The organism is Streptomyces pseudoechinosporeus (genome assembly GCF_054783935.1).
The window spans coordinates 1-47,524 of record NZ_BAAGPS010000066.1 but is presented as its reverse complement, the minus strand read 5'-3'; the positions used below and the strand labels follow the sequence as shown (position 1 = coordinate 47,524).

At 68.6% G+C, this 47,524-nt stretch carries 39 protein-coding genes and 5 pseudogenes; 12 read left to right on the top strand and 32 right to left on the bottom strand.

Annotated features, from left to right (window positions below):
- Positions 1 to 7: 7 nt before the first annotated feature.
- The 20 genes and pseudogenes from ACYVO6_RS40130 to ACYVO6_RS40035 all read right to left on the bottom strand — a co-directional run bounded on the left by ACYVO6_RS40130 (position 8) and on the right by ACYVO6_RS40035 (position 22,690).
- Positions 8 to 1,447: a DUF1996 domain-containing protein gene (locus tag ACYVO6_RS40130; protein WP_461070267.1), complete on the bottom strand. Its 1,440-nt coding sequence runs from the start codon at positions 1,445 to 1,447 to the stop codon at positions 8 to 10.
- A gap of 1,428 nt (positions 1,448 to 2,875) precedes the next feature.
- Positions 2,876 to 3,060, bottom strand: a pseudogene (locus ACYVO6_RS40125) (IS5/IS1182 family transposase); the annotation flags it as partial.
- A gap of 10 nt (positions 3,061 to 3,070) precedes the next feature.
- Positions 3,071 to 3,220, bottom strand: coding sequence for a hypothetical protein (locus tag ACYVO6_RS40120; protein ID WP_461070265.1), 150 nt, complete (start codon positions 3,218 to 3,220; stop codon positions 3,071 to 3,073).
- 664 nt (positions 3,221 to 3,884) lie between these two features.
- Positions 3,885 to 4,496 carry a site-specific integrase gene (locus tag ACYVO6_RS40115; protein ID WP_461070263.1) on the bottom strand — a complete coding sequence of 204 codons (612 nt, stop codon included), beginning with the start codon at positions 4,494 to 4,496 and terminating at the stop codon, positions 3,885 to 3,887.
- Between the two features lie 263 nt (positions 4,497 to 4,759).
- Positions 4,760 to 5,179: pseudogene (locus ACYVO6_RS40110) on the bottom strand (N-terminal phage integrase SAM-like domain-containing protein); the annotation flags it as partial.
- 988 nt (positions 5,180 to 6,167) lie between these two features.
- The gene (locus ACYVO6_RS40105) at positions 6,168 to 8,393 is read right to left on the bottom strand and encodes a GmrSD restriction endonuclease domain-containing protein (protein WP_461070262.1); all 2,226 of its coding nucleotides are present in this window, start codon (positions 8,391 to 8,393) and stop codon (positions 6,168 to 6,170) included.
- 1,471 nt (positions 8,394 to 9,864) lie between these two features.
- The gene (locus ACYVO6_RS40100; RefSeq protein WP_461070296.1) at positions 9,865 to 9,999 is read right to left on the bottom strand and encodes a hypothetical protein; all 135 of its coding nucleotides are present in this window, start codon (positions 9,997 to 9,999) and stop codon (positions 9,865 to 9,867) included.
- 329 nt (positions 10,000 to 10,328) lie between these two features.
- Entirely contained in the window at positions 10,329 to 10,964 is a 636-nt protein-coding gene (locus tag ACYVO6_RS40095; RefSeq protein ID WP_461070260.1) for an MBL fold metallo-hydrolase, read from the bottom strand.
- Positions 10,961 to 12,049 carry an S-(hydroxymethyl)mycothiol dehydrogenase gene (locus tag ACYVO6_RS40090; RefSeq protein WP_461070258.1) on the bottom strand — a complete coding sequence of 363 codons (1,089 nt, stop codon included), beginning with the start codon at positions 12,047 to 12,049 and terminating at the stop codon, positions 10,961 to 10,963. Before ACYVO6_RS40090 ends, ACYVO6_RS40095 begins: the two co-directional genes overlap by 4 nt.
- 3 nt (positions 12,050 to 12,052) lie before the next feature.
- Complete coding sequence (locus ACYVO6_RS40085) at positions 12,053 to 12,946, bottom strand: 3-hydroxybutyryl-CoA dehydrogenase (RefSeq protein WP_461070256.1); 894 nt, start codon at positions 12,944 to 12,946, stop codon at positions 12,053 to 12,055.
- Positions 12,943 to 14,133: an acyl-CoA dehydrogenase family protein gene (locus ACYVO6_RS40080; protein WP_461070254.1), complete on the bottom strand. Its 1,191-nt coding sequence runs from the start codon at positions 14,131 to 14,133 to the stop codon at positions 12,943 to 12,945. The genes ACYVO6_RS40085 and ACYVO6_RS40080 overlap by 4 nt, the downstream gene beginning before the upstream one ends.
- Positions 14,134 to 14,255: 122 nt before the next feature.
- Positions 14,256 to 15,374 (bottom strand): alcohol dehydrogenase catalytic domain-containing protein, encoded by a 1,119-nt coding sequence (locus ACYVO6_RS40075; protein ID WP_461070252.1) that lies wholly within the window; start codon positions 15,372 to 15,374, stop codon positions 14,256 to 14,258.
- 258 nt (positions 15,375 to 15,632) lie between these two features.
- The gene (locus ACYVO6_RS40070) at positions 15,633 to 17,123 is read right to left on the bottom strand and encodes a class I adenylate-forming enzyme family protein (protein WP_461070250.1); all 1,491 of its coding nucleotides are present in this window, start codon (positions 17,121 to 17,123) and stop codon (positions 15,633 to 15,635) included.
- On the bottom strand, positions 17,120 to 18,376 hold the full coding sequence (locus ACYVO6_RS40065; protein ID WP_461070248.1) for an NAD(P)/FAD-dependent oxidoreductase: 1,257 nt from the start codon (positions 18,374 to 18,376) through the stop codon (positions 17,120 to 17,122). The genes ACYVO6_RS40070 and ACYVO6_RS40065 overlap by 4 nt, the downstream gene beginning before the upstream one ends.
- Positions 18,373 to 18,696 carry a 2Fe-2S iron-sulfur cluster-binding protein gene (locus ACYVO6_RS40060; protein WP_461070246.1) on the bottom strand — a complete coding sequence of 108 codons (324 nt, stop codon included), beginning with the start codon at positions 18,694 to 18,696 and terminating at the stop codon, positions 18,373 to 18,375. Before ACYVO6_RS40060 ends, ACYVO6_RS40065 begins: the two co-directional genes overlap by 4 nt.
- Before the next feature lie 61 nt (positions 18,697 to 18,757).
- A complete protein-coding gene (locus ACYVO6_RS40055; RefSeq protein WP_461070244.1) occupies positions 18,758 to 19,966 on the bottom strand; it encodes a cytochrome P450 in 1,209 nt (402 codons plus the stop codon).
- A gap of 8 nt (positions 19,967 to 19,974) precedes the next feature.
- On the bottom strand, positions 19,975 to 20,505 hold the full coding sequence (locus ACYVO6_RS40050) for a cupin domain-containing protein (RefSeq protein ID WP_461070242.1): 531 nt from the start codon (positions 20,503 to 20,505) through the stop codon (positions 19,975 to 19,977).
- A gap of 168 nt (positions 20,506 to 20,673) precedes the next feature.
- The gene (locus ACYVO6_RS40045; protein WP_461070240.1) at positions 20,674 to 21,216 is read right to left on the bottom strand and encodes a MarR family winged helix-turn-helix transcriptional regulator; all 543 of its coding nucleotides are present in this window, start codon (positions 21,214 to 21,216) and stop codon (positions 20,674 to 20,676) included.
- A 35-nt stretch (positions 21,217 to 21,251) separates the two neighbouring features.
- On the bottom strand, positions 21,252 to 22,100 hold the full coding sequence (locus ACYVO6_RS40040; RefSeq protein ID WP_461070238.1) for a fumarylacetoacetate hydrolase family protein: 849 nt from the start codon (positions 22,098 to 22,100) through the stop codon (positions 21,252 to 21,254).
- Positions 22,097 to 22,690, bottom strand: a complete 594-nt coding sequence (locus ACYVO6_RS40035; protein WP_461070236.1) for a carboxymuconolactone decarboxylase family protein — start codon at positions 22,688 to 22,690, stop codon at positions 22,097 to 22,099. The genes ACYVO6_RS40040 and ACYVO6_RS40035 overlap by 4 nt, the downstream gene beginning before the upstream one ends.
- An 81-nt stretch (positions 22,691 to 22,771) precedes the next feature.
- On the opposite strand from ACYVO6_RS40035, the gene ACYVO6_RS40030 reads away from it, so the two are divergent.
- The 4 genes and pseudogenes from ACYVO6_RS40030 to ACYVO6_RS40015 form a co-directional block, all read left to right on the top strand.
- Positions 22,772 to 23,656 (top strand): VOC family protein, encoded by an 885-nt coding sequence (locus tag ACYVO6_RS40030; protein ID WP_461070234.1) that lies wholly within the window; start codon positions 22,772 to 22,774, stop codon positions 23,654 to 23,656.
- 67 nt (positions 23,657 to 23,723) lie between these two features.
- Positions 23,724 to 25,301 carry a phenylacetic acid degradation bifunctional protein PaaZ gene (gene paaZ, locus ACYVO6_RS40025; protein WP_461070232.1) on the top strand — a complete coding sequence of 526 codons (1,578 nt, stop codon included), beginning with the start codon at positions 23,724 to 23,726 and terminating at the stop codon, positions 25,299 to 25,301.
- A 336-nt stretch (positions 25,302 to 25,637) separates the two neighbouring features.
- Entirely contained in the window at positions 25,638 to 27,236 is a 1,599-nt protein-coding gene (locus tag ACYVO6_RS40020) for a bifunctional 3-(3-hydroxy-phenyl)propionate/3-hydroxycinnamic acid hydroxylase (protein WP_461070230.1), read from the top strand.
- Between the two features lie 49 nt (positions 27,237 to 27,285).
- Positions 27,286 to 27,471 (top strand): annotated as a pseudogene (locus tag ACYVO6_RS40015) (transposase); the annotation flags it as partial.
- A 72-nt stretch (positions 27,472 to 27,543) separates the two neighbouring features.
- Here ACYVO6_RS40015 and ACYVO6_RS40010 read toward each other — a convergent pair.
- Complete coding sequence (locus tag ACYVO6_RS40010) at positions 27,544 to 27,699, bottom strand: hypothetical protein (RefSeq protein WP_461070228.1); 156 nt, start codon at positions 27,697 to 27,699, stop codon at positions 27,544 to 27,546.
- Positions 27,700 to 27,768: 69 nt separating this feature from the next.
- Between ACYVO6_RS40010 and ACYVO6_RS40005 the strand changes: the two genes are divergently transcribed.
- On the top strand, positions 27,769 to 28,068 hold the full coding sequence (locus tag ACYVO6_RS40005; RefSeq protein ID WP_461070226.1) for a transposase: 300 nt from the start codon (positions 27,769 to 27,771) through the stop codon (positions 28,066 to 28,068).
- Entirely contained in the window at positions 28,065 to 28,952 is an 888-nt protein-coding gene (locus tag ACYVO6_RS40000) for an IS3 family transposase (RefSeq protein WP_461070224.1), read from the top strand. The genes ACYVO6_RS40005 and ACYVO6_RS40000 overlap by 4 nt, the downstream gene beginning before the upstream one ends.
- Positions 28,953 to 29,146: 194 nt before the next feature.
- Here ACYVO6_RS40000 and ACYVO6_RS39995 read toward each other — a convergent pair whose 3' ends face one another.
- Positions 29,147 to 29,767, bottom strand: coding sequence for a sulfite exporter TauE/SafE family protein (locus tag ACYVO6_RS39995; RefSeq protein ID WP_461070222.1), 621 nt, complete (start codon positions 29,765 to 29,767; stop codon positions 29,147 to 29,149).
- A 46-nt stretch (positions 29,768 to 29,813) separates the two neighbouring features.
- Positions 29,814 to 30,824, bottom strand: a complete 1,011-nt coding sequence (locus ACYVO6_RS39990) for a recombinase family protein (protein ID WP_461070220.1) — start codon at positions 30,822 to 30,824, stop codon at positions 29,814 to 29,816.
- 227 nt (positions 30,825 to 31,051) lie between these two features.
- Here ACYVO6_RS39990 and ACYVO6_RS39985 point away from each other — a divergent pair, with 227 nt between their 5' ends.
- The 4 genes from ACYVO6_RS39985 to ACYVO6_RS39970 all read left to right on the top strand — a co-directional run bounded on the left by ACYVO6_RS39985 (position 31,052) and on the right by ACYVO6_RS39970 (position 34,527).
- Positions 31,052 to 31,525: a hypothetical protein gene (locus tag ACYVO6_RS39985; RefSeq protein WP_461070218.1), complete on the top strand. Its 474-nt coding sequence runs from the start codon at positions 31,052 to 31,054 to the stop codon at positions 31,523 to 31,525.
- A 269-nt stretch (positions 31,526 to 31,794) separates the two neighbouring features.
- Positions 31,795 to 31,926 (top strand): hypothetical protein, encoded by a 132-nt coding sequence (locus ACYVO6_RS39980; protein ID WP_461070216.1) that lies wholly within the window; start codon positions 31,795 to 31,797, stop codon positions 31,924 to 31,926.
- Between the two features lie 359 nt (positions 31,927 to 32,285).
- Positions 32,286 to 32,741 carry a peptidoglycan-binding domain-containing protein gene (locus ACYVO6_RS39975; RefSeq protein WP_461070214.1) on the top strand — a complete coding sequence of 152 codons (456 nt, stop codon included), beginning with the start codon at positions 32,286 to 32,288 and terminating at the stop codon, positions 32,739 to 32,741.
- 529 nt (positions 32,742 to 33,270) lie between these two features.
- Positions 33,271 to 34,527 carry a beta-ketoacyl-[acyl-carrier-protein] synthase family protein gene (locus ACYVO6_RS39970; RefSeq protein WP_461070212.1) on the top strand — a complete coding sequence of 419 codons (1,257 nt, stop codon included), beginning with the start codon at positions 33,271 to 33,273 and terminating at the stop codon, positions 34,525 to 34,527.
- 320 nt (positions 34,528 to 34,847) lie between these two features.
- Here the strand turns inward: ACYVO6_RS39970 and ACYVO6_RS39965 are convergent, their stop codons facing one another.
- The 5 genes and pseudogenes from ACYVO6_RS39965 to ACYVO6_RS39945 all read right to left on the bottom strand — a co-directional run bounded on the left by ACYVO6_RS39965 (position 34,848) and on the right by ACYVO6_RS39945 (position 41,704).
- On the bottom strand, positions 34,848 to 35,102 hold the full coding sequence (locus tag ACYVO6_RS39965; protein ID WP_461070210.1) for a hypothetical protein: 255 nt from the start codon (positions 35,100 to 35,102) through the stop codon (positions 34,848 to 34,850).
- Between the two features lie 69 nt (positions 35,103 to 35,171).
- Positions 35,172 to 38,297 carry a Tn3 family transposase gene (locus ACYVO6_RS39960; RefSeq protein ID WP_461070208.1) on the bottom strand — a complete coding sequence of 1,042 codons (3,126 nt, stop codon included), beginning with the start codon at positions 38,295 to 38,297 and terminating at the stop codon, positions 35,172 to 35,174.
- Between the two features lie 146 nt (positions 38,298 to 38,443).
- A pseudogene (locus ACYVO6_RS39955) lies at positions 38,444 to 38,581 on the bottom strand (sulfite exporter TauE/SafE family protein); the annotation flags it as partial.
- A gap of 144 nt (positions 38,582 to 38,725) precedes the next feature.
- The gene (locus ACYVO6_RS39950; protein WP_461070206.1) at positions 38,726 to 40,009 is read right to left on the bottom strand and encodes a metal-dependent hydrolase family protein; all 1,284 of its coding nucleotides are present in this window, start codon (positions 40,007 to 40,009) and stop codon (positions 38,726 to 38,728) included.
- A gap of 36 nt (positions 40,010 to 40,045) precedes the next feature.
- Positions 40,046 to 41,704 (bottom strand): bifunctional fumarylacetoacetate hydrolase/alpha/beta hydrolase family protein, encoded by a 1,659-nt coding sequence (locus ACYVO6_RS39945; protein WP_461070204.1) that lies wholly within the window; start codon positions 41,702 to 41,704, stop codon positions 40,046 to 40,048.
- A gap of 150 nt (positions 41,705 to 41,854) precedes the next feature.
- Here ACYVO6_RS39945 and ACYVO6_RS39940 point away from each other — a divergent pair, with 150 nt between their 5' ends.
- Positions 41,855 to 42,526, top strand: a complete 672-nt coding sequence (locus ACYVO6_RS39940) for a FadR/GntR family transcriptional regulator (RefSeq protein ID WP_461070202.1) — start codon at positions 41,855 to 41,857, stop codon at positions 42,524 to 42,526.
- Between the two features lie 397 nt (positions 42,527 to 42,923).
- On the opposite strand, the gene ACYVO6_RS39935 is transcribed toward ACYVO6_RS39940, so the two are convergent.
- From ACYVO6_RS39935 to ACYVO6_RS39920, 4 genes are all read right to left on the bottom strand, one after another.
- Positions 42,924 to 43,832 (bottom strand): CocE/NonD family hydrolase, encoded by a 909-nt coding sequence (locus ACYVO6_RS39935; RefSeq protein WP_461070294.1) that lies wholly within the window; start codon positions 43,830 to 43,832, stop codon positions 42,924 to 42,926.
- Positions 43,754 to 44,668 carry a CocE/NonD family hydrolase gene (locus tag ACYVO6_RS39930; protein ID WP_461070200.1) on the bottom strand — a complete coding sequence of 305 codons (915 nt, stop codon included), beginning with the start codon at positions 44,666 to 44,668 and terminating at the stop codon, positions 43,754 to 43,756. The genes ACYVO6_RS39935 and ACYVO6_RS39930 overlap by 79 nt, the downstream gene beginning before the upstream one ends.
- Complete coding sequence (locus ACYVO6_RS39925; protein ID WP_461070198.1) at positions 44,655 to 45,020, bottom strand: hypothetical protein; 366 nt, start codon at positions 45,018 to 45,020, stop codon at positions 44,655 to 44,657. The genes ACYVO6_RS39930 and ACYVO6_RS39925 overlap by 14 nt, the downstream gene beginning before the upstream one ends.
- 70 nt (positions 45,021 to 45,090) lie before the next feature.
- Positions 45,091 to 45,924 (bottom strand): integrase core domain-containing protein, encoded by an 834-nt coding sequence (locus ACYVO6_RS39920; RefSeq protein ID WP_461070196.1) that lies wholly within the window; start codon positions 45,922 to 45,924, stop codon positions 45,091 to 45,093.
- 1,017 nt (positions 45,925 to 46,941) lie between these two features.
- Here ACYVO6_RS39920 and ACYVO6_RS39915 point away from each other — a divergent pair.
- Positions 46,942 to 47,524: pseudogene (locus ACYVO6_RS39915) on the top strand (hypothetical protein); the annotation flags it as partial.

The following is a 47,524-nucleotide window of genomic DNA, read 5'->3' as shown; positions in this document are numbered from 1 at the left end:
CTCGGACTCAGCTGCACTTACGTCCGGTGTTGATGCACTGGACCGCCTTGTTCATCAGCTTTGCGTCGAAGACGTTGATGAAGTCACCGTGGTCGGTGACCGGCTTGTGCTGCTGTTCGGGGAAGCTGTCCAGCGAGAAGAACGGACGGGTCTTGCCGTTGTCCTTGACGCTGGGCGCGTCCACGTCGTACACCAGACGCTGCACCAACTGGGGAATGGCCTTGAAGCCGGTCGGGCAGTTGCCGCCCGCGTCAGCGAAGGCCACGTGCGTACGGTGGTTGGCGCTGTCGATGTTCGTGCCGTCCCAGCAGCTCTGGAACTTGAAGGTGCGCACCACGTCGCTGCCTGACGGGCAGAGGGGGTACTTGTCCTTCAACTGCACCTTGTTCTCGAAGCCGGTGCAGCTCCAGGAGGCGTTGGCGTTGGCCGTGCCGTTGACGAACGCCTTGGCGTCACCGGTGATGATGCGCAGGAACTGGGGCATCGCCACCACCTTGCCGCGGGGGCTGCCCACGAAGTTCAAGGTGGCCTTCTTGGCCGTCAGAATCCGGCCCGTGTTGCCCTCGGCGCCGCCGCCCTGCTTGTCGGCGTCGAACTCCTTGGTGCCGTCCTGCAGGCGCAGCACCGGCCAGTAGTAGGACGACTTGTCGCCCTTGTTCTGGCAGCTGGTCCCGGCCTTGGCAAAGTCCTGGTCGCTCGAGAAGGCGTCGTTGTCCTGGTTGCCGATGTAATCGTGCAGGTGGTGTGCGCCGTTGGTGACACCGGGCGCGACGATGACGTTGTCGCTGTTGTACAGCTTGTTGGCGTTCACCCCGCACTTGCTGACGAAGACGCCCTTTGAAGCCTTCGCCGACTTGGCCGGCGTGCGCACATTGGACTTCACCTTGGTGATGTCCACGAAGTCGGCGGCGACGGGGCCGTTGCCGGTCCCTCCGGCATTGGTGTTGTTGCCACCCTGACCGGCGGCGGGCTGGTTGCCGGCGGCGCGCAGCGTGCAGGCCGCCAAAGCGTCAAGGCCCTGCGGCTTGGCTGCCACACGGCCGATGGCGATGGCGATCCGGTCGATCGTCGCCTTCCGCTTGTCCTTCAGCGGACCCACGATCGCGTTCTGGGCGAAGTTGGGGTCCTGCTGAATCGCCTTCTGGGAGGTGGAAAGGCGCTGGTATGCCTCGGATATCTGCTTGTCGAGGAGTGCCAGTTCCTTGTCGACCTGGGCCTTCGCCTTGGCGGGCACTGATGTCAACTGCTGGCCGACGTCGGGGCAGTCAATGGTGGAGGTTCCAGCGGCGAGCGCCTGGTTCTGGGCAGAGCCCTTCGACGCGCTGGTTTCGCCGGCCGAGGCGTAGAGGTTGACCGCCACCAGTCCACCGGCCCCTATGGCCAGTGCGGCCGCCGCGCCTACTGCCCGGCGGGCAGTCTTCGATCTTCTTCGCGTGTTGCGTCTCATCAGGCCTCTCAAGGACATCTCCGGAGCCGGCAGGACTTCCGGCATGGGGGAAGCACGTCCTCAGATACGAATGTGCGCGCCGAATGCTCAGTGAATTCCCAGGTTTATAGGATTCTCCATCCACAAAACAGTGCATGAGGGCCTAATCCGGGCCGGGTCAGCTTCCAGTAATTGTTGTGACGGGCAGCAGGTCGCCCAGGACGGTGGTGGGTTCGACGCATCGGCCGACAGCTGTCTCTGCGCCGGCGGGCGACGTCTCCCGGGCTCCGGAGGGTCGAGCCTTCCCGGCCACATCTGTCCCCGTCGCCCATGGTCCCTACCTAGGAGGCTCACCCTGCCGAGGTCCGCACTTCGATCCGCCCGCGTCACCGCCCCGATCCTCCTCGTGCTCGGCGCCATGAACGCGTGGACCGCCCAGGAGGCAGGGGATTACGACTCCCTGTCCACGGCCCTGTGCCTCTGCGCCTGCGCCGTCGGGCTGTTCGGCGAGGACCTCCTCCAAAGTGGCTACCGCCGTGCGTCGGGTAGTCAGGACGCACTGCTGTGTCCCGGCCCTTTAGAACTGGACGTGCGGTTGGGTAAGCCGCCAGCGACATGCCTGTGACCAGGCCCTGAAGGAGTTGCCAGCGGGTTGTCCAAAACGGCCGCGAACTCGGGCCTTTTGGGGTGTCTACGCACCGCATGGAGGAGTGGGATAACAGCACGGCATCGTCCGGACCGGGCTTTCGCAGGCTGGCGCGTTCTCAGCCTGCTCGCGCCGTTCGCTGCACCGGGCAGCGCCGGAATTGGTACTTGTCGGCGCCGTGTCAGGTGTCGGCGTCCGCAACGGCGCGCGTCAGTCTGGTCGGTTGTTCAACGGGGTCACCCGGAGGTACGGCCGATCGAGGGCTGGCTGCTGGTTGCCATCGTCGTGATCGCTGCCACCTACACCCGGTCAGGCCATTGGGTGCTGTTGGTCGGCCTGCCGTGCCGCATCGGTTAGGTGTCTGCCGTGGGGCCGATCCCGGCCATGATGCTGCCACCGGAGGGACTGTTGGCCGGACTGTTCGAAGTGGCGGGGGCGGTAACCAGACTTCGATCGAACCGTTGAAGCGCATGCCGCCGAGCCTGGCGTCTGTCGTCACGCGACTGCGGACGAGGCACCGATCGGCGAGGGGTCTGAACACGGACTGATCGCCAAGTCGGCTTGCCAGATGGTGTCCGGACACCGACCGGAGAGTCGGCGACAGATGCCGACTGCGATCGGTGCGGGCTGCTTCAGCGCAGTGATTGTCCTGGTCGATCCGTATGGCTCCGACCGGGTTTCTGGCCTCAGCAGGCCGGACGTTGTGGGGGGGTAGCCGTTTTTGACCGCTTCGCGTTACTCGCCGTGCCCATCCTCGGGGGCTCCTTGGACCATTTCCTGTGTGGCGAGGCGGATGGCCGCTTTTAGCGGCAGAGGGCCGCGGCAGTCTGAGGAGCCAGGTAGTTACGGGGACGGTGCTCGTAGCGAGGGTTCAGTCGACGATAGCCGGACGGCCAGGAAAGGTCTGCTCGATCACTCTCCTGTGGCGGTCCAGTCGTTGACAGGACTCGATGGTCTTGAGGGTGATCCGGACCCCAACGCGCCCCCCGCAACCGTCTTCAATGAGTCTCTGTCGGCGTGCAGGTGTCGGCCTGTTCGAGATCGAAGGTGGCCTGGCGCTCGCGTGCTCGATCGTGCTGAGCGCCGACAGGTCCGATCAGCTGGTTCGCTGCGGTGACCGCCTTGGGAAACAGCTTCGCGCTGCGCACGGAAGGAACTCGCTGAGGTCACGCCGGCCACTGCAGAACGGGTCGCCTGGTTCAACCACCAGCACCTGCCCACCGTGATCGGTGATATCCGTCCGCCGAACTCGAAGCCGACTACTACGTCCAGCAGTCCCAACCCGGGGATGGCGTCAACGCGTAGAGCGTCCACCAATTGGAGATCGCTTCACCTCGGAGGGGTGTCGAGGGCACTCGGCGCTGGGCGGCCAGGGCGCTCGACGAAGACGTTCCTTTGAACGATCCGCACCGCCCAGATGGGTCTCGAGGACACGTGGGCCAGAGTCGCCTCAGAGCGCAAGGACCGCATACGCGTTCCGACTTGCTGGCTCTTGGCCGAAGCGAGACGATGGAAAGCAGAGTTCGTTGCGGTTCCCTCGACGCGCGGAAGGCGGTGCGTGAGGCGACGAGGCTGCCCGGCGGAGGCCCGAGTGCACAGACTCCTTTACTCGGCCGAGTACGCTGGACACTGACCTCGAAGAACGACCCGTCGCACGCCGCTCAGCTGGGGGTCAAGGGGTCGCAGGTTCAAATCCTGTCGTCCCGACGGTGTTCACCAGCGGGCCTGCCGAATATGGCAGGCCCGCTGGATGCGTTCGTGTGACACGTGATGGCGGCGTGATGGCAACCCGCGGCCGCCCGGCGGCCGGTCTCAGGCCGCGCGGGTTTCTGATGCCGGGCCGGTCTGGCTGTGGTGCTTGCGGTCGGCGCGTGTCAGGGCCTTGTCGATGGCGGTGATGGCGGTGATGGCGGTGATGGCGGTGATGGCGGTGATGGCGGTGACGGCGTCGCGCGCGGCGTGGGACAGCAGGTGGCCGTACAGGTTGACCGTGGTGGACAGCGTCGAGTGGCGCAGCGTCTTGGAGACCACGGCCAGCGGAACCCGTGAGCTGATCATGATGGTGGCGGCGGTGTGCCGCAGGTCGTGGACGCCGATCCGGGGCAGGCCGATCTCCTCAGCGCGCCGTCGCAGCTCGGTCAGGACGCCCTGTGGGCGCAGCGGGGAGCCGTCCTGCTGGCAGAACACCAGGCCCTCCAGGGGAGCGCCCGCGGGCAGAGTGGCCCGGGCGAGGGCGGCCTGGCGCTCCAGCGCGGCGGCGACGCGCGGGGACAGGCTCACCCAGTTCCGGCTGGCCCGGGTCTTGGGGTGGCCGAGGTAGAGCCGGTGGTTGTTGACGGCCGTGAGATTCCATCGCACCAGCAGGGTCTTCTCCGGCAGGTGGACGTCGGTCCAGTGCAGGCCCAGGGCCTCGCCGCGGCGCATGCCGGTACCCAGCAGCAGCTCGAACAGTCGGCCAGCTGGTCTGCGTAGTGGGTGTGGTTGTGGCGCAGGAACGCGGCCGCCTGGGTGGGGTTCCAGCAGATCCGTTCCTGGCCCGCGGGCCGCGGCGTCATCGCGTACCGGCAGGGGTTGTCCGCGATCAGCCGGGTGCGCACGGCGGAGCCGAGGGCGCTGGAGAGGGTGGCGCCGATCCGGTAGACGGTGGTGCGCCCCCGGCCGCGGGCGAGCTCGGCCTCCTGCCAGGCGGTGATGTGGCGCGGACGCAGGTCAACGATGGCGATGCGCCCGAAGGAGGGGATGAGATCGGCGCGGACGTAGTCGCGGTAACGGACGAACGTGGTGGGCTTGAGCGTCTCCTTCTTGGTGCGGAGCCAGTCGGTCAGGGAGGCGGCGAGGGCGAGGCCCTCGTCGCCGTACAGCCCGGTGCGCTCGCACGTCAGGGTGCGCTCCAGGGCGGCGTGGGCGGCCTTGCGGGTGGGAAAGCCGCTGCGGCAGTGCGGCTTGCGTCTGCCGTCGGCGGACGGCAGGTCGACGGCGAAGGCCCACGAGCCGTGCCGGGAACGGCCCTTGAGCTTCGGACAGGCCGCGCCGAACTGCCGGCCGTCGGGCCGGCGGCAGCCGCAGCGCCGGAAGAGACGACCGCGCTCAGGGGTGCGAGGAGCCATGATGCTCACCTCCGGTAAAGGAGTGGTGCGTTGACTCCACAGTGACGGCGTCATCCTCCGGCGTAGAAGCTGGCGGATCATGGCGTACGAGGGCGGGTGCCATCACCTCGCCATCACATGACACCCTCCGCGATCGCTGAGCAGTGACGACCCCTTGGGGTGCCGCGCCGTGATCGCGGCGGAGCGGAACAGACACGGGTGGCAGAAGCCTGGCTGTCGAGTTGGGCGGGACGCCGCCTTGGGGAGAAAACTTACTCGACCTGGCCCGATGCCTGCTGCGCCGCAGCGCAGTAGGCACACCGCCGCAAGCGTCCTTCGGTACCGGCCGCTCCCAGGGCCTGGCCCTGGGAGCGCGCGTCGACTACCGGCGCTGGCGCGGCCCCAGCAGCTCGGCAGCCCTTGTCCTGCTGGAGGCACGGCTGATGGCCACGGACGTCATCGCGGCGATTCAGACCGCGACGACCGAGCCTGAAGGAGACGCACACGAGCCGGAGACCACTTGCGAGGAGCTACAGCTGGAAGCAGTGCGCCTTGCCTACAAAGCCAGCCGACCCGACCTTGTGGAGAAGATCACCGTCAGGCTGACCAACGATAGCGCCAAGCTCCAACTGGGCGCGTACGCGGCCGAAGCCGACCCCGCCAGCAGTCGCGAGGACCGCATCGCTGCCTGGGAGGCGGCCGCTGCTGGTGCCACCGACGACGATCAGCGCGGCACCGCAGCATTTGCCCTGTCAAGCCTCGGCGTCTGGCCGGTGCCCTACCTTGACCAGGCCCCAGAACAGGGTGTCCCTCGAAGCGCTCTATCAGACACAGTGGGCCGTGGCCGAGGCGGCCCAGGGCGAGAGCGCGGCTGCCATCAGGCGTCTGCGCGCACGGGAGAACACCAGCGTCCTATCTGCGATGGGACTGGTGGAGCTGTATGAGCGCGAAGGGCAGCTGGCAGCCGAAGCCGCCGAGCGGGCAGGGCTGCGCATACGGTGGCCGCCAGCTACGTACTGCGAGCGCCTGGGAGGCGCCCGTTCTGCTGGGCCTGGTTGCGCAGTTCACGCAGGGACAGGCGCCGGCCATCGACCGTGGTGACATGCCAGAAGGCCATGCCGGTGCAGCGGCGGGTACCGCATACCACTTTTCCCGCCTCGTCTGCACTGCTGAAGGGATCGCCACTGGGCAGGGTGAGCACCCCGTCCGCGTCAACTGTCGCGGTGTAGCGGACGCCCCGGTACTCGCCCTCCAGCAGTGTGCCTGGCGCCAGCACATCCGCGCGCATCATGCGCGCGAGATCAGTGCGTAGCGCACGGCGACGAGGTGCGGGGGCGGGCTGGCGCCCATTGGGCTCCACGCTGACCCCACCATCCGGGAGTTGGTGGGCCGGGGCTTGGAAACCGAGGCGCTGCGGATCCCAGATACGGGCGCACAGGCGTTGGTAGAGCTCGCCCCGCACCTCGATGACCCGTTCCATGGTCTCATTGCCCAATTCTCGGAAGTGCCGTTGGATAACGTTGCGGGCGACGAAGGACTTCAGGGTTGGGTTGTTCTCGCGGTAACGGGGAGCGAGGATCGCGGCGAGGGCGTTTTCCCGGGCGTAGTGGTGTTTTTTCACGTCGAGGGGCTGGTCGTTGTAGCTGGCGTTGTCGGACTGGCGCAGGAGGACTAGGACGCCCAGGCGAGCTCGCCAAGCGCGGAAGGTGGCCTCGTCGGGGGCCTCGTGGGGGACGTGGCGTTCGGAGTGGTTAGCGTAGAGGTGCTCGATCTGCCAGGCGCGCTCCCGGCCCAGGTAATCGGCGCTGAGATCCGGCCTCTTCAGCTCGGTCTCCACGTACGCGGTCAGACGGGCAAGCAGGTAGCGCACCTGAGCCTTATTGTTGCCGCGCATGCCGAAGGTGACGACCGATTCAAAGGAGGAGTCCGGGAGTTCGGCTCCGAGCAACTCAGCAACGTCCTTCACCGTCGTGCAGTTGCGCAGCCCGGGAATGAGGCGGTTGATGTCGGCCTGGAAGTCCTTGGCCTGGACCGGTTCGTCGTTGAGAGCGCGTTCCACGTAGAGACGGTCGAGGAAGTTCGCGATCAGTGCCGCCTTTTCCTTGGCCGGAGTATCGGTGTCGTGGGGCTGGATGGCTGAGAGGATCAGGGCCATCTGGTTGGTCAGGCCGTTGGCTTCGTTGTAGAAGATCGCCGACAGGCCGTGTTCGGGGTAGGGGCGCTTGGTCGCCTCCAGGAAGGTCCGGTGGTGGCTGGCCAGTCGGATAAGGTCCTCGACGAACCGGAAGTAGTCGTCCGGCTGGCGCAACCCGATCCCTTCGCGGTTCTTGCGCACCCAGATGTGCAGGGCCGCGTCGATGTCCTCGCTGTCGCGGCTGTCGGCAGAGTCCTCCGGCCCGACACGGGCGTAGCGGGCCAGCAGCGCTGCTTTGAGGAAGGTACGGGGAGCGTCCATGTCGCTCCGGACACTGGTGAGTTCGGCAAGCATGTGCCGCCAGTGCTCGTTGAGTTTCTCCTCATCTCTTCGGACGTTGGACAGGAGGTAGCTCTTGATGAGGTCGACCGGGGTCAGGCGCGCTCCGCGATCGTTCATCGACTCGAAGATACGGAAGCCGCTGTCGCGGCTGGGGGCACGGATGCCGACCATCACCACCTTGGACAGCAGCCAGTCGACGAACAGGGGGCAGCGATCGGCCTCCATCAACTCATCGAGGAGGTCGGCGATCTGCCTGCTGCGGTCGTGAAGGTTGCGAACCGACAGCGAGGCACCGACCGGGACTTCGTAGGGCCGGTCACGGTAGAGGGCCTCGAGCAGCCCCTGGCGTTCCTCGATGTCGAGGCGGAACAGAGGGCGGTCGCCACGGTCGAAGTCGGTGATGACTCTGTCGAGTTTGCTAACGACCTGCCGCTGTCCCCAGCCGACGGCCGCTCGGTACAGGTGCAGGAACAGCAGATGCAGCGTGGTGAACCGCTGCTGCCCGTCCACCAGAAATCGAAGTTGGCCGGACTGCTGGACGTAGACGAACGGGCCGAGAAAGAACTCCTCCGCATCCCGCCGGTGCACACGCCCCTCCTGCACAAGCCGTTCGAAGGCCTCAAACAGATCCGCCACCAGGGTGTGTACATCCTCGGCTGACCAGGCGTACTCCCGCTGGTAGTACTCGATGTGGTACCTGGCCTGCCCGAAGAGGTCCTTCAGATCGAACGTGTCACCCCGAACAGATCCCGCCCCCACTGCCCACCCCCGCCCGCAGACTAAATGTCCGTGCTCCCGCGACTACTTACTCAGCGTAGCCACGAGGCCTTCCGGCGTGAAGACCACGAACGCGTGCCGAAGCTGCTTCGATGCGACGGGGAACTACTCCGCAGTCCATCGGCCAGTACCACTGCGATCCGACCGGCGGCATCGCTGGGCCTCTTCCAGACCGACCTCACCGCCTTGGACTCGGCACGCGACGACGCACTGAGCCGTGGTCAGCATGGTGCTTCACCTCATTATTTCAGGGGGCTCTCGACATTTCAGGGGGCTCTCGACGCGACCGGCTGCACCTCAATAGCCAAGCGGTCCGGGACCCCTGCAGGACAGGGGCCTCGCTCCCGTCGCGGGGCGCGCCGTGGGCTGGCGGGGGTGTGGGCGAGGCGGTGCTGGCGGACGGCATACCCAGTGCGCTGGACAGGGTGGCCAGGCACCGGTAGAGCGTGGTGCGGCGGCGAGCTGGCTGGTGACGAACGCGGTGATGTGCCGGTGTCTGGGCCATGGTCGTCGGCTTGAGCACCAGCGCCTTGGCCGCCAGCCGGGTGCGCAGGTAGTCGGTGACGGTCTGGTTCGGGTCGGCGTTGAATCCACCGGCCTCGCCCTCCAGGAACGTCTACAGCGCGGCCTTTGCAGCGTCGTGGCTGGTGAAGCCGCCTCTCCGGAGAGTTGTGCGGTAGTGGCGTAGAGCGGGGATGCCGACGGCGAACGTCCACGCCCCGTGGTGTCTGTCGGTGGGCAGCGTGGGCAGCATGCCTCAAGCTGGCGGCGGTGGGTGTCTCGGCAGCCGCACCGTCGGTAGACGCGGCCGCGGCCGGCGGTGGTACGCATGAGGATCGCCTCCCGGAGGCGGAGGAAGGGCCGACACCTTCAGTCTCGTGCGACCACATGCGACCACCACGCCCGTCACACTTACCGTGGTCAGCGCGTTTCCCTTGGCCGGGTGCCAAGGGCGGCGGTCTGAGGGCAGTCCGTGAATGATCTCGAGCAGCCGGTTGAGCCCGTTTCTCGTCTCCGAAGGACCACGCCGCATTGAGTAGTCGCTTCTCTCAAGACCACCAGCAGGTTCTTCGTCTGCTGGTGGTACAGGTGGCGCACACCCGTTGACCTGCGCAGATGGCGTAAGTGAGGGCCTTTCTGTAACACCATGGCCCGTGGCTGGTCCGGATCTTGCCTGAGGGAGCTACTGACAGGACCGGAGGCGGCTCTGCTGGCACCGCCTGCGCTGAACTTCCCGGGATTCCCCAGGAGTTCCCGGCCCAGTGCACTAGTTGTGCACTGGGCCGGGGGCGCGGCCTACTCCTCGTGGGTGTACCAGCGGGACTTCGCGATGCAGGGCGCAGCCGACGGGCGCGATATGTCGAGTCGCTGCGCTGCTGCGCAAGATGGAGTCTGCGATTTTCATCGAGGGCGAGCAGGTGCCTCGCGGCGAGCAGATGCGGAAGAAGCCGTACTACTCGATGGTGGTGCCGATGAGGCTTGCGGTGACGACGCGCTTGAGGTTGTTCGGCGTCGATGGAGCGGTTGCTGCGGAGGCCATGTGCGCCGCTTCCTCGTGTGCGGTGGGGACGGGTTCGTGTTGGAACACCGTAGGAGTCCGCAGGTCAGGCGCACATGTGGTGGGACAACATAGTTCGGGGCCGGAGTGTAAGCGTGGCCTCCACGTCTGCCTCTCAAATCCCGGACCAGGCGCTCGATCGGCGGCAGGACAGAAGGTGTCAGGGATGCGTGATTCGGGGTGATTTGACGTGCTGACTTGGTGCTGACTACGCAGCGTTGAACTCCGGCCTTTGGGGCTGGGTGGCAACTCGTTGGCCGTGGCGGTGTGCCTGGCCCCCCTCGCGTCACCCGTAGTCAGACCTGTGCGCCCGCTGCGGCGTCTTATGCGGCAGTGGGCGCGATCCGCGAACCCGACTGTCAGTGACCGCGCTCGATCCACGCGTCGAGATGCGGCGCCTCGGCGCCGATCGTGGTGTCGTCCCCATGTCCGGTACACACCGTGGTTTCGGGCGGCAGCGTCAGCAGACGGTCGCGGATTGAGCGGATGATCGTCGGGAAGTGCGAGTACGAACGTCCCGTGGCCCCCGGCCCGCCCTGAAACAAGGTGTCTCCGGTGAAAACCGTGGCCAGTTCCTCAGCGTAGAGACACACCGCGCCTTGAGTGTGCCCGGGGGTGTGCAGGACCGTCAGTTCCGTCCCGGCGACGGTGAGACGGCGGCCGTCCGAGAGGTAGCCGTCGGGATCCCGGTCGGGATGCGTGTGTTTCCACAACAGACGGTCGTCCAGGTGCAGGAAGATCGGCGCACCGGTGCGGTCGGCCAGTGCCGGCGCGGCGTCGATGTGGTCGTTGTGGGCGTGGGTGCACACGATGGCCGTAAGGCGACGGTCGCCGACCGCCTCGGCGATGGCGTCGGCGTCGTGGGCCGCGTCGATGACCAGTGCCTCGTGGTCGTCACCTACGATCCAGACGTTGTTCTCGACGTCCCATGTCCCGCCGTCCAGTGAGAAGGTTCCGGCGGTGACGACCCGCTCGACGCGTACGGCCCCGCTCACAGCATCACCACCGAGCGCAGGACGTCGCCGTGGTGCATCCGCTCGAAGGCTTTCTCCACTTCGTCGAGTTGGATGGTCTCGGTGACGAATGCCTCCAGGTCCAGGCGGCCCTGCAGGTGCAGGTCGATGAGCATCGGGAAGTCGCGGGAGGGCAGGCAGTCGCCGTACCAGGAGGACTTCAGGGCGCCGCCGCGTCCGAAGACGTCCAGGAGGGGGAGTTCGAGCTTCATCTCCGGGGTGGGTACGCCGACGAGGACGACGGTGCCGGCGAGGTCGCGGGCGTAGAAGGCCTGCCGGTAGGTCTCCGGGCGGCCGACTGCCTCGATGACGACGTCCGCGCCGAAGCCGCCGGTCAGCTCGCGGATCGCCTCGACGGGGTCGGTCTGCTTGGAGTTGACGGTGTGGGTGGCGCCCATGGTGCGGGCTGTGGCCAGCTTGCGGTCGTCGATGTCGACGGCGATGATCTTCGCCGCCCCGGCCAGGTTCGCCCCGGCGATCGCCGCGTCCCCGACACCGCCGCAGCCGATCACCGCGACCGTGTCGCCCCGGCCGACGTTCCCGGTGTTGATCGCGGCACCGATCCCGGCCATCACGCCGCAGCCCAGCAGTCCGGCGACCTGCGGGGCGACCGACGGGTCGACCTTGGTGCACTGCCCGGCCGCGACCAGCGTCTTCTCCGCGAAGGCGCCGATACCGAGTGCCGGGGAGAGTTCCTGGCCGGTCGAGGCCAGGGCCATCTTCTGCGTGGCGTTGTGCGTGTTGAAGCAGTACCAGGGCCAGCCGCGCAGACAGGCCCGGCAATTCCCGCACACTGCCCGCCAGTTCAGGATGACGAAGTCCCCGGGCTCGACGTCGGTGACCCCCTCGCCGACCGACTCCACCACGCCCGCCGCCTCGTGGCCCAGCAGGAACGGGAAGTCGTCGCTGATGCCGCCCTGTTTGTAGTGCAGATCGGTGTGACACACCCCGCATGCCTGCACCTGTACCACGGCCTCGCCCGGGCCCGGATCGGGCACCATGATCGTCTCCACCCGCACCGGTTCGTCCTTGCCCGCTGCGATCACGCCGCGTACTTCTTGCGCCATGGGTCAACTGCCTTTCTGGGATTCCGAGTAGTCGTGGAAGCCGCGCCCCGACTTCCGGCCGAGCAGTCCGGCCTCCACCATGCGCAACAGCAGCGGAGGTGCGGCGTGCAAGGGCTCCTTGAAGTCGGCGTACATGGCATCGGCGATCGCCGCGAGGGTGTCCAGGCCGATCAGGTCGGCCAGGCTCAGCGGGCCCAGGGGGTGGGCGCAGCCGAGGACCATGCCCGTGTCGATGTCCTCCGCGGAGGCGAAGCCGGACTCCAGCATCCGGATCGCGGAGAGCAAGTACGGCACCAGCAGGGCGTTCACCACGAAGCCCGCCCGGTCCTGGGAGCGGATCACCTGCTTGCCGAGCGTGCCGGTTACGAACCCCTCTGCTCGGGCCTGGGTTTGAGGGCTCGTCAGCAGGGACGGCACGATCTCCACGAGGCCGAGGACCGGGACCGGATTGAAGAAGTGCACCCCGATCACCTGGTGCGGGCGCGTGGTGGCCATGCCCAGTTTCATGATGGGCAGCGAGGAGGTGTTCGACGCGAGCAGCGCGTCCTCGCGTACGACGATGCGGTCGAGGGCGGCGAACAGGTCGAGCTTCACTGCCTCGTCCTCGGTCGCCGCCTCCACCACCAGGTCCCGGTCGGACAGGTCCACGAGGTCGGAGGTGACCCGCACCCTGTCCAGCGCGGCGTCGCGCTCCTCACCGGTGAGCTTGCCGCGCCGTACGCCCCGGTCGAGCGAGGCGGCGATCCGGGACCGACCGGCCTTGGCCGCCTCCTCGTTCACCTCGTGCACCACGACGTCCAAGCCGGCCCGGGCGCAGACCTCGGCGATGCCCGCGCCCATCAGTCCGCAGCCGACAACGCCGACCCGGCGCACGTCCGCGCCCGGCCCACCGCTCACCGGAAGGCCGCCTGCCCCGTCAGCGCCTGGCCGATCATCAACGTGTGCATCTCGGCGGTGCCCTCGTAGGTGAGGATCGACTCGAGGTTGTTGGCGTGCCGGATGACCGGGTACTCCAGCGAGATGCCGTTCGCGCCCATGATGGTGCGGGCCGTACGGCAGATCTCCAGCGCGCTGCGGGTGTTGTTGAGCTTGCCGAAGCTGACCTGCTCGGGGCGCAGCCCGCGGTCGTCCTTGGCGCGGCCGAGGTGGAAGGCGAGCAGCGTGCCCTTGGCCAGCTCGATGGCCATGTCGGTCAGCTTGGCCTGCGTCAGCTGGAAGCCGCTGATCGGGCGGCCGAACTGCACTCGGTCGCCCGCGTAGGCGAGTGCCGCTCGGAACGACGAGCGGGCGGCGCCCATGGCGCCCCAGGCGATGCCGTACCGGGCCTCGTTGAGGCAGGACAGCGGGCCCTTCAGCCCCCGTACCTCCGGTAGCACGGCACTCCCGGGCAGCCGTACGGAGTCCAGGACCAGCTCGCTCGTCACCGACGCCCGCAGCGACATCTTGTGCTTGATCGCGGGGGCCGAGAAGCCAGGGGTGTCGGTGGGCACGACGAAACCGCGGACGCCGTCGTCGGTGCGGGCCCAGACCACCGCGACGTCGGCGACCGACCCGTTGGTGATCCACATCTTGCGTCCGTCGAGTATCCAGTCGTCGCCGTCGCGGCGGGCGGCGGTGCGCATGCTGCCGGGGTCGGAGCCGGAGTCGGGCTCAGTGAGGCCGAAGCAGCCGATGGCGGTGCCGGCGGCGAGCCGGGGCAGCCACTCCTCCTTGTGCTCCTCGGACCCGAACGCCCAGATCGCGTACATGGCGAGCGAACCCTGGACCGAGACGAGGGAACGCAGACCGGAGTCGGTCGCCTCCAGTTCGAGACAGGCGAGTCCGTAGTCGACAGCGCTCATCCCGGCGCAGCCGTAGCCCTCGAGATGCATGCCCAGCAGGCCCAGTTCGCCGAGTTCCTTGGTGAGCTCACGGATGTCCTCGACCGCCCCCTGCTCGAACCACTCGGCGATGTGCGGTTCTACACGGCGGTCGCAGAAGGTGCGGACGGCGTCGCGCACGGCGCGCTCGTCCGGGGTCAGCAGGCTGTCGATCTCCAGAAGGTCGAGGGGGTCGGCCGGTCGGCCGGAGTTCTGCGCGTGCATCGGGGCTCCAAAGCGAAGAGAAGCGAGGAGAGATGAGACGAGAGGAGAGCAGAGGTGAAGGGAGATGGGGGTGGGGCCGCCGGTCCTGAGGGGGAGTTGGCCGACGGCCCCGGCCATGGGGATCAGGACGTCGCCGTTGGGCTGATGATGAAGTTGCTGAAGCCGCCGTTGCGCTCCGCGATGCCGCTGATGGCCTCGTTGACCTGATCCAGCGGGATGACCTGGTGCTCCAGCGGGCTCAGGTCGAGCAAGCCCGCCTCCACCATGTCGGCCATGGTCTGGCCCTCGCCGGAGGTGAACCAGGCCGATCCGATGAGCCGCAGCTGCTGGTCCATCATGCGGTGGATGTCGATCGGCAGGTCACCGGCGACGGCGCCGATGTTCACCGCGATGCCGCCGCGCGCCATGGCCCGCATGCCGGCCAGGAACGTCTCGTGCGGGGCGCCCGGGCCGAGGGCGTCGATGTAGATGTCGACGCCGTAGTTGTCGGTCTCCTGGTGGATCCAGTCGTCCAGCGGGCCGTCGTTGAGGGAGTGCAGGCGCAGTCGGCCGCCGCCCAGTTTGTCGACCTGGTCGAGCAGGCCCTGGTCGCGGCCGGTGCCGTACACCTCGGTCAGGCCCATGGCGGGCGCGAGCAGGGCGGCGCCGATGCCGAGGGTGCCGCTGATGCCGTTGACCAGGATCGACTTGCCCGGACCGGCGCCGGCCTTGCGGAGGGCGGAGTACATGGTGCCGAGGTAGCCGAAGCGGGCGGCGGCGTTGAAGGACAGGTTGTCGGGGAGCTTCACCAGGGAGTAGGCCGGGGCGACCATGTACTCGGCGAGGCCGCCCTGGTAGCGGTCGAGGAGGTCGATCGCGGTGGGGGAGAAACCGAAGTACCCGGCGAAGGCGTAACTGGCGCAGTTGATCGAGTCGTTGTTGCGGCAGGACCGACAGGACCCGCAGCTGCGGCCCGGGTTGACGTACACCCGGTCGCCGACCTTCCAGCCCTGGACTCCCTCGCCGACCGCCTCGACCACACCGGCCGGGTCGAGCCCGAAGATCGCCGGGAGCGTGGGCAGGGGGCTGTGCGGGAACCACGTGGTCCACATGCTCAGGATGTTGGCGAGGTTCGGGACGATGTTGACGGCGTGCACGGCCACCCGGACGTCGCCGGGACCCGGCTCGGGAACGGGGAGTTCCTCGATCAGCATGGGCTCGCCGACTTGGTGCATCCGCGCGGCTTGCATGGTCGCACTCATGGCCACTCCTTCGTGGTGTGGAGATGTCGCCGGTGGAGCCGGCCCCCATCTCATGGTTCGGGGATATGGATGTGGGGGGCGGGATGTGCGTGGGGGTCTCTGGGGTGTGGAGCTCTGGGAGATGCGGTTCTGCGGTGTTGATGTCGGCCGTCGAACCGCACCACCGGTGCCGTCTGTACGGCGTCGCCGCCGTCGTCGTCGTACGGCGTGATCGGTCGCCTGGCGGTCCGGTCGACCGCCCCTACGGCGTGCGTGATCTCAGTCGTCCAGCAGCGTCGTCAGCCGCTGCCGCTGGAGTTTCCCGGTCGCCCCTCGGGGCAGTGCCGGGACGACGCAGAGGCGGCGGGGCCACTTGTGGCGGGCCAGCCGTCCGTCGAGGTGTGCGCGGACGTCGTCGAGCGTCGGTTCGCCTGAGTCGGAGACGAGGAACGCGGTCACGACCTCGCCCCACACCTCGTCCGGCGCCCCGGACACCGCGACCTCGACCACGCCCGGAAGGTCGACCAGCGCGTTCTCGACCTCGGCGGGGTCGACGTTCTCGCCGCCGGTGATGATCGTGTCCTTGACCCGGCCGACGACCTCCAGCCGGCCCTCAACGTCGACCCGTCCCCGGTCGCCGCTGTGGAACCAGCCCTCGGCGTCCGTGGCGGGCCGCAGCCCGGTCGCCGTCCAGTAGTACGAGGCGACCGACGGCCCGCGCACCCAGATCTCACCGGCGACACCCGCCGGGGCGGGCGCCCCCGCCCCGTCCACGACCAGCAGCTCGACATGGGGCACGGCACGCCCCGCGACGGCGGCGGCCGTGTCGGGCGGCGAGTACGTCACCCCGGCACAGGTCTCCGTCAGCCCGTAGGAGTCGGCGACCCCGATGCCGCGCTCGTGGAGCTGGGCCCGGGTCGCCGTCTGGGCCGGTGCCCCGCCGGACAGGATCCACCGCAGCGTGTCCAGGTCACCGCAGGTGAAGCGGGGGTGCCGGGTCAGCAGCGCGGCCATGGCGGGCACCGCGAACGCGCAGGTCACCCGGTGGCCGCGGACCAGGTCGGTGAACAGGTCCGGGTCGAACCTGGGCGCCAGCACCACCGTTCCGCGCCGTGCCCAGGTGTACTGCGGAAGCCCGCCCAGTACGGCCACGTGCGCCAGCGGGGTGGAGACGAGGGCGACGTCGTCCTCGCCGACCGGCAGCAGGGACAGGCCGTTGACCATGCTCCAGCGCAGGTTGTCGTGCGTGAGCGCGACCCCTTTGGGGCGGCCGGAGGTCCCGGACGTGAACGCGATGATCGCGACATCGGACCCGGCGGGCGGCTCGGGATCGGCGGCCGGCGCCGGCGCCTCGTCGCCGGGGTGCAGCTCGTCCCACGTCAGCCGGAAGCACGTACCACCGCCATCGCCCGGACCCGCGCTCAGGAACCGCTCGTCACCGACCACCGCACGCGGCGCGGTCTCCTCGCGGAACACCGCCAGCTCGCCGCCGGTCACCTGAGGGTGGACCGGTACGAGGACCGCGCCCATCCGCGTCACGGCGAACAGCGTGATCAGGGCCTCGGGCCGGGCCGTCCCCTGCATCACCACGCGGTCGCCCCTGCGCACCCCGAACTTGTCGAGCCGGGCGACCGTGCGCCGCACGGCCAGATCCAGCTCGGCATAGGTCCAGGACCCGTCCGCGAAGATCAGGGCGGTGCGCGAGCCGGCCTCGGCCGCGCTCGTCACGAGGTGGGCGCCGAACCACACATCGGTGGAGTCTCCGGTCATGCGCGCACCTCCTTCGTGCGTCGGGCGCGGGCGAGGGCGCCGAGGGTGGACCCCGCGAGGTCGGCGGGGGAGACGGGCGGGTCCTGCTGGAGCAGCCGACGGGCCGCCAGGTGCTCGGCGGGCCAGTTCAGTGTCTCCACGGCCACCAGCCGCTCGTCGCGGAAGGCGTACGCGGCCAGCCGTTCCGGGGTGTCACTGTCACCGGGCACCACCCGCACCTCGTCGGTGCTCGCTCGCAACCCCGCGATCTGGAGCTTCACCGGACCCTGGTCGCTCCAGAACCACGGCAGACTCTTGTACGGCCCGGCGGCGCCCCCGGCGATACGGCGGCCGACGAGCGCCCCCTGGTCGATGGCGTTCTGCACGGACTCCAGCCGGATGAGCCCGTCCGCGTGCGGATGCGGATGCCGGGCGCAGTCGCCCACGGCAAAGACCCGGGGATCGGAAACCGAGCGCAACTGCTCGTCCACGATCACCCCGTCGTCCACCGCCAGACCCGCCTCGCGGGCCAGTTCGTCCCTGGGCGTGGCCCCGATGCCGTAGACCACGAGGTCGGCGGGGAGCGGACCCTGGCCGGTGACGACCCGGTGGACCTGCCCGTCCTTGCCCGCGATCTGCTCGACGGCCGTTCCGGTGCGGATCCGGACGCCGTCGCGCTCGTGCCGCTCCCGCAGATGCTCCTCGAGTTGAGGTGAGACGGCCCGGCTGAGCAGCCGGTCGGCCAGTTCGACCACCGTCACGCGTGCTCCGCCTGCCTGGGCGACCTGGGCCAGTTCCAGTCCTATGAACCCGCCGCCCACGACCACGACGTCACGGGCCGTCGTCAGGGCTCGGCCGATCGTGAGGGCGTCGTCGAGGGAGCGCAGCGCGTGGACGCCCGCCAGCTCGGCGCCGGGGACGGGCAGCGGACGGTTGCGCGCGCCGGTCGCCAGGACGAGGTGCTCGTACGGGACGCGCTCGCCCGAGCCGGTGGTCACCGCGCAGGCGGCCGTGTCGAGGGCGGCGACGTACTCGCCGAGCCGCAGATCGATGTCCCGCTCGCGGTAGAAGGACTCCGGCACCAGGTCGACGCCCGGGCCCTCCGGTTCGGTGTGGGCCTTCTTGGACAGCGGGGGCCGCTGGTACGGCAGCCGGGGCTCGTCGGCGAAGACGGTGACCGGGCCCTCGTACCCGGCGCCGCGCAGGGCCTGGACGACGCTGAACCCGGCCTGTCCGCCCCCGACGACGACCACGCCCGCGTTGGTGCCGCTCATACCTGCTCCTCGGGGATGTGGACGACCAGCCCGTCGAGCGCGTCGGAGACCTGGACCTGGCAGCTGAGCCGGCTGGTGGGCCGGCGTTCGGCGGCGGTGAAGTCCAGCATCTCGTCCTCGACGTCGTTCGGCGGCCCGGCCAGTTCGCTGTGCCGGTCGTCGACGTAGACGTGGCAGGTGGCGCAGGAGGCGTTTCCTCCGCACTCCGCGACGATGCCGTCGACGCCGTTCGACACGGCCGCCTGCATGAGCACCGTCCCGGAATCGGCGGTGACCTTGCGTTGGGTGCCGTCGGGCAACTCGAAGATGACGATGGGCATGAAGTCCTCCCGATGGGGACGGCTCTAGTGGCTCAGCAGGGCTCACAGGGCCCGGCGGGGCTCAGGCTTGCCAGGTGACGTTCAGCGAGGTGAGTCCCCGGAACACCCAGCCCTCCAGGCGGCCCGCGGCGGAGCCGCTGTCGGATGCTGTCGCGCCCTCGACGAGACGGAGTCTCTTGAGGCGGCCGAAGACCAGGGGCCAGGCGAGCGCGCTGACCTCGTGGCGTGCGACCCACGCGCCCATGCAGAAGTGCGGACCGCCGCCGAAGGCGAGATGCGGCCGGTGCGGCCGGTCGATGTCGAACTCGTCGGCTCGTTCGAAGACCGACTCGTCCCGGTTCCCCGAGGCGATGACGAGGGCCACGCGGCTCCCGGCGGGGAGCGCGACGCCCGCGATCTCGTAGTCCTGGGTGAGCTGGCGTGGATACATGCCGATCGGCGAGATCCAGCGCGCGGTCTCCTCGAAGACCCGCTTCCACAGGCCTGGATCGGCCATGACCCGGTCCCGTACGTCCGGGCGTTGGAGCAGTGCCTGGGCGCCGACCCCGAAGACGTCGCGCGGTTCGTTGACGCCGCCGCCGATGATGACCTTGATGTTGTTCTGGATCTCGGTCAGCTCCACGGGATCGGCCGCGTGGACCATGGAGGAGATCACCGAGCCGTCGGGTTCGCGGCGGGCGGCATCGGCCATCTCGGCCACCGCGTCCTCGATGGCCCGGGTGGCCTGCTCGGCACGCAGCCAGATGTCGGGGTCGTCGGCGTAGTTGCCGTTCGCCGCCATCATCGCCCGCGACCAGTCGGAGATGTCGTCGGCGCCGGCGTTGCGCAGCCCCAGGACCACGGCCAGGTTGGCCGCCGCGAGTGGCTCGGCGAAGTCGCCGATCAGGTCGCCCTCGCCGCGCCCGGCGATCCGGTCGAGCAGCTCGTGCGCGTTGCGTTCGAAGGTCCCGGCCCACAGGTCGCGGACCTGGCGGGGGCGGGTCGGCGGCTCGGCCGCGGCCCGCAGCCGCCGGTGCTCCGGGTCGTCCTCACGGAGCAGATTGGGGCCGACGGTGCGCAGCAGCAGCGAGCCCTCCTCGCGCGAGCTGAACACCTCCGGCAGCTTCTCCGCGTGGACGATGTCCTCGTACCGGGTCAGCAGATGCCGTCCGACCGACGGCACCCACGCCAGCGGTGCGGTGCGGCGCAGCTCCGCGTAGGCCGGGTACGGGTCGTCGCGCAGCTCAGCGAGATCGAGCTCGACGACGGGCGCACCCGGGGCAGCGGCCATCAGGGCGCTCATGCGGTGCCGCCGGCGCCCATCAGGACGAAGAAGACCGTGGCGGGCTCGGTGCCGGGGTTGCGCCAGGCGTGCCGGGTGGCGTTCTGCACGATGAGGTCGCCGGGCCCCAGCGTGGCGACCTCGCCGCCGTCGAGGTCGAGGACGATCTCGCCGCTCAGGACGACGCCGTAGTCCACGGTGGGCGTGGTGTGCATGCCCGGGTTGTCGGGCTCGAACAGCTCCGCCAGACCCGGGGTGGCCTCCAGCTGCTCGCCGGCGGCGGCCGCCGGGTCCCAGGCCGGGTCGGCGTAGACACTGACCGGCGGGAAGGTGACGGTCAGGGCTATCGTCTCGCCGGGGGCGGGCACGAACGACTTCAGGGACTCCGTCGGGTCGGCCGACGGAACGGCGGGCGCCGCCGTGTTCCACACCACGGACCGGGCGAAGCCGGGGGTGTGGGTGTACTGACGGGTGCGCGGCGGCTCGCCGTCACTGATGATCACGGGCTTGCCGCTCGGGCTGACACCGGTGACGACACGACGGACCATGATTCTCTCCCTTGAGAAACCGACGGGGGGGCGTCAGGTGAAGGTGGCTGAACGCTAAAGCGCTTAGGAGATATTCGATAGAGGTGTGACAGTCAAAGTTCTGACGAGTTTGAAAGGTGGCGTCACCACGGGCACCGGGCAGTCGTCCGAGGGGCCGGGCGCGGTCGTTCAGTCTGCGGCCGGGGTCTCCTGATTGACCAGGGTTCGCAGCAGGTGAACCAGCTCACCGAGCTGGTCGTCGCGCAGGACGGCCGTCCACGCCCGCTCGCGCAGGGTCTGGGCCTCGATGGCCTTCCGCAGCGTCTCGCGTCCCTCTTCGGTGAGCTCGACGATCAGCTGGCGGCGGTCGGTCTCCACGCGCTTGCGCGTGACCAGTCCGCGGTTCTCCAGGGTCGTCAGCGCGCTGGAGATGCTGGCGCGCGTGGACCCGGAGACCCGGCCGATGTCCTGCTGGGCGAGCCCGTCGTAGGCCCACAGCGCGTTCAGGATGCGGAAGCCCGCCCAGGTCAGACCGAGCGGCCGGTGGACGTGCTTCTCGAAGTCCTTGGTCAGCCGGGCCTCGAGGCGGGTGAGGTCGGTGACCATCTCGATCGCGTCGAGGTCCCGGGGGTCGGTCGTGCCCAGCTCGCGATGGTGGTGGCGCAGCAGCTCCGAGAACTCCCGGGTCCGGCGCAGCCTCGCGGTTTCCGCTTCTCCTGCGGTCTCTGTCACGATCTTCCGCCCTCTCTGGTCCGACCGGACCGCAGTCAGCCGCCGATGACCGGGTTGACCATAGTGCCGACGCCCGTGACCTCGGTCCGCAGGACCCTACCCTCGGTCAGGTAGAGCCGCGGCGTGCGGCGGACACCGCAGCCTGCGGGGGTGCCGGTGAAGATCAGGTCGCCGGGCTCGAACGTGACCCGCTTCGACAGCCAGGCGATCAGCTCGGGCACGCTGAAGATGAGGTCCGAGGTGCGGCCCCGCTGCACCTCCAGGTCGTCGACCCACCCGGCCACCTCGATGTCGTCCGGGTCCTCGAACTCGTCGACGGTCACCAGGTACGGGCCGATCGGGCTGAAGGTGTCGTAGGACTTCGGCAGCGTGAACTGGTTGATCGGCTTGCGCCACTGCTCCTTGCGGTCGCTGATGTCCTGGCCGGCGGTGACCCCCGCGACGTACGACCAGGCGTCGGCCTCGGGGATGTTCTTGCCGGTCCGCCCCATGACCACCACGAGCTCGGCCTCGTAGTCGACCTTGTCGTACTGCGGCTCCACCACGATGGAGTCGTACGGACCGACCACGGAGGAGGCGAACTTGGCGAACACCGACGGCTCGTCCGGGACGGGCAGGTTGGACTCCTCGGCGTGCGCGCGGTAGTTCAGGGCCACGCCGATCGCCTTGTAGGGCTTGGCGACCCGGCCCAGGACAGGCTGCTCGAACGGCTTCCAGTCCGCCTCTTCGGCCCGCTCGGCGAGGGCGCGCAGCTCGTCGTGGAGCGAGAGATCGGAGAGCACCTCCAGACGCGGCTCGATCGCTCCCTTGCTGGCGTCCGCGATGTCGAGGGCGAGGTCGTCGCGGACGACGACCGGGCGGCCGGCGAGGTTGGCGAGCTTCATGCGGCTTCTTCCTTCTTCTCGGTCGGTTCGGGGAGGGGCAGTGCGAGGTCGCCCTCGACCTGGACCCCGAGGGTGTTGATGACGGTGGCGATGGTCAGGTATTGGCCGACGGTGTAGAGGACGTCGATGACCTGCTCGGTGCTCAGGTGGGCCGTCAGCCGGTCCCACAGCTCGTCGTCGACGCCCTGGCGGTCCAGGAGCGAGTCGGTGGCGGTGAGCAGCACCCGGTCCAGCTCGTCCAGTCCGTCCCAGTCGCCGGTCGCGGCGGCCAGGATCGTGTCGTCGGCGAGCCCGGCGCGGCGGGCGATCCGGACGTGCTGGTCCCACTCGTACGCGGCCCGCGCCCGGGCGGCGATCCGCAGGATCATCAGCTCCCGGGACGACAGCGGCAGGGTGTTCTTCCCCAGTACGTGGTTGCCGAAGACGATGAAGCGGCGCAGCGCCTCCTCGTGGTGGGCCAGCGTCGCCCAGATCGTGTAGATCCGCCCGTCCTGATCGCGGTACGGCGCCAGCGACGTCAGTGTCTTCTCGTGCAGCTCGCCCTCGTCGACGGGCTGCAGGCGGGCCTTCTCGGGCACTTCTCCCGACATCGGAGACCTCCTCGGCTCGATGACGTCAACGTATTCGTAAGGCTCTTGACCGTCAAGGGTCTAACAAATATTGTCCTCGTCATGACGATCCAGAGCCTTGGGTATGTGGGCATCGGCGCGCCCGACCCGGATGCATGGGCGGAGTACGCCCGGACAGTGATAGGTCTCGCGGTCGAGCCGGGGGCTGCGGCCGACAGCGGCTCCGCCGGGGGCGGTGACTTCGCGCGCCACCGCCTGCGTATGGACCAGCACCCGTTCCGCATGTGGCTGACCGAGGCGGAGACCGGCGGTGTGACGGTCATCGGCTGGGAGGTCCGCGACCCGGCCGCGATCGACGAGATGACCGTGCGGCTCAAGGAGGCCGGCGTCGACGTCACCGCCGGCACGGACGAGGAGTGCCGGGACCGCCAGGTGGCCCGCATGGTGCATTTCACCGGCCCGCTCGGCATCCGCACCGAGCTGTTCTGCGGCCGGCGCCTCGCCCCCAGCCAGTTCGTCTCACCGCTGGGCGTCGACTTCGTGACCGGGGAACAGGGGCTCGGGCACGTGGTGATGAAGACGCCGCACGTTCAGGAGGCGGTGGACTTCTACTGCGAGATCCTGGGCTTCCGGCTCAGCGACACCGCCGACTACCCCTGGGGCACCTTCTACTTCCTGGGCTGCAACCCCCGGCACCACAGCATCGCCTTCATCCGCTCGTACAAGAACGAGGGCACCCACCACATCCTGTGCGAGGTGACCAGCCCGGAGGAGGTCGGCCGCGCCCTGGACCGGACCCGCGAGCACGACGTCGAGCTCATGGCGACGCTCGGCAAGCACGCCAACGACGGGATGTTCTCCTTCTACATGACGTCGCCCGCCGGCTTCGGCATCGAGATCGGCGCGGGCGGTGTGCAGGTCGACGAGAGCACCTGGGTCAGCCGCACCTACACCGCCGACATCTGGGGCCACCATCCCGTGGCCTAACGGCGTTCAGCTGCCCTGATTCGACGAGTCCCTGAACCGGCCCTCAGACGAAAGCGGTTGTCAGCCCATGCTCCAGAGCTACTTGCAGGACACCTGGGTCACTCCCACGGCCACCTCCGAATCGGCGGCCGACGTACACGACGCGGTCACCGGGGACCTGGTCTGCCACGTCTCCTCCCAAGGCCTCGACATCGCGGGGGCGTTCGACCACGCACGCCGCGTCGGCGGCCCGGCCCTGCGGGCCCTGACCTTCCACCAGCGAGCCGACCTCCTGGACGCGGTCGCTGCTGCCGTCCGCGCCCGCCGCGAGGAGCTCTACGCCCTGTCGGCCCGCGCCGGAGCCACGCTGCCGGACGCCCGGTACGACGTCGACGGCGGTATCCGTGTCCTGCGCGACTACTCCGCGCGAGCACGCGCCGAACTGCCGGACGCGCCGATCCTGGTCGAGGGACCCGCCGAACGCCTGGCCCGGGGCGAGGACTTCCTGGGTGTCCACATCTGCACCCCCTCACCGGGCCTGATGCTTCAGGTGAACGCCTTCAACTTCCCCGTCTGGGCCCCGCTGGAGAAGCTGGCGCAGTCGGTGCTGGCCGGTATGCCCACGGCGGTCAAGCCCGCCACCCCCACCGCGTACCTCACCGCACAGCTCGTCCGGATCATCACGGATGCCGACGTCCTTCCGCCTGGAGCCCTGCAACTGGTCGTGGGCTCGGTACGGTCGGCGCTCGACCTGCTGGGCGAACAGGACGTGCTCTCTTTCACCGGCTCGGCCGCCACCGCCGAGGCCCTTCGCACGCACCCGAACCTGATCACCCGTTCCGTCCGGTTCAACGCGGAGGCCGACTCCGTCAACGCCATCGTCCTCGCTCCGGACGTCACGCCCGGCTCACCGCTCTTCGAGGCGTTCGTGCGGGAGGTCGTGACCGAGATGACGGTCAAGGCGGGCCAGAAGTGCACCGCGATCCGCCGGGTCCTGGTGCCCCGCCGGCACGAACTCGCCGCCCTGGACGCGATTTCGGCCGAGCTGGCCGGGGTGACCATCGGCAATCCCACCTCGGACGGCGTGCGGATGGGAGCGGTCGTCAGCCTCGCGCAACGCGACGACGTACGCCGGGCCGTCCGCAAGATCGCCGAGTCCGGCCGCTTCGTCCACGGCGACCCCGACAAGGTCCGGGTGGTCGACGCCGACCCGGACCGCGGAGCCTTCCTGGGCACGCTCCTGATCTCCGCGGACCCTGATGCCCCGGCACCTCACGAGGTCGAGCCGTTCGGACCGGCCGCGACCGTGCTGGCGTACCGCGACACGGCTCACGCCACGGACCTGGTGGTGCGCGGTCGGGGCAGCCTCGCCGCCTCGGTGGTCAGCGACGACCTCTCCTGGACGACCGCCTTCCTTCAGGACGTGGCCCCCTGGCACGGACGGCTCCACCTGCTGGACTCGACGAACATGGCGCAGACAACCGGGCACGGATCACCACTGCCCGCCCTGAGACACGGCGGACCCGGTCGCGCCGGCGGAGGATCGGAGATGGCGGGCACCCGCGGCGTCGTCGACCTGATGCAGCGAACGGCACTCCAGGCCTCTCCACGGCTGCTCAACACCCTGCACGCCGCGCCGCCCTCCCCGCCGGTCGAATCCCTGTGATCGCCGCGGTCGGCTCCCGCAGGCGTCGCTCTTCGAGCACCTGCGGCACTGCGCTCATTCCGTACGACAGGCTGCGCCTGACCGCAGCCGCCGGGGGAATCAAACAGGGCGAGGCTGGTTTGCGCGTATCTCGCACCGACGCTGCGCCTCGACCGCACTCGGCGACGCTGCGGGCGCGTTCACACGATGGCCCACGGGTGACTCCGACCGGCCAAACGCCGGTGCGCTTCGGGCCCGTGCCATCGCGCAGGCTGGAGGGGGGAACGCGGCCCCCGACAAGCCGACACTCAGTTCAACACCCTGCCAGAGCTGGTTTCGATCCGGAAAGGTCCGCACGTGACCGACGTAGTTGACGCTGATGTAGTGATCGTGGGCCTTGGCCCTGTCGGCGCCACGGCCGCGAACCTGGCTCACGACCTTGGTCTCCGGGTCGAGGCATTCGATCGAGCCGCACACATCGAAACCCGGCCCCGTGCCATTGGATTCGATCAGGAAGCCATGCGTGTCTTCGCCAACTTCGGCCTGGCCGACGCGATAGCGGATCACGTCATGCCCTACCGGCCGTCCGAATATCACAACGGCAGCGGGCAGGTCATCAAGCGCATCGGCACCGCACCACCACCTCACCCCCTCGGATGGGCACCCAACTACGTCTTCCTCCAGCCACAACTGGAAGGCGCGCTGCGCCAGCGCCTCGAGCAGGCGGACAACGTTGAGGTGCATCTCGGCACGGAGGTGATGGACGTGCAACTCGCCGACGACAGCGCCACCGTGGAGGCGGTCGACGCAACTGGGCGTCGGCGCACGCTGCGCGCGCGGTATGTGCTGGCCTGCGACGGCGGCAGCAGTCCGTTGCGAAGGCGGTTGGGCCTGAGCATGGACGACTTGGAGTTCGACCAGCCGTGGCTGGTTGTGGACCTGTTGCTGCGCCCCGGCGCGGGAGCACAGCTGCCACGGACGAACGTCCAGTACTGCGAGACAGCGCGTCCGAGCACGTTCATCGTGGGCCCGGGGAACCACCGGCGGTGGGAATTCATGATCAACCCCGATGAACGTCCCGAGGACGTGTCGCACCCGGACTTCATTCGCACTCTGCTGTCGCGATGGCTGGCTCCCGGGGACTATGACCTGTGGCGAGCGGCCACCTACCGCTTCCATGCCCTGGTCCTCAAACAGTGGCGCACGCAGGGCTTGTTCTTCCTGGGCGATGCCGCACACATGACACCACCGTTCCTGGCGCAGGGCATGTGCCAAGGGATCCGCGACGCGTCCAACCTGATGTGGAAGCTGGCCCTTCACTTGCGTGGCGACACCTCCGAGGGTCTCTTGGACACGTATCAGCGCGAGCGCACCTCGCACGTACGACACGTGACACTCGTCGCCAAGGAGTTCGGCCACGTGATCTGCGAGCGCGACGAGGCCACCGCCGCCAAGCGCGACGCAGACCTGCTGGCAGAACTGAAGGCCACGCCGGAAGGAACCATCCGCCAGTCCCTGATCCCCGGACTGTTGGCAGGCTTCCTCGCACCGGAACGTTTCCCCGCGCGTGGAGACATCCTCCCGCAACCGACAGTGACCGACAGCCGGGGCAGGACCGGGCTGCTCGACGAGTTCACCGGGAGCACCTTCCGGCTGGTGATCCGGCACGGCACGGACGCAGCCGCAGCCGAGTCGGCCGTGCGCGCGCACCGGGCGGAAGGTGGATTTCCGATCCGCGTCGTCCGTATGGTCGCCGAGACGCCGGTCGGCCAGGACGAATACCGCGAGGCAGAGCACCTCCTGGACGAGTGGATGCGTCGACACTCGTGCGAAGCGGTGCTCGCTCGTCCTGACCACTACGTGTTCGGCGGTGTTCATTCAACAAGCGACACCGGCCTCCTGCTCGCAGCTGCTCGCGAGCAGCTGCACGGCACCGGTCTGTCACTGTTGTCCTGACATCGATCGATTGCGCGGTTCCCCGTCCGTGCCGGACCCACAGAGCGAGGTCGGCATCTTCCCCGACCGTGCTGCCGTGATCCGGCTGGTCGGCGCGGTGCTGGCCGAGCAGAACGACGCATGGACCGAGGCGCGCCGCTACACGGGACTCGACCCGCTGGCCAAGGCCGAGTGGCCGTCGATACACCACCTCGGCGGACGTGACCGTGATCTCGATCAAGGGATACGGAACTGATACCCCCTGGCGCATATCCCACGGTCGGTTCTTGAGGCGACTCCAGGACGGTTCGAAGCTGGCGATCGGCTGTCAGGTAGACACAGGCAGGAGGCCGAGGAGCTCGTCCAGCCCGTCAATGGTGAGATGCGGGCTCTGCTCCGGCGGCAGCGAGGTGTAGCGGTCCGCCGGGTGGATGCCGGTGGCCACCGCGATGGCGAGGGCGTCGGCGCGACGGGCCATCGCCATCTTGAAGCTTCCCCTTGATCGTGGACACCTGGAGACTGGGACATGAGGTTCCAGAGGAAGTAGCACCAGGTGGGAAGCAAGTACACGAAGCGGTACACCGAGGAGTTCAAGCGGGACGCCATCGCGCTCGTCGACTCCTCGGGGAAGACGGTGACCGCGGTCGCCCGGGAACTCGGGATCAGCTCGGAGTCCCTGCGCGGGTGGTACCGCCAGGCCAGGGCGGACCGGGACGAGAGCCCGAGCGGCGAGCTGACCAGCGCCGAACGCGAGGAACTGCGGCGGCTGCGCAAGGAGAACCGCGAACAGCAGCAGACCATCGAGATCCTGAAAAAAGCGACCGCCTTCTTCGTGAAGGAGAACGACCGGTGAGTGCGTTGTACCGGTTCATCCATGCGGAGAAGGCGAACTATCCGATCACGCTGCTGTGCCGGGTGCTGCACGTGGCCCGCTCCTCCTATTACGCCTGGTGCGAGAGCGAGGCCGCCCGCCGCACCCGCCAGGCGGCCGACGATCTGCTCGCGCACGAGATCACCGTGCTGCACCTGGCCTCCCGAAAGACCTGCGGCGTCCCGCGTATCCACGCCGAACTGCGTCGCCTGGGGCGGCGGGTGAACCGCAAGCGCGTCGCCCGCCTGATGCGCGAGCACGAGATCCGCGGCGCCAGCCGACGCAAGAGGTGTTCGCTGACCCGGCCGGACACGAAGGCGAAGCCGGCCCCGGACCTGATCGGACGGGACTTCCCTGCCGAGCGTCCCGGAATAAGGCTGGTCGGCGACATCACCTGCCTGCCCACCGCCGAGGGCCGGCTCTACCTCGCCTGCTGGCTGGACCTGGCCACCCGCGAGGTGGTCGGCCATGCCATGGCCGACCACCACCGCGCCGAACTCGTCGTGGACGCCCTCGACATGGCCCACGGCCGGGCCGGTCCGGAGCCCGGCTGTGTCATACACAGTGATCGCGGCAGCGAGTACACCTCGGCCCAATTCCGTGACCGAATACGGGAGTTGGGCCTGCGACAGAGCTGCGGGCGCATCGGATCATGCTTCGACAACGCCGCCGCGGAGAGTTTCTGGGCCCTGCTCAAGGAAGAAATCGGCACCCGCACCTGGCCCGACCGGGCCACCGCCCGGGCCGAGGTCTTCAACTTTATCGAAACCTTCTACAACCGCCGCCGCCTGCGCAAACACAAGATCTTCGGCTACCTCACCCCAGCCGAGACCAGGCAGCGGCATCAACACGCCCTCGCGGCATAACCATCGAGTGTCCAAGATCACGGGGAAACTTCATGGGTGTCTTTAGAGTCGCCTGGTCCATCGGCTTGGCCGCGCTCGGCTACCGCTGGTCGACGGCATCGTTCAAGCGCGACCCGAAGTAGGCGACATGAGCGCGCGGGCCACCTCCCGCGACTCGTCCCGGGGCTACGGCGGGACGGAGCTTGTCCGTCGCGTCACGGCCACAGGAGCATGACGGCGCATGCGGCGACGCCTACGACGACGATGAGTGTTCGCAGCCCGGCGGGTGGCAGGCGGCGGCCCGCGCGGGCACCGATCAGTCCGCCGAGCGTCGATCCGACCGCGATGAATGCCGCCACGGACCAGTCGACTTTGGTGGCGGCGACGAAGACCAGTGCCGCAACTGCGTTGACGATCGCGGCCAGGACGTTCTTGGCGGCATTGAGGCGGTGCAGGCTCTCTCGTATGGAACAGCCCAGCAAGCTGATCAGGACGATCCCCTGTGCCGCTCCGAAGTAGCCGCCGTACACGCCCGATGCGCAGACTGCCGCCCACAGTCCTGGCGGCCCGTGCCCGGGCGTCCGCATGCGCCGGTCCAGGCGGCGGCGCAGGTAGGGCTGGGCGAGGGTGAGTGCACAGGCGGTCAGGATCAGTACGGGCACCGCCGCCTGGAACGTCCGAGCCGGCAGCCTGAGCAGGAGCAGTGCTCCTGCCAGCCCGCCCAGGGCGGAGGCCGTGGCGAGGTGGGCCAGGCGGCAGGCCTGCCCGCGCAGTTCACGCCGGTACCCCCAGACGCCCCCGAGCACTCCGGGCACGAGTCCGATGTTGTTCGACACATTCGGCCTTGGGGACCAGTGGAACAGCCAGTATCGGTGAGAACGATCATGGTCGTGTGCTGGGCATCACGGCGTCCGCGCGTGGCCGGGGGACGTCCGCGTTCTGGAGTGTGGTGAAGTCGGCGCGGGCCTGCTCGATGGCCTCGGGGTACGCCTCGCGCTTGGCGTGCTCGGCGAGCGCTCGGTAGACGCTGGCTACCGAAGGGTTCTGCCCCTTGCGCTTGCCGGTGGGGATGATCAGGTCGGGCTGGATCTGCTCGACGGACTCGCCGCCCGCGCGGCGCCGCAGCACGGTGTGAAGCATGTCGTCGGTGATGACGGGCGGCCGGCCGCCGTGCTTGCCCTTGCGGGCCGCGGTGTCGAGCCCTTCCAACGTCGACTCGCGGATGTTCTCCCGCTCTGTCTCCGCCGTCGCGGCGAAGAAGCCGAACAAGAGCTTGCCCGGCCCGGTGGGGTCGTAGATGCCGGGCAGGGGGCCTGCGAGCATCTCCAGCACCAGGCCGTGCTCGGTCAGGTGATCGGCGAGGGCCGTGAGCTCTGCGGCATCGCGTCCCAGCCTTTTCATCTCGTAGACCGTGAACAGGACCCGGCAGTGTGGCGCGTGCGCCTTGATCTCCCGGGCGGTCTTCAGCGCCTCTTCGAACTGGGGGCGGACCTTGATGCGGGTGCTGATCTTCTCGCTGAAGATCTTCTCTCGCTCGATGCCGTGCTTGGCGAGCGCGTCCAGCTGCGAGTCGAGCTCCTGCCCGAGCGTCGAGCACCGCGCGTAGCCGACACGGATGTCCGCGCTCGGCAGGTTGGGGTCGATGGCCGCAGGGACCGGTTTGCCGGGCCGCCACGGCTGGCCGGGCCCGCGGTCGGCCGGCGTCTGCACCCGCAGTTCCTTGTTGAGCTTCGGGACTTTGGTGAAGCGGCCGGTGTGGTAGGCGCTGGCAACCGCGCCGGAGCGCGAGCGGCACGGCGAGCCGGGGGCCGCCTTGCACTTGGGGCACGGATGGCGTTCGACGAGATCGGCTTCCGACGCGGCGGTGGGGGAAGGCTCTTGGGGGTCCGTCACAACCCCGGATTTTCGCACAACTCAAGTCGCAGAACCGCCCTCCTGCCTCTCTTGAGTGAGAGCGGCTTCTGCGAACCGATCCGGCTCCCGGCGATCTCCGGCGGCCCTTGTTTGATCTTGCTCGGACAAAGGGTCGTTTGTGAGAAACCGAGGAACGCGCTGACCTGGTGGCGGGGGCGTGGAGTGCGGGGACACGGAATGTCCGGGAGCTTGCCCGTCTAGCGGGTGTGACTCGCGACACCATCTACAGCGACCTGCGACGGCGAGGAATCGACCCAGCGGACCGGACGTCGCTGCCGCCGCTCCCGGCCTACGCCCCGCTGAACGCCGCAGTGCTACGCGAGCTGGCAGTCCAGGTGGGTGCCACTGCGGGACCTGCGGTTCTCACTGACTTCTCGGAGCCGCTGGCACAGGCGGCGTTTGCCACGCACATGGCCCTCGACCACATCAGCGCCCTGGCCGGGCCGATGGGGGAGGACGCCGAGCTCCGGCCCGCCCGCGTCGAAGACCTCGCCTTCCAGGGCGACCATCTGCGGCGGCAGGCCCACGCCCTGTGGGCGGCCGTGGAAGACACGCAGGTGGTGGTGGCCCGTACGGCCCAGCGGCGCGCGGAGATGGCCGACGAGGAAGCATCCGTCGAGTCCGCGGAGTTGACGGTGCGCTGTCGGCGGTGCCCGTGGTGGTCTCGTTCTTCCAGGTGATCCATCCGGGGTGTCGATCTGCGGCCCCGCTGGCGCAAGGTGGCTATGGCGACGCGTTTTGGGACCACCGAGGCGCCTCGAATCGGCCCCAATCTGTGAAGATCGCCGCCAGCGAAGACGGCTTGAAAACAGTCCTACTTGGCCCTCCGAGCCGGTCACGGGCGGGGCCGATGCAGGTCGCCTCGGAGCGGGCTTCACATTTCGGGGCCTGCTGGAATCGCCTCGGTGGGGTCGGAAGAAGTCGCCCTAGCCAGCAGGGGGTGGGCACGGTGCCCAGTACGAAGAAGATCGGCAACGCCAGCGTCCAGCGGTACGAGCAGATCGTGGAGAAGCTGCGCGATGACGTCGCAAAGTTGTCGAACCAACAACCCCAGCACCCAACCCTCCGCACTCCGCGGTGACCCGCGCCTTCGCTGCGAGCCACGGATCTGACGGACCCGTAGGGCGACTTCTCGTGGTCCCAGCGGTAGCGGCAAAAAAGTCGAGCTCAACAAGGTCGCGGCTGTAAACCAGAGGCGGTCTGGTCCGCCGCCTTGCCCGTACTCCGGTGTTCGCGGCGGCCGTTCCCTTGTGGGTCAAACGACCGGCACACTCAGCGGCCGAGCCGGGCTACTGTGCCCGCCGTACGGGGCTGACAGCGGAACGCAGGTGTGGGCGGGTGTGTCGGTGCACTCGGCTTCGATCTTCCACCGAAGATCCGTAAGGTCATGTACACGACAAATGTACTCGCCTCTGTCAGTTACCTACGAACTGGAGAACCGTGAACAGAAACCGTTTCAAGGTCGGCGCCATCAGTGCCATCATCGGCGTGGTCTCGACGCTGCTGGTTGGATTGACCGCGAGTCCTGCCTCTGCTGACCCCTACGAGTGCACCAAGGCCACGAAGACGACGGCCGCCCCAAACACCCCCAGCGGGCGGTATCTCTACCTGCCTGCGCGCGGCAGCTCCAGCTCCACCTTCACCTGCTGGATGGCCTACGGAACCCGAGGCGACGAAGTCAAAGCGCTTCAGGCGGCGATCAACCACTGCTACAACCACATCCCTAATCTTGTGCCCGATGGCATCTACGGGGACGCCACCAAGGCAGCGGTACGTGCTGTTCAGACGCAGCACCGAATCCACGTAGACGGCGAGTACGGCGAAGACACCTACTCCGCCATGATGTTTCCGTTGTATCGGATCGTCGACAATGGGTTCTCCGGCGCCTGCAAATAGGAGCTGTGCGGAACTCGTCAGCGTTGGGTGACCCAGGCCAGAACGTCGGTGGCGATCTGGCCTGGGTCACCCGATGTGGTCTTGGACTCCTCGCTGGTGGAGGGGTTGGCTAGGGCGACTTCTTCCGACCCCACCGAGGCGATTCCAGCAGGCCCCGAAATGTGAAGCCCGCTCCGAGGCGACCTGCATCGGCCCCGCCCGTGACCGGCTCGGAGGGCCAAGTAGGACTGTTTTCAAGCCGTCTTCGCTGGCGGCGATCTTCACAGATTGGGGCCGATTCGAGGCGCCTCGGTGGTCCCAAAACGCGTCGCCATAGCCAGCGCAAGGCGGGCGGTGACGGTTTTACCGCCCGGGAGCCATCGAACAACTGGAGCTGGAGGCCACGTTGCACACTCTGGCTACCCTGCTGGGCCCGCACCTCTACGACGCGGAAGACGACTGCGACCCAACTCCACCTGACAGCCCCCATTTTGCGACGTTCAGGCAGCTTTACCCTTTTGGTCAAACAGATAACTGAATGAGGAAGATCGTGGTAGAGAAAGCTTCCGCCGGAGCGTCGGATGTCGTGGTCACCGGACTCGGAGCGGTCACGCCCCTGGGCGCCAACGTCACCTCCAGCTGGCAGGGCATGCTGGAAGGCCGGTCAGGAGCCCGGGTTTTGAACGAACCGTGGGCCCATGAGTTGCCGGTGCGGATCGCCGCACCCGCGGCCGTGGACCCCGCGGCAGCCCTCCCGCCCGCGCAGGCGCGCCGGATGGACCGCGTCACGCAGCTGGCGCTGATGGCCGTACACGAAGCCTGGGCGGACGCCGGCCTCGATACCGCTACGGAGCTGGACACCGAGCGGCTCTCGGTCGCGGTCTCCTCCACCATCGGCGTAGAGACCATGCTCGCTGCGCATCAGACGCTCCAGACCAAGGGCTGGAAGCACATGTCGCCCTACGCGGTGCCCTCCCTGCTGCCCAACAGCTCGGCGGCGCAGATAGCCATCCAGTACGGCGCCCAGGGCAGTGCCCATGCGCCGGTGAGCGCCTGTGCCTCGGGGACCGAGGCCATCGGGCTGGCGGCGGACATGATTCGCTTGGGCCGGGCCGACGTCGTGATCGCCGGCGGCGCCGAGGCGCCGATCCACCCGTTCGGCCTGGGCGGGTTCGCCGCCATGCGTGCCCTTTCCCGACGTAACGACGACCCGCAGGGTGCCTCCCGCCCTTTCGCCAAGAGCCGGGACGGTTTCCTGCTCGGCGAGGGCGCGGGCATCGTGATCCTTGAGTCGCAGGCCCATGCCCGCGCCCGCGGTGCCCGGGTCTACGGCCGGATCCTCGGTATCGGAATGTCTGTCGACGGGCACCGCATCGCCCAGCCGCAGCCCGAGGGACTCGGTGCGGCCAAAGCCATCACCCGGGCGCTCGCCGACGCCGGCCTGTCGGTCACCGACATCGCCCATGTCAACGCCCACGCCACCTCCACACCGGCCGGAGACCTCGCCGAAGCCCGCGCCCTACATCGTGTGTGCGGCGCCCACACCGACCAGATCGCCGTCTCGGCTCCCAAGTCCATGATCGGACACCTGCAGAGCGGCTCCGGCCCCGTCGAGGCGATCACCACCCTGCTGGCCCTCTACCACCGCGTCGTGCCCCCGACCCTCAACGCAGAAGAGACCGACGACGCAATCGGCTTGGACATAGTGACCGGATCACCGCGCCAACTTCCTCAAGGACCACTGGCGGCCCTGAGCAACTCTTTCGGCTTCGGCGGCCATAACGCCACCTTGGTCCTCACTTCCTGAACGGCCTCGCCCGCGGGTGATAGATCTGCCCATGACCAGCAGGTTCACTCCACTCCCACGCTGCCGCTGATGGTCAGGTCGCCCGGCAATCTCACCCACGGGAAGCCGACTGGCCCGCCCCGCCGCCTACACCCCCACCCTGAACCGCACCGGCGACGGCTGGGACCTGCGGCTCTCCCGGTAACGTTGTCGCTGCCGCTCACGCACATTGCCCGGAGCGCTTCAGCGTTCCCGGGCGATGTCGTCTCTGGGGGCCGGATCAGCGCCTATCAACTTCTGTCAGCAACACCGGTTCCCTGATCCGTTCCTACCCGGACCCCCTACTCGGTGGCACCGCTCAGCAGCGTCTGAAGGTCCTCGTCCGTCATTCCCAAGGCCACCAGGAGTGCGCGGATCTCGCTGACGTGTCCCTGGAGCAGGTCGCACATCTCGATCAGGGCGGGCGTCGAAGGGCAGGACTCGGCCCCATGCAGCTGCCTCCTCGCGGCGAGCAGGTGGAGCGTCGCCATCGCCAGCTCGTGGACCATCTCATGCGCCACGTTGCCGGTGGACTTCCTCGAACCGCACTTCGCCATGCTGTGCTCAACGACCCGTCGCCGCCCAGGTGTCGGCCGCCCGCCGCGCCCGGCGCGGCGGCCTGTGGGTCATTCGTCGGTGCCGTCGTCGTCATCGTCGAGGTCGGGTGCGTCCGGGTCGCGCAGCGGGCGCAGGCCGCTGACCGGCTGGGAGGCGGTGAAGTTGTAGCGGCCCAGGACGTTCAGGTTCTTGTGCTTGAGCGGGGAGAGCCGGGCGACGTCCTCGTCGCGGATCTCGTGGCCCTCGGTGCGGAGCTGGGCGACGGCGGCGTCGATGTACCTGGTTGTCCAGAGCACTACGGCGTTGAGGACCAGGCCGAGCTGGTCCTCCATGCCGTCGCGGTATGCCTGGTGGATGGTGCCCTTCTTGCCGTGGCAGATGTCGCGGGCGAGTTTGTGGCGGGATTCCTGGACGGTGAGCTGCTTGTGCATCTGGCGCCGGTAGGTGTCGTCGACCGGGTCGACGACGGCGAGCAGGTGCAGGGTCTTGGCGATGCGCCCGTACTCGGCGAACGCCTGCCCGAGCGGTGTGGGGTGGCCCTCGCGGCCGAACATCCGCAGCAGGTCGTAGGCGCGTACCTGGTTGGTGACCAGGGAGCCGGCCACCCGCAGCATGTCCGGCCAGGCGGTGAGCACCTTCTTCACGTTGACCTTGTTGCGGGCCAGCGCCTCTAGCGGCCCGTACCCGCCCGCCGTCTCGGCGCCGGGCATCTGGGCCTTCCAGAACCGCTGGTCTTCGAGGTCTTTGAAGCGCGGGGAGAAGCGGTAGCCGAGCATCTTGAAGATGCCGAACACCATGTCGGAGTAGGAGGCGTTGTCGGTGGCGACCATCTCCGGCTTCACCCCGCCATCCAGATTGAGCAGGGCGTCCAGGATGAACAGGGAGTCGCGCGGGGTGCCGGGCACCACCATCTGCCCGATGCCGATCACCTGGTCGTTAATGGCGTTCAGCCAGGTGATGCCCTTCTTCTTCGCGAAGTACTTGGGGCTCGGGCCGGCGTTGATGGTGCGGACGGGGACGACGAAGCGCAGGCCGTCGACGGAGGCGAGCAGGCCCTTGCCCCAGAACTGCACGATCGGCACCCGGGCCTGGGCCTCGATCAGCGCGGCGTTCGCCGCGGCGATGGTGTCGCCGCGCAGGTAGTACTGGTCGACGTGGACCAGCCGGGCGCGGGTGAGCGCCTCGTAGTTCGGGTTGATGACCGGGGTCATGCCGATGTTGCACGCCTCGCTCACGAGCAGGGCGACGACCGAGGTGGTCAGGTCCTTCATGCGGGTCTTGCCGTCGCCCAGGTGCACGAAGGCGTCCAGGAACCCGGTCCAGCCGTGTACCTCGAACAAAAGGTCCGGCAGGTCGATTTTGGGGAGCATCTTCTCGACCCTCTTGCGCAGCCAGTTCAGGGACTTCGGCTCGCCCAGGGCGTGGAGCTTCTCCACGTTCAGCTTCGCCCGTCCGCCTGGCTGCATCTCGAAACTGATCTTCGCGTCCGGGCCGGCCTCTTCGAGGCGCTCGGCCATCTGCTTCCATGTCGCGTCCAGGACCTCGATCAGTTCCTTGAGGTGCTGTTCGGCGTTCTCGTCCAGGCTCAGCCCGGCCAGGACGTCCTCGCGTACCGCCTCCCAGCCCTTGCCCTGGAGCAGGCGGGCGCGCGGGTCGGACCAGCGATGCGAGGGGGAGGCGTAGATGTCGCGGCGCTTGAGGGCCCGGAAGAGCTGTTCCAGGACGCAGACCACGTACGCGTCGCGGTCCACCGCCCCCTGGGGCAGCTCGGCATTCGCGTACACGGCCTTGCGCCAGTGCGCCGGCACGAGCTTGTCGTCGACCTCCCGCGGCAGCAGCGGCTTCTCGCCCACCTTCCGCCGCGACAGCGCGGGCAGTCGCTTCACGCCGGCCAGGATGCGCGTCCCGCCGGTTGCGGCCCCGAGCGCCGAGGTCTCGCCCAGCAGCGACAGGAACGGCTTGACGGTGTTATAGCGCAGCGCCAGCGCCCCGCGCAGCGCCGTCTCCGCCGCGTCGTCGTCCTCAGGCACCAGGCTCACCACCGTGACCGCCGCGCTGGACAGCGCCGCACGGGGCGCGACCTCCTCCAGCGCCCGCCACATCGCTGCCACGTCCACATCGCAGCCGGTCTCCTCGATGAGCTCCAGCTCCTCGATGACCACCGTCGCCGCCCTGGCCACGATCCGGGATGCCTTCTCCAGCTGCGGCAGAGTGGACAGGCGCTGCTTGTCCGTGGACCGCTTCGCGGTGCTGATCAGCCTCGTTGCCATCAGGATCTCGAACAGGTCCAGGGCGTCGTCGATCGCCTTGGCCTCCAGGTGGCGCATCACCGCGGTGAGCATCGCAGTGCGCTTGGGCTCCGGGGTCCGCTCCAGCTTCGGGGCCTTGGTGCCCAGCCCGTACCGGGCCAGCGCGGACAGCCGGTTCGGCGGGATCTGCTCCAGCTTCACCCGTCCCAGCTGGAAGGCGGCGATGTCGTCGACCCGCTGCAACGCGCCCTTCATCGCGGTACCCGTGGTCCGTGTCGGCGGCCGGCGCATCCGCTCCAGCTCCGAAAACCGCTTGCCCTCCGGAGTCTTCAATGTTGCCACCAGGTCCCCGGGCAGCGCCGCATCCGCCCGCCGGGCCGCCTTGGCGACCGTGGCGTGCAGCCGCCTCTCCGCGACCCCGCGGACCTCGGCGACCTGCCGGGCCAACACACTCACCCCCGGCAAGAGCACCCGGTTGCGGCGAAGCCAGCCCACCGAGTGATCGAACAACGCCTTCGGCCCCTCGGCATGGGTCCACGCCCGCCCGTGCAGGAACGCCCGGAACTTCCGGCCCTGGGCATGGTCCTCGAACAGGTGGTAGCCGTACGCCTCGCGTATCTCCCACGCGTGGTCGTACACCGTCTGCCGCCGGTCCGCGTACCGCTTCACACACGACGCGTCCTCAATGCCCAGCTGCCCGGCCAAGTGCTCCACCACCGGCCACGGCACATCCAGCGGGTCCTCGCCCAGGAACAGGCCCACGTACCGCACCGTGCACATCTGGAGCGCGAACCCGAGCTGGTGATGCTGCGTACGCCGCAGCGCGATCAGATCCCGGTCCACATCGTCCAAGAAGAAGAACCGCTCCAGCTCGGGCTGCGTCGGCTCCTCGGCGAACTTCCCGTACGCCTCAGCTTGCTCATCAGTTAAGAACTCGACTGGCATGCGGCGGACGTAACCACCTGCCCGCGAGCGACCGTGGCTCTTTGAGCGAACACCCGTACGCAAAAGATCATTTGTGCTAATGGATCACGGAAAGCCGACCAAGATCGATCTCACCGATACTCGCTGTTCCATTGGTCCCCCAGGCCGACATTGGCGAGGACGGGCGGGTAGCCCAGAGCGAGCAGAGTGGGGAAGGTGATCAGGGTTCCGGAACCGACCACCGCGTTGATCGCCCCGGCCGCCGCGCCGGCCGCAGTGATGGCCGTAGCCGCAAGGAAATCCACTACTGCCTCTCGGTCTTTCACTGTCCACGGCCTGCGGGCCGCGCACACGGCTTGTCCGCGCCTTGCGTTTGTGGCCGGCGCGGCGTGGACGTGCCGACGCCCCCGGGTCAGCGCGGACCGGGGGGCGCCGGATTGTCGGACGGTTCAGGAAACGATGACGGGCTGCTCGGTCAGGGAGGAGGTCCTGCCGAGGCCGCTGTCGTCGAGGTCTTTGTGGAAGGAGCCGCCCTTCATGATCGCGGAGATGTTGTCGCGGTTCTGCAGCACGCTGATGTCCTGCAGGGGGTCCCCGTCGACGAGGATCATGTCGGCGAGGAAGCCGGGCCTGACCTGCCCGAGTTCGTCGGGCATCCGCATGATCTCGCCACCGAGCTTCGTGGCGGCCAGCAGCGTCTCCATCGGCGAGTAGCCGAGCAGGTCGACGAAGTGCTGCAGGTCCCGGGCGTAGGTGCCGTGCGGTGTCCAGGCGAAGCCGTAGTCGCCGCCGGGCAGGACCCGGATGCCGCGTCGTCGCATCTCCTGCAGCCCCGCGATGGCGCACTCCAGCTCGTGCTTGTAGCCGGCCGCCTCGGCCGCTTCCGGCGGGTAGCCGAAGCTGGCGGCGTCATGGAGGGTGGCCACCAGCCAGTTCAGGCCCGGGGCGACGAAGACCTCGTCCTTCTTCGCCTCCAGCATGTCCATGCCCTCGTCGTCGATGAAGCTGGCGTGGTAGATGATGTCGACGTTGTTGCGCAGCGACATCTTCACGCTCTCGGCGGAGCGGGCGTGCGTGCACACCCGCAGGCCGCGGCGGTGGGCTTCGGTGGTTACGGCCAGGACCTCTTCGTCGGAGAAGTAGTTGTCCTCGGCGTGCTTGTTGCCGGTGATCTCCTCGCCCGACATGCTCAACTTGACCAGGTCGGCGCCGTAGGCGACGTTGCGGCGGACCTGCTTGCGCATTTCCTCCGGGCCGTCGGCGAAGGCGGTGATCCCGTCGACGAGATCGCCGCCGGTGACGGCGATCTCCTGACAGTTGGCCAGGTATCGAGGGCCGGGAATCAGCCCGTCGTTGATCGCGTTGCGGATGACGACGTCCAGCCGCGGTTTGGCCGCTGCCGCGCCGACGCACATCGTGTAACCGCAGTTGAGGTAGGTCAGGGCCGACTTGGCCGAGAGCAGGGTGTGTTCCTCGACGCCCAGGCGGCCCAGGCCGGGAAGATCCGCAGAGTCGATCCACGAGAAGTGCGTGTGGGCATCGCACAGGCCGGACATGAGGAACTGCCCGCGCCCGTCGATGACGCGCACGCCGTCCCGGGGCAGGTCACCGCTGCCGCGGCGCACCTCCGCGATGCGCTCGCCGCGGACGAGGACCTCTCCGTCGAACGGCTCGCTGCCGGTCGAGTCGAAGACACGGACGTTCGTGAACAGGATCGAGGTGTTCGGTGACATCCTCGTCACCTTCCTTTCAAGCGGCTCTTGCCATGGTCAGCGTGTGAGGAATTCCTGCAGTGCGTGAGTGACCTGGTCGGCGGCTTCGAGGGTGTGCCAGTGGCCGACCCCGTCGAGGACCTTCAGGCGCGCCTTGGGCAGCAGGGAGGAGATCTCGTCGTTGACGGCGATGGGGCTGGTCTTGTCCTCGCTGCCCGTCAGCAGCAGCACCGGCGCCTTGATGCCGGCGAAATCCGGCTCCTCGGCGGATGCGAGGGCCTCGCAGGCCAGGGCGTAGCTCTCGGAGTCCTGCCCCAGCAGCAGTTCCCTCACCATGGCGGCGGCCAGCGGCCGCTCGGTGCGGGTGGTCTCAGAGGTGGCCACGGACACGATGGCGTCGGCCACGGCCGACATGCCGCCTTCCCGCACCGTGCGGGCCCGGGCCAAGGTGGCCTGCCGTGCCTGCTCGCTCTGGGCGCGCACCGGCCCGAGCAAGGCCAGCTGGGTGACCCGGCCGGGGTGCGCGGCCGCGAAGTGGGACGCCACCAGGGTCCCCATCGAATGGGCCACCACCGCCGTCTCCTGGATGCCCTCGCCATCCAGCAGCGCCACCAGCTCCTCCACCCAGCCCGCGATGCTGGGGACACCGGCGCGCGGGGAGCGCCCGTGCCCGGACAGGTCGTAGCGCAGCACCGTGTGGGTCTCGGCGAGCGCGGCGGCCTGCTGGTCGTAGACGGTCGTGGCACCGCCCAGGCCGTGGATGAACACGACGGGGGTTCCCTGCCCGCTCTGCTCCACGAACAGCCGCGCCGCACCCGTCGGCTGCAGACGGTCGCGGCCCGATACCGGGCCGATGACGTTGGTCAGCTCGCCCAGGCCCGGCGCGGACACCACGACGCGGTCTCCGGTGGTGAGGTACCTGGGCGGGTCGAAGCCGATCCCGACGCCCACCGGAGTGCCGGTGGCGATCACGTCGCCGGGCTCCAGCGTGATGCCGGCCGACAGCGTTTCGATGATGGTCGGCACATCGAAGATCAGCTGAGAGGTGTTGGCGTCCTGGCGCAGCTCGTCGTTGACCCGGGTCTGCAGCTGCAGATCCTCGATGTCGACCTCGTCCGCGCTCACCGCCCACGGGCCCATCGGGCAGAACGTGTCCAGGGACTTGCCGATGAACCACTGCTTGTGGTCGCGCTGCAGATCCCGTGCGGTCACGTCGTTGATCAGGGTGTAGCCCCACACGTACTGCAGGGCCTCTTCTCGCGAGACCTTCGAGCAGCGGCGCCCGATGATGATGCCGATCTCACCTTCGTAGTCCAGTGCGGAGGTGATGTCGGTGTGGGGATCGACCACATCGCCGGAGGCGATGACCGACGCGGCCGGTTTGGTGAACACCACCGGGTACTGGGGGATGTGCTGCCCGTCGGGAGACCCGGTGGCATCGAACCCGCTGCGGGCGAACTCGGCGGCGTGTTCGGAGTAGTTGCGTCCCACGCAGAAGACGTTGCGGTGCGGCACCAGAGGCGCGAGCAGCTTGCCGTCCGCGGCCTGGCCGTCGACCTGCACACGTTTCCCGGCCGCGGGCCCGGCGGCGATGATCTGCTGCAACTCGGTGATCCACTCGCCGGTGTCGGCGAAGCGGACCGCTCGTGTGGTCCCCTGCTCGTCCACCGCGCACACGCGCACGCCGTCAGTGGTGTGAATCCGTGCGTACCGCACCAGCCCTCCAACCAATCAGAACCAATCTCGGCTATCGGTTCATATCGGTGACTTTAAGTACGTGTTTCGCGTCGGTCAATGACCTACTGGCCGGTAATTGGTTTGGAATGGTGCTAATATTGGTTCGCATTGGTTTGGCGAGGAGGGGACATGAGCCACCCGGTCGGCCCAACGGCCAGCGTTCTCAGGCACATCCAGCGGCACATCACCGACACCGGACTCAAACCCGGCGACCGCCTGCCCACCGAACGTGACCTGGCCACCGCAGTCGGCGTGGGGCGCGCAGCGGTACGGACCGCTCTGGAGGACCTCGAAAGCCGCGGCATCGTCCTGCGTCACGTCGGACGCGGCACCTTCCTCGCCCCCGACGGGGCCGCAACCCCCGAAAATCACGAGCACCCCAGCCCGTCGGAGATCATGACCGCCCGCATGGCCCTCGAACCCGAACTCATGCCGCTCGCCATCCTGTCGGCAACCGGCCCCGACGTCGCCGAGATGGAGCGCTGCCTGCGCGGCGGAGAGCAGGCTGCCACCTCGGAGGAGTTCGAACGATGGGACACCGCGTTGCATCACAGCTTCGCCCTGGCCACACACAACACGGTTCTGATCAACGTCAGCTCGCTGCTCGTGGCAGCCCGACGCCAGCCCGTGTGGGGCGGCCTGAAGAAGCGGACCTTCGACGCCCAGCGTCACCGCTGCTACTGCGACGAGCACAAGCAGATCGTCGCCGCCGTCAAGGAACGGGACGCGGAAGCCGCACGCGAGGCGATGAAAAATCACCTACGGCACGTCCGCCGCACTCTCCTCGGTGACGCCGGGTGACTCGACCGCGCCCTTGGCCTGTGCTCCAATGCGTCGGAGCGGCAGGGGCGCGCTGATGGCAGCCCGGACATCACGTAGCACGTTCTCATCAGCCCCGAGCCGGGCCCCCTCCACTGCCCCTGCTCCTGCCCGGACCGCGATCTCGGCCACCTGCTGGAGTGCCGAGCGGCCACGGACCACTTCTCCCCCGGAACAGCCTCACCGGCCTCGAACACACCATCGCGCCTATCCGGTTCCCCCGCTGATGCCGTAGACAGCGTCGCCTCGTCGGTCACGTCCGTATTGCTGGCGAAGGGACGAGGTCACGGACGGGAGTTGCTTGATTCGGGTCTGGGCGTACCGTTGGGTCGCAGCACAACTGCGCTGCGACCCAACGACGTTCGCACCCCGGACGCCGCTACTTCAGCACCGGGACGTCGACCCAGGTCCTGCTGCCGAGGTTCACCGTGACGCTCTCCGCAGGGTTGTCGGGGACGACCCGCGGGAAGTCGCCTCCGCTGAGGGTGACGCGCAGTTTCTCCCCGGGTTTGAACTTCCAGTGGGTCTGGCCGAGCGAGATGGTGTACTGCGTCGGCTTGCTGGGCGTGACGGGCTTGGCCTTGTCCAGGCCGTCGCGCAGCTGTGCCCGCTGGTATCCGGTTTCGATCGGCAGGACGCGGCCGTCCGGCAGGACGGTCTCCAGCTTGCTGACGAAGTACGCGTCCTTCGCGTCGATCGACGCGTTGAGGTGCAGCGTGACCGGGCCAGCGACCGTGGTGTCCTCGGTGAACGCCGGGAGAGTGAAGGTGGTGCGGTTGAGCGCGTAGCGGCCGCCCGGCCGGACGACCTTGGTGTCGGAGACCGCCTGGTTCTGGGAGGGGTCGTAGGGCAGGCTGCCGAGCACGTCGGCCGACGGGCCGTCCATCGGGTTCACCTCAGAGCGGAGTTCCTCGGCCGCGGGAGGGCTCTCGGCGAGTGCGCCGTCGGCCGTCGGGTACAGCCGCCTGCTCGAACTCGCCGCCGCGGGCCACTGGTTGTAGCCGTGCCAGCTGCCCGCTGCCTTGGCCGAGGTGGACTCGTAGCTGATCACGCGGTCCGGTGGCAGCTGTGCCCCGGGGAGCTTGGCCAGCCAGTGATCGAACCACTGCAGGACGACGGAGTACGAGATCGCCGTCGAGGCGTCCACGCCCAGGGCGGCCGGGTCCACACCGGGGATACTCAGGAATCCGCCGTGGATCCACGGGCCGTTCAGCAGCCAGGTCTCGCCGGGTCTTTGGGCGAGGGCGTCGAAGCCGCCTTCCTTGAAGATGTCGAAGTAGCCGCCGATGTGCAGGGCCGGAACCTCGATGTCCCGCAGCTTGTTGGTGGTACGACCTGCTTCCAGTACGCGTCGTAGAGCGGGTGTTCCCGGACGCTCTTCAGCATGCTCGTGTGGTCCTCCGGGCTGAGGACCGGTCCGCTGTTGGCCCACTTGGCGCCGTTGATGGTTGGCACTCCGCCTGGGTACGCCCACTCCGAGTAAAGGTTCGTCGAGGAGACGATGGGGAGGATGGCGCGCAGGTGCGGGAGCCGCTGCGCTGCGCCCCGGTAGGCCGTCATGGAGCCGTAGCTGGTCCCGACCTGCCCCACGTCTCCCGTTGCGCCCGGCCGCCGGGCGAGCCACTCGATCAGGTCGTAGGTGTCGGTGGCTTCCTTGGGCTGGAACCACGAGGGGAAGGAGCCCTTGGAGTCGCCCGACCCGCGGACGTAGCAGATGAGGACGTTGTATCCACGCCCGGTCAGGTAGGTGGCCATTGGGTTGTTGTCGATGTGCGTGTACGGCGTGAACTCCAGCAGGAGGCTCGGGTGTTCGGCGCCGTCCACCTCGCCGTCGCGGCCCGGCCGGTAGAGGTCACAGGCGAGGCGGGTGCCGTCGCGCGTGGGTACCCGCACCTTCGACAAAACGCTCTCGTACTGGGTCGGCCGGTCGTAGGCAAGCCAGTCGCGGATGTCCTCGGGGGTGGGCAAGTCGAGCAGTCCCGGCGCGGCGGCTCGGGCCGGCTTCGCTTCGACGGTGTTCGCCGATGCCGACGTCAGTCCAGCGAGGGCCAGAGCGATCGCCATGACGGCGGCGACCGTTGCTCGTCTGCGGGGGTGGAGGCGGCGAGCGTCAACGTCCGTCATGTGTACGCTCCCTGGGGCAGACGGGGAAGAGTTTCCGGGATTCGCTCGTGGGCGTCGCGGGGGCGGCCGGGTCGGTGAAGCGGCAGCCGAACGTCAGGGCAGCGACCTTCTTCCGGTCGAGGATGTCGTCGCCGGCGGGGCGGGCCGCCTTGTCCCCACGAGCCTCGCGGCGCTCCACCCAGCTGGTGAGGTCCTTCCACGCCTTGCCCAGTTCGACGTCGCTGAAGTCGCAGTGCATGGCGGACCGGATCCCGCGCTCGACGAGCAGGTCGGACTGGCCGTTGGCGGCTACCCTCTTGGCGTAGGTCTGCTGCATGGACAGCGGCACGAGCATGTCGTCGATCGTGTGCATGCTCATCACCGGCACGCCCGGCTTGCCCTGTGGGGTTCCAGAACGTGGCCAGCGGCGGTGACTTGCGTTTCTACGCCACTCGCTCGTACTCGTTGATAAGGCCTACGAGGATCGGTCGGCGCTTGATCCGCTCGTGAGAGAGGTCGGCGATGGGGTGGTCGGGCCGGGGTGGTTGGAGTTGGCGTCCGCGATGGGGTCTTCGTCCGTTGTAGTGCTGGGCGTACTCGTCCAGCACGGTGCGCAGGTGGCGCCGGTTGGAGATGAGCATCCGGTCGGTGACCTCCGAGCGGACGGTGCGCACGAACCGTTCCGCGTACGCATTCGCTTGAGGGCACCGCGGAGGGATCTTCACGACTTTGATGTCCTCGCTGGCGAGGACCATGTCGAATGACCTGCTGAACTGGCCGGCCCGGTCGCGTATGAGGAAGGCGAACTGGGATGCTCGGTGGCCGGGGTTCATCAGGAGACTGCGGGCCTGTTGCGTGGTCCACGGCCCGTCCGGATGGCTGGTCACGCCGAGGACGTGCACGTAGCGGGTGCCGGCTTCCATCGCGAAGAAGACGTACAGCCGCCGCAGGGTGACCGCGCAGTCGATGTGAAAGAAGTCGACGGCGAGCATGGTCGAGGCCTGGGTGCGGAGGAACTGCCGCCATGTCGTGTCGGTGCATCGCTCGGGTGCCGGGGGTGTCTTCCGGCGTTCGAGGATCCTGCGGATCGTCGAAGCACCCACGCGGTGGCCGAGCTTGAGGAGTTCACCCTGGATGCGCTGATCCCCCCCCCAGGAGGCGTTTTCCAGGGCGAGTTGTTCGATGAGCGCGGCGGTCGCCTGGTCGATCGGTGGGCGGCCGGTCCGGTTCGGGTACGTCCACTTCTTCGTCACCAGCCGGCGGTGCCACCGCAGCATCGTGTCGGGTGTGACCAGACGGGGTTGTCGCAGCGCCCTGGGCAGCTGTCGGATCAGCGCCGGCGAGGTAGGCGCGGTCGGCCCAGTCGAAGCGTGGTTTGGGGTTCGTGCGGCGCAGCGTCGCGACCTCGTGCCGCAGGTCGGTGGCGACGCGGGTGCCGTCGGGGGACCAGCCGGCGGACTCGACTGCAGCTCCCTGGCGGCCGGCGGACTAGACTGCAGCTCCCTGGCGGTCGAAGGCATCGTCCTGGCCTGGTGGACGATGCGGAACACGCTGTGGCTGGTGCTGATGGCCAGGCGGTCGTCGACTGGTGACGAGGCGGTGCTCCACACCCGGTACGTTTGTTCGATCACGTGGTTGGGAGAGGCGCCGGTCGTGGCGTCCCGTACTCGGACCGTTCCGTCGTCCGAAGACCTGGAGTGTCGTGCCGCCGAGGTCGACGCCGATCCTGAGGTCGTTGGTCTGCATGGTGACTTGCCGCGTTCCGCGGACTCGACGGGCCCCTGGCCCGTTCGGGCCTGGTCCAGGTGAGACGCGCAGGCGCGCAAAGGCGCAACAACGGGTTCATATAGGCTCCTCACTTCGGTTACCACCGTCCGAGACTGCCTGGGAGAGCCCCTGTGACCGCAGCGTTCGCTCCATCCGAAGGGGCCGTTACACCCGTCGACGCGACATCCGCTGACGAGGCAACCGTCGAAGGGAAGTCCGTCGAGGGGAAGCTCGTTGCCGGGACGGCGGGGGAGGAGTCGGTCGTGGAGCAGACGGCCGTGGCAGGGACGCCTGCCGAAGAGACGCCCGTCGGCGAGTCGTCCCTCGAAGTGGCTGTCGGCGCGGGGGAGTTCTGGGTCGAGCCGGGCGCATCCACTGGCGCGGAGGATCTGTCGCTGGGCGAGTCGGCGGCTGTCCCGGCGCCCGATGTCCCGGCGTCCGGTGACGCTGTGACCGTCCCGCCGCCGGTTGGGACGGTACTCGCCCCGTTGTCCGACCCTGCGCCTGTGCCCGTCCCCCGCCGGGACATGACCGCCCCTTCCCCCGGCCTTCCCGAGGCCGTGGTCCGAGACGCGCGCGAGTTCGGGGAGTACGCGCGGACGGGCGGCTGGGCGTTCGCGCTCAAGGTGGCGCGCAGTGTGCGGCCCGGCGGACAGCCCGCCGGGGAGACGCCGAAGGTCTCCGCCAAGCGGTTCGCCGAGCTGGCGGGGTGCTCACCCGAGCGGGTCATGCGCTACTACAAGGCGTGGGACATGGCGGCCGACGACGCTCTCGTGCCGCACCTGGAGGCCCTGGCCCCCGGCGAGGACGTCGAACTGCCGGACGCCGACGTGTGGCTGTCGTACTACAACTCCCGCAACAGCGCTTCCTCGGTGCGTGGTACGGCGATCGCAGCGGCGGCCGAGGCGGAGGGCATCCGGCCGACCAAGGCGCTCGAGGTTGCCGAGAACCCCACCGCGCTGCGCGCCGCGATCCTCGCGGACCCCTCGACCGCGCAGGCGGCGCGGGCTGCGCTCCTGGACCGGCTGAAGGAGGACCCGGTGCTGCAGACGGAGCTGGCCCGTGACATCGCCCGCACCGATGAGCTGAAGAAGGCGGTGGCGACCGAGA

What these genes read in the sequence shown, in the direction of transcription:
- ACYVO6_RS40130 (WP_461070267.1), bottom strand. Translation starts at nt 1,447, where the DNA reads ATGAGACGCAACACGCGAAGAAGATCGAAGACTGCCCGCCGGGCAGTA.
- ACYVO6_RS40115 (WP_461070263.1), bottom strand. Translation starts at nt 4,496, where the DNA reads ATGCGCCGCGGCGAGGCCCTGGGCCTGCACTGGACCGACGTCCACCTG.
- ACYVO6_RS40090 (WP_461070258.1), bottom strand. Translation starts at nt 12,049, where the DNA reads ATGGCGCAAGAAGTACGCGGCGTGATCGCAGCGGGCAAGGACGAACCG.
- ACYVO6_RS40080 (WP_461070254.1), bottom strand. Translation starts at nt 14,133, where the DNA reads ATGCACGCGCAGAACTCCGGCCGACCGGCCGACCCCCTCGACCTTCTG.
- ACYVO6_RS40075 (WP_461070252.1), bottom strand. Translation starts at nt 15,374, where the DNA reads ATGAGTGCGACCATGCAAGCCGCGCGGATGCACCAAGTCGGCGAGCCC.
- ACYVO6_RS40070 (WP_461070250.1), bottom strand. Translation starts at nt 17,123, where the DNA reads ATGACCGGAGACTCCACCGATGTGTGGTTCGGCGCCCACCTCGTGACG.
- ACYVO6_RS40065 (WP_461070248.1), bottom strand. Translation starts at nt 18,376, where the DNA reads ATGAGCGGCACCAACGCGGGCGTGGTCGTCGTCGGGGGCGGACAGGCC.
- ACYVO6_RS40060 (WP_461070246.1), bottom strand. Translation starts at nt 18,696, where the DNA reads ATGCCCATCGTCATCTTCGAGTTGCCCGACGGCACCCAACGCAAGGTC.
- ACYVO6_RS40055 (WP_461070244.1), bottom strand. Translation starts at nt 19,966, where the DNA reads ATGGCCGCTGCCCCGGGTGCGCCCGTCGTCGAGCTCGATCTCGCTGAG.
- ACYVO6_RS40050 (WP_461070242.1), bottom strand. Translation starts at nt 20,505, where the DNA reads ATGGTCCGTCGTGTCGTCACCGGTGTCAGCCCGAGCGGCAAGCCCGTG.
- ACYVO6_RS40040 (WP_461070238.1), bottom strand. Translation starts at nt 22,100, where the DNA reads ATGAAGCTCGCCAACCTCGCCGGCCGCCCGGTCGTCGTCCGCGACGAC.
- ACYVO6_RS40035 (WP_461070236.1), bottom strand. Translation starts at nt 22,690, where the DNA reads ATGTCGGGAGAAGTGCCCGAGAAGGCCCGCCTGCAGCCCGTCGACGAG.
- ACYVO6_RS40030 (WP_461070234.1), top strand. Translation starts at nt 22,772, where the DNA reads ATGACGATCCAGAGCCTTGGGTATGTGGGCATCGGCGCGCCCGACCCG.
- paaZ (WP_461070232.1), top strand. Translation starts at nt 23,724, where the DNA reads ATGCTCCAGAGCTACTTGCAGGACACCTGGGTCACTCCCACGGCCACC.
- ACYVO6_RS40010 (WP_461070228.1), bottom strand. Translation starts at nt 27,699, where the DNA reads ATGGCGATGGCCCGTCGCGCCGACGCCCTCGCCATCGCGGTGGCCACC.
- ACYVO6_RS39965 (WP_461070210.1), bottom strand. Translation starts at nt 35,102, where the DNA reads ATGGCGAAGTGCGGTTCGAGGAAGTCCACCGGCAACGTGGCGCATGAG.
- ACYVO6_RS39960 (WP_461070208.1), bottom strand. Translation starts at nt 38,297, where the DNA reads ATGCCAGTCGAGTTCTTAACTGATGAGCAAGCTGAGGCGTACGGGAAG.
- ACYVO6_RS39950 (WP_461070206.1), bottom strand. Translation starts at nt 40,009, where the DNA reads ATGTCACCGAACACCTCGATCCTGTTCACGAACGTCCGTGTCTTCGAC.
- ACYVO6_RS39940 (WP_461070202.1), top strand. Translation starts at nt 41,855, where the DNA reads ATGAGCCACCCGGTCGGCCCAACGGCCAGCGTTCTCAGGCACATCCAG.
- ACYVO6_RS39930 (WP_461070200.1), bottom strand. Translation starts at nt 44,668, where the DNA reads ATGACGGACGTTGACGCTCGCCGCCTCCACCCCCGCAGACGAGCAACG.
- ACYVO6_RS39925 (WP_461070198.1), bottom strand. Translation starts at nt 45,020, where the DNA reads ATGCACACGATCGACGACATGCTCGTGCCGCTGTCCATGCAGCAGACC.
- ACYVO6_RS39920 (WP_461070196.1), bottom strand. Translation starts at nt 45,924, where the DNA reads ATGCTGCGGTGGCACCGCCGGCTGGTGACGAAGAAGTGGACGTACCCG.